Annotated in this window: 36 protein-coding genes, 1 tRNA gene and 1 riboswitch; of the genes, 25 read left to right on the forward strand and 12 right to left on the reverse strand. The window is 70.3% G+C overall.

The features are described from left to right. On the forward strand, window positions 1-496 hold a 496-nt coding region (locus I8N67_RS30605), incomplete at its 5' end, for a hypothetical protein (protein WP_234046557.1). Between the two features lie 67 nt (window positions 497-563). Here the strand turns inward: I8N67_RS30605 and I8N67_RS30610 are convergent. Continuing rightward, window positions 564-2060: an MFS transporter gene (locus I8N67_RS30610; protein ID WP_200307485.1), complete on the reverse strand. Its 1497-nt coding sequence runs from the start codon at window positions 2058-2060 to the stop codon at window positions 564-566. Window positions 2061-2486: 426 nt separating this feature from the next. On the opposite strand from I8N67_RS30610, the gene I8N67_RS30615 reads away from it, so the two are divergent. Next, the gene (locus tag I8N67_RS30615) at window positions 2487-3275 is read left to right on the forward strand and encodes an ABC transporter ATP-binding protein (protein ID WP_200307486.1); all 789 of its coding nucleotides are present in this window, start codon (window positions 2487-2489) and stop codon (window positions 3273-3275) included. After that, window positions 3272-5851, forward strand: coding sequence for an ABC transporter permease (locus I8N67_RS30620; protein ID WP_200307487.1), 2580 nt, complete (start codon window positions 3272-3274; stop codon window positions 5849-5851). Before I8N67_RS30615 ends, I8N67_RS30620 begins: the two co-directional genes overlap by 4 nt. Window positions 5852-5980: 129 nt before the next feature. Here the strand turns inward: I8N67_RS30620 and I8N67_RS30625 are convergent, their stop codons facing one another. Together I8N67_RS30625 and I8N67_RS30630 are read right to left on the reverse strand one after the other, a co-directional pair. Next, a complete protein-coding gene (locus tag I8N67_RS30625) occupies window positions 5981-6538 on the reverse strand; it encodes a phospholipase A2 (protein ID WP_200307488.1) in 558 nt (185 codons plus the stop codon). A gap of 153 nt (window positions 6539-6691) precedes the next feature. Beyond that, on the reverse strand, window positions 6692-8119 hold the full coding sequence (locus I8N67_RS30630; protein WP_200307489.1) for a DUF2079 domain-containing protein: 1428 nt from the start codon (window positions 8117-8119) through the stop codon (window positions 6692-6694). A 417-nt stretch (window positions 8120-8536) separates the two neighbouring features. Here I8N67_RS30630 and mfd point away from each other — a divergent pair, with 417 nt between their 5' ends. After that, window positions 8537-12070, forward strand: coding sequence for a transcription-repair coupling factor (gene mfd / locus I8N67_RS30635; protein WP_200307490.1), 3534 nt, complete (start codon window positions 8537-8539; stop codon window positions 12068-12070). A 35-nt stretch (window positions 12071-12105) separates the two neighbouring features. Here mfd and I8N67_RS30640 read toward each other — a convergent pair whose 3' ends face one another. Next, window positions 12106-12735, reverse strand: coding sequence for a TetR/AcrR family transcriptional regulator (locus I8N67_RS30640; RefSeq protein WP_200307491.1), 630 nt, complete (start codon window positions 12733-12735; stop codon window positions 12106-12108). A 237-nt stretch (window positions 12736-12972) separates the two neighbouring features. Here I8N67_RS30640 and I8N67_RS30645 point away from each other — a divergent pair, with 237 nt between their 5' ends. Then, the gene (locus tag I8N67_RS30645) at window positions 12973-13809 is read left to right on the forward strand and encodes an SCO6745 family protein (RefSeq protein WP_200307516.1); all 837 of its coding nucleotides are present in this window, start codon (window positions 12973-12975) and stop codon (window positions 13807-13809) included. A 184-nt stretch (window positions 13810-13993) separates the two neighbouring features. Next, window positions 13994-14710: an HNH endonuclease family protein gene (locus I8N67_RS30650; RefSeq protein WP_200307492.1), complete on the forward strand. Its 717-nt coding sequence runs from the start codon at window positions 13994-13996 to the stop codon at window positions 14708-14710. Between the two features lie 40 nt (window positions 14711-14750). Here I8N67_RS30650 and I8N67_RS30655 read toward each other — a convergent pair whose 3' ends face one another. Next, window positions 14751-15497, reverse strand: a complete 747-nt coding sequence (locus I8N67_RS30655) for a hypothetical protein (protein ID WP_200307493.1) — start codon at window positions 15495-15497, stop codon at window positions 14751-14753. Window positions 15498-15554: 57 nt separating this feature from the next. Further along, entirely contained in the window at window positions 15555-15947 is a 393-nt protein-coding gene (locus tag I8N67_RS30660; RefSeq protein WP_200307494.1) for a hypothetical protein, read from the reverse strand. A 213-nt stretch (window positions 15948-16160) separates the two neighbouring features. Between I8N67_RS30660 and I8N67_RS30665 the strand changes: the two genes are divergently transcribed. The 15 genes from I8N67_RS30665 to I8N67_RS30735 all read left to right on the forward strand — a co-directional run bounded on the left by I8N67_RS30665 (window position 16161) and on the right by I8N67_RS30735 (window position 35868). Beyond that, a complete protein-coding gene (locus tag I8N67_RS30665) occupies window positions 16161-18188 on the forward strand; it encodes an N-6 DNA methylase (protein WP_200307495.1) in 2028 nt (675 codons plus the stop codon). Window positions 18189-18398: 210 nt separating this feature from the next. Continuing rightward, on the forward strand, window positions 18399-19001 hold the full coding sequence (locus I8N67_RS30670) for a hypothetical protein (RefSeq protein WP_200307496.1): 603 nt from the start codon (window positions 18399-18401) through the stop codon (window positions 18999-19001). 47 nt (window positions 19002-19048) lie between these two features. Continuing rightward, on the forward strand, window positions 19049-20536 hold the full coding sequence (locus I8N67_RS30675; RefSeq protein ID WP_267912849.1) for a serine/threonine-protein kinase: 1488 nt from the start codon (window positions 19049-19051) through the stop codon (window positions 20534-20536). A 228-nt stretch (window positions 20537-20764) separates the two neighbouring features. Next, a complete protein-coding gene (locus tag I8N67_RS30680) occupies window positions 20765-21433 on the forward strand; it encodes a SurA N-terminal domain-containing protein (RefSeq protein ID WP_200307497.1) in 669 nt (222 codons plus the stop codon). Window positions 21434-21504: 71 nt separating this feature from the next. Beyond that, window positions 21505-22566 (forward strand): nucleoside triphosphate pyrophosphohydrolase, encoded by a 1062-nt coding sequence (locus I8N67_RS30685; protein ID WP_200307498.1) that lies wholly within the window; start codon window positions 21505-21507, stop codon window positions 22564-22566. 30 nt (window positions 22567-22596) lie between these two features. Beyond that, entirely contained in the window at window positions 22597-24780 is a 2184-nt protein-coding gene (locus I8N67_RS30690) for a tetratricopeptide repeat protein (RefSeq protein WP_200307499.1), read from the forward strand. Beyond that, complete coding sequence (locus I8N67_RS30695) at window positions 24777-26102, forward strand: cytochrome P450 family protein (protein WP_200307500.1); 1326 nt, start codon at window positions 24777-24779, stop codon at window positions 26100-26102. Before I8N67_RS30690 ends, I8N67_RS30695 begins: the two co-directional genes overlap by 4 nt. Before the next feature lie 128 nt (window positions 26103-26230). Then, window positions 26231-27319 carry a LysM peptidoglycan-binding domain-containing protein gene (locus I8N67_RS30700; protein WP_200307518.1) on the forward strand — a complete coding sequence of 363 codons (1089 nt, stop codon included), beginning with the start codon at window positions 26231-26233 and terminating at the stop codon, window positions 27317-27319. 182 nt (window positions 27320-27501) lie between these two features. Then, window positions 27502-27682, forward strand: a riboswitch (cyclic di-AMP (ydaO/yuaA leader). A 4-nt stretch (window positions 27683-27686) separates the two neighbouring features. Beyond that, window positions 27687-28403, forward strand: a complete 717-nt coding sequence (locus I8N67_RS30705) for a LysM peptidoglycan-binding domain-containing protein (RefSeq protein WP_200307501.1) — start codon at window positions 27687-27689, stop codon at window positions 28401-28403. A gap of 525 nt (window positions 28404-28928) precedes the next feature. Next, the gene (gene eno / locus I8N67_RS30710; RefSeq protein ID WP_200307502.1) at window positions 28929-30209 is read left to right on the forward strand and encodes a phosphopyruvate hydratase; all 1281 of its coding nucleotides are present in this window, start codon (window positions 28929-28931) and stop codon (window positions 30207-30209) included. 106 nt (window positions 30210-30315) lie between these two features. Continuing rightward, entirely contained in the window at window positions 30316-30798 is a 483-nt protein-coding gene (locus I8N67_RS30715) for an FtsB family cell division protein (protein ID WP_200307503.1), read from the forward strand. Between the two features lie 36 nt (window positions 30799-30834). Next, entirely contained in the window at window positions 30835-31365 is a 531-nt protein-coding gene (locus I8N67_RS30720; RefSeq protein ID WP_200307504.1) for a DUF501 domain-containing protein, read from the forward strand. Next, window positions 31362-32303, forward strand: coding sequence for a Ppx/GppA phosphatase family protein (locus I8N67_RS30725; protein WP_200307505.1), 942 nt, complete (start codon window positions 31362-31364; stop codon window positions 32301-32303). The genes I8N67_RS30720 and I8N67_RS30725 overlap by 4 nt, the downstream gene beginning before the upstream one ends. A 557-nt stretch (window positions 32304-32860) precedes the next feature. Continuing rightward, window positions 32861-34243: an NAD(P)/FAD-dependent oxidoreductase gene (locus I8N67_RS30730; protein WP_200307506.1), complete on the forward strand. Its 1383-nt coding sequence runs from the start codon at window positions 32861-32863 to the stop codon at window positions 34241-34243. 323 nt (window positions 34244-34566) lie between these two features. Further along, complete coding sequence (locus tag I8N67_RS30735; RefSeq protein ID WP_200307507.1) at window positions 34567-35868, forward strand: class I SAM-dependent methyltransferase; 1302 nt, start codon at window positions 34567-34569, stop codon at window positions 35866-35868. A 104-nt stretch (window positions 35869-35972) separates the two neighbouring features. On the opposite strand, the gene I8N67_RS30740 is transcribed toward I8N67_RS30735, so the two are convergent. Both I8N67_RS30740 and I8N67_RS30745 read right to left on the reverse strand, forming a co-directional pair. Then, window positions 35973-38513, reverse strand: a complete 2541-nt coding sequence (locus tag I8N67_RS30740; RefSeq protein ID WP_200307508.1) for an ABC transporter permease — start codon at window positions 38511-38513, stop codon at window positions 35973-35975. Window positions 38514-38658: 145 nt separating this feature from the next. Continuing rightward, the gene (locus I8N67_RS30745) at window positions 38659-39429 is read right to left on the reverse strand and encodes an ABC transporter ATP-binding protein (RefSeq protein ID WP_200307509.1); all 771 of its coding nucleotides are present in this window, start codon (window positions 39427-39429) and stop codon (window positions 38659-38661) included. A 435-nt stretch (window positions 39430-39864) separates the two neighbouring features. Between I8N67_RS30745 and I8N67_RS30750 the strand changes: the two genes are divergently transcribed. Both I8N67_RS30750 and I8N67_RS30755 read left to right on the forward strand, forming a co-directional pair. Further along, window positions 39865-39947: transfer RNA gene (locus I8N67_RS30750), tRNA-Leu, on the forward strand. Window positions 39948-40246: 299 nt separating this feature from the next. Next, window positions 40247-41125 (forward strand): Bax inhibitor-1/YccA family protein, encoded by an 879-nt coding sequence (locus tag I8N67_RS30755; protein ID WP_200307510.1) that lies wholly within the window; start codon window positions 40247-40249, stop codon window positions 41123-41125. Window positions 41126-41228: 103 nt separating this feature from the next. On the opposite strand, the gene I8N67_RS30760 is transcribed toward I8N67_RS30755, so the two are convergent. Next, window positions 41229-41459, reverse strand: coding sequence for a DUF4287 domain-containing protein (locus I8N67_RS30760; protein ID WP_200307511.1), 231 nt, complete (start codon window positions 41457-41459; stop codon window positions 41229-41231). 103 nt (window positions 41460-41562) lie between these two features. On the opposite strand from I8N67_RS30760, the gene I8N67_RS30765 reads away from it, so the two are divergent. Beyond that, window positions 41563-41874: a hypothetical protein gene (locus I8N67_RS30765; protein WP_200307512.1), complete on the forward strand. Its 312-nt coding sequence runs from the start codon at window positions 41563-41565 to the stop codon at window positions 41872-41874. Between the two features lie 142 nt (window positions 41875-42016). On the opposite strand, the gene I8N67_RS30770 is transcribed toward I8N67_RS30765, so the two are convergent. The 3 genes from I8N67_RS30770 to I8N67_RS30780 all read right to left on the reverse strand — a co-directional run bounded on the left by I8N67_RS30770 (window position 42017) and on the right by I8N67_RS30780 (window position 45719). Next, window positions 42017-42799, reverse strand: coding sequence for a hypothetical protein (locus I8N67_RS30770; protein ID WP_200307519.1), 783 nt, complete (start codon window positions 42797-42799; stop codon window positions 42017-42019). Between the two features lie 289 nt (window positions 42800-43088). Then, window positions 43089-44309 carry an acetyl-CoA C-acetyltransferase gene (locus I8N67_RS30775; protein ID WP_200307513.1) on the reverse strand — a complete coding sequence of 407 codons (1221 nt, stop codon included), beginning with the start codon at window positions 44307-44309 and terminating at the stop codon, window positions 43089-43091. Window positions 44310-44645: 336 nt separating this feature from the next. Beyond that, entirely contained in the window at window positions 44646-45719 is a 1074-nt protein-coding gene (locus I8N67_RS30780; RefSeq protein WP_200307514.1) for an SGNH/GDSL hydrolase family protein, read from the reverse strand. A 160-nt stretch (window positions 45720-45879) separates the two neighbouring features. On the opposite strand from I8N67_RS30780, the gene I8N67_RS30785 reads away from it, so the two are divergent. Then, window positions 45880-47280 (forward strand): cystathionine beta-synthase, encoded by a 1401-nt coding sequence (locus tag I8N67_RS30785; RefSeq protein ID WP_200307515.1) that lies wholly within the window; start codon window positions 45880-45882, stop codon window positions 47278-47280. The last annotated feature ends 1076 nt before the right edge of the window (window positions 47281-48356 follow it).

Consider the following 48356-nt stretch of genomic DNA (forward strand, 5'->3'; position numbering starts at 1 on the left):
TCTGTCGTGTCCCCCGGAGGCCGCCGCTTCGGCTGCGGCTTCCGAGCCCCTGGAGGATGTGGACGATTACGAATACCTCGTGATGCGGGGCTGCACGATCCTGTCGGAGACCGGCTGCGGATTCCGTATCGCGGGGTTCGGCAGCGACGACTGGGGTTTCGACGTGTCGTACGACATGTCGACGCTGATGGAGCAAATCCCGGATCTGCTCACCGGGCTGGGGGCGGAGGGACGCGGCGAGGTCGACTTCTACTCGCAGGGGGTGGAGCGGACCGTCACCTTCGAGCGTCGGGAGGGGCGGTACCTCGTCCGATGCAGCTCCAGGACCTCCTGGAAACCGTCCCCGGAGGTCGAGTACGTCGAGTCCGCCAGGCTGGAGAGCATGCTGACGGAGCTGGCCTCCGGGTTCTCCGCCGGTCTGGCGGCCGCGTCCTCGGAAATCGCTCAGCTGGAGCCGTTCAGGACCTGGCGCAGCGAACAGTGGCGGCCGTTCTGAGCGTTCGGTGACGGGATTCGGCGGTGCCCCGGAAAGACGGGGTGCCGCCGAATTCCCGTTGGGGGGATCAGCGCTCCTTGAGCACCGGAAACCTGCGCGGCGCCACCACCAGCAGCACCAGGAACGCCACCACCGCCGCGAACGCCGCCCCCAGGTACACGGCGTGGACCGCGTCCGCGACGGCCCGGCGGACGGGCTCGGCGGTGGTGCCCGAGTCGAGGGCGCTGGTCACGTGGTCGAGGTCGCCCGCGCCGCCGAGCCGCGCGGCGAGCACCCCGTTGGCGACCGCGCCGAACATCGCCGCGCCCAGGGTCTGGCCGGTCTGGCGGCAGAAGAGGATGGACGCGGTGGCCGTGCCGCGCTCCTCCCATTCCACCGTCGACTGGACGCCGATGATCAGGGGGAGTTGGAAGAGGCCGAGGGCCGCGCCCAGCAGCAGCATCAGCAGGGTCGGCTGCCAGGCCTCGCCGGGATAGGGGAGGAAGGGGAAGGCGAAGAGGATCGCCGCCGCTGCCCCGATGCCCAGGACCGCCGTGTCGCGGAACCCGATCCTGCGGTAGACGTGCTGGCTGAGGGCCGCCGACACCGGCCAGCTCAGCGTCCAGACTGAGACGACGAAACCGGCGGCCACCGGCGCCAGCCCCAGCACCGACTGGGCGTACGTCGCGAGGAAGACCGTGGGCGCCACCATCAGCAGCCCCAGCGCCCCCAGCGCCAGATTCACCGCCGCGATCGTGCGGCGGCGCCACACCCAGCCGGGAATGATCGGCTCGGCGGCCCGGCGTTCGATCAGCACCAGCAGTGCGATGAGGGCGACTCCCGTGCCCAGCAGGGTCAGTGAGGGCCAGGACAGCCAGGCCCACGCCACCCCGCCCTGCACCAGCGCCGTCAGCAGGGCACCCCCGCAGGCGAAGACCGTCAGGGCGCCGGCCCAGTCGATACGCGGCCGGCCCGCCGGCTCCCGCCGGGGCTCGTGCAGATGACGGGCCAGCAGCCACAGCGCCGCCGCGCCGAGCGGGAGGTTGATGAGGAAGATCCACCGCCAGTCCGCGTACGTGGCCAGCACCCCGCCCACGCCGGGGCCCACCACCGCCGACACCGCCCACACCGTGGACAGCTTGGACTGGATCTTCGGGCGCTCCTTCAGAGGATAGAGATCCGCGGCCAGAGTCTGCACCGTGCCCTGCAACGCCCCACCGCCCAGCCCCTGGACGACACGGAAGGCGATCAGCGAACCCATGTTCCACGCCACCGCGCAGAGCAGCGAGCCCAGCAGGAACAGGGCCGCGCCCGCGATGAGCACCGGTTTGCGGCCGAAGGTGTCGGAGAGCTTGCCGTAGACCGGGAGGGTGACGGTCACGGCCAGCAGATAGCCGGAGAACAGCCAGGAGAAGACGGAGAAGCCGCCGAGGTCGGCGACGATCTGCGGTACGGCGGTCGAGACGATCGTGGAGTCCATCGCGGCCAGCCCCATGGCCAGCATGAGGGCGGCGACGACCGGCCCCCGTCGGTCGGTTCCGGTGCGCTGTGCCGTCTCGCGTATGGCTGGCCGCGTATCGCCCACCGGATTCCTTCCCCCTGCATCTATCTGCCGGGGACCAGCTTCCCACTCGGCCCTCACGTCACGGCAGGGTGCGGCCCGGCGGCATCGGAAGGCGGACCGAACCCCGAGGCCGTCTCCTCCTCCGGGCCGACATCCCTTAGGGGTACCTCCGTACTACGGCTCGGGGAGGGTTCGTACCGTCGGAGGACGAGACGGGCCACCCCGCGTCCTTAACCTGGCTTTATGCCGCTGGGGGGGCGGTGTACAGGAGCGGCGGGGGTGGGGTTTTCCCCAGCGGAAGACTGCGCTGAGCACCAGCGCGCCGGACCCCCCGCCGCGACCAGACTCAAGGCACGCCGATTCGCACGACTCGGCACCCACTTCGCAGCACCGCACCGCGACATCACTTCGTACGGCCAACTGACTGACCGACATAGGAGAAATACCGTGACATCGGCTGTGACCATCACCAGGCACGGGGGTACTGGAGGGACTACGGCCGTTGCCGCGCGGGCGCGGCAGGTCGTGAAGGCGTACGGGTCCGGGGAGACCCGCGTCGTCGCGCTCGACGAGGTGGATGTGGACATCGCGCGGGGGCAGTTCACCGCGATCATGGGTCCCTCGGGTTCCGGCAAGTCCACTCTCATGCACTGCCTCGCCGGGCTCGACACGGTGACGTCGGGTCAGATCTATCTCGACGAGACCGAGATCACCGGGCTGAAGGACAAGAAGCTCACCCAACTGCGCCGGGACCGGGTCGGGTTCATCTTCCAGGCGTTCAACCTGCTGCCCACGCTGAACGCGATGGAGAACATCACCCTGCCCATGGACATCGCCGGGCGGAAGCCCGACAAGGAGTGGCTGGGGCGGGTCGTCGACACCGTCGGGCTGAGCGACCGGCTCAAGCACCGGCCGACCCAGCTCTCCGGCGGCCAGCAGCAGCGCGTCGCCGTGGCCCGGGCGCTCGCCGCCCGGCCGGAGATCATCTTCGGTGACGAGCCGACCGGAAACCTCGACTCACGGGCCGGCGCCGAGGTGCTGGGCTTCCTGCGCACGTCGGTCGAGGAACTGGGCCAGACCATCGTCATGGTCACCCACGACCCCGTGGCCGCCTCGTACGCGGACCGTGTGCTGTACCTGGCCGACGGCCGCATCGTCGACGAGATGTACAAGCCGACCGCGGAGACGGTCCTCGACCGCATGAAGGACTTCGACGCGCGGGGGCGTACGTCATGAGCGTCATGAAGACCTCCATGCGCAATGTCTTCGCGCACAAGGGACGGATGGCCCTGTCGGCCATCGCGGTCATTCTGTCGGTGGCCTTCGTGACGGGGACCCTGGTCTTCACCGACACGATGAGCACGACGTTCGACAAGCTGTTCGCGGCCACCGCCTCCGACGTCACGGTCAGCGCCAAGAGCGCCTCGGACACCGGTGAGACGCGGTCCGGCAACGGCAAGCCGCCGGTCATACCCGCGTCCGTCGTCGACAAGGTGGGCGGCGCGGACGGCGTGAAGTCGGCCGAGGGCACCGTCTTCTCCACCTCGGTGACGGTCGTCGACGCCGACAAGGACAGCCTCTCGCCCACCAGCGGCGCCCCGACCATCGTCGGCAACTGGAACGCCAACGACGCCCGCACCATGAAGATCGCCTCCGGGAACGCCCCGCGCGGACCGGACCAGATCATGATCGACGCGGACACCGCCGACAAGCACGACCTGAAGCTCGGCGACGAGATCGGCGTGATCTCGGTGGTCGGCACACACCGGGCGAAGATCTCCGGCATCGCCGACTTCACCGTCACCAACCCCGGTGCCGCGATCTTCTACCTGGACACCGCGACCGCCCAGAAGGCCCTCGTCGGCGAGTCCGGCGTGTACACCAACGTCAATATCACCGCCGCCACCGGCTTCACCGACGCGCAGGTGAAGAAGAACGTCGCCGCGGAACTGGGCGGTGCCTACCAGGTGCAGACCGCCAAGGAGGTCGCGGACGCCAACGCCAAGGACGTCGGCGAGTTCATGGGGGTGATGAAGTACGCCATGCTCGGCTTCGCCGGGATCGCCTTCCTCGTCGGCATCTTCCTGATCATCAACACCTTCTCGATGCTGGTCGCCCAGCGCACCCGGGAGATCGGCCTGCTGCGGGCCATCGGCTCCAGCCGCGGCCAGGTCAACCGGTCGGTGCTCGTCGAGGCGCTGCTGCTCGGCTTCTTCGGCTCGGTCCTCGGCGTGGGCGCCGGTGTGGGCCTCGCCATCGGCCTGATGAAGCTCATGGGCGCCACCGGCATGAACCTCTCCACCGACGACCTCACCGTCGCCTGGACCACCCCGGCGGTCGGTCTGTTCCTCGGCGTCGTCGTCACCGTCCTCGCCGCGTACGTGCCCGCCCGACGCGCCGGCAAGGTCTCTCCGATGGCCGCCCTGCGCGACGCCGGCGCCCCGCTGGACGCCAAGGCCGGAGCCGTACGGGCCGGGCTCGGCCTGCTCCTGACCGGCGTCGGCGGCTACTGCCTGTACCTGGCGTCCGCCGCCGACAAGGCGAGCGAGGGCTCGCTGTGGCTCGGCGGCGGAGTCGTCCTGTCCCTCATCGGCTTCGTCGTCATCGGCCCGCTGCTGGCCGGCGCCGTGGTGCGGGCGCTCGGCACGGTCGTCCTGCGGGCCTTCGGCCCGGTCGGGCGGATGGCCGAGCGCAACGCATTGCGCAACCCTCGCCGTACGGGAGCCACCGGCGCCGCCCTGATGATCGGTCTCGCCCTGGTCGCCTGTCTGTCGGTGGTCGGCTCCTCCCTGGTCGCCTCGGCCACGGAACAGCTCGACAAGACGGTCGGCGCGGACTTCATCATCCAGAGCGACCGGGGCGAGCTGGTCACCCCGGCGGCGGTCGAGGCCGCGAAGTCGGCCGAGGGAGTGACGAGCCTGACCGAGTACAAGTGGACCCAGGCCGACTTCACCACCCCCGACGGCGAGAAGCTGGAGAAGACGGCGATCACCGCCGCCGACCCGGGCTACGCCACCGACCTCGCCACCGAGACCGTCGCCGGCGAGCTGGCGGACGCCTACCGCCTCGACTCGATGTCCGTCCACGAGAAGTTCGCCGAGGACCACGACATCGAACTCGGCTCCAAGATCGCCGTCGACTTCGAGGACGGCTCCACGGGCGACCTGACCGTCCGGGCGATCACCAGCAGCGACGTCGTCATCGATGCCGGGGCCATGTACACGTCCATCGACACGATGGCCAAGTACGTCCCCGCCGACAAGATGCCCCTCGACCAGCTCCTCTTCGCCTCGGCGAAGGAAGGCCAGGAGACGGCCGCGTACCAGTCCCTCAAGGACGCGCTGCACGACTACCCGCAGTACAAGGTTCGCGACCAGACCGACTACAAGGAAGCGCTGAAGGGCCAGATCGACCAGCTCCTCAACATGATCTACGGCCTGCTCGCCCTCGCGATCATCGTCGCGATCCTGGGGGTCGTGAACACCCTGGCCCTGTCGGTCGTCGAGCGGACCAGGGAGATCGGCCTGATGCGGGCGATCGGCCTCTCGCGGCGGCAGCTGCGCCGCATGATCCGCCTGGAGTCGGTCGTCATCGCGCTGTTCGGCGCGCTGCTCGGCCTGGGCCTGGGCATGGGCTGGGGCGCCACCGCCCAGCAGCTTCTCGCCCTGGAGGGCCTGAAGATCCTCGACATCCCCTGGCCGACGATCACCGGGGTCTTCCTCGGCTCGGCCTTCGTGGGACTGTTCGCGGCACTGATCCCCGCGTTCAGGGCGGGCCGGATGAACGTGCTCAACGCGATCGCCACGGAGTAGCGGGCGCGACGGTGCGGGGGACCGGCGGGGCGTGGGGAGTGATCCCACGCCCCGCCGGACGTCTTTGTCGGCTCTATCGGCTCTATCGCCCTATCAGTCCTATTAGCCCTATCGGTTCTGTCGGCTCTGTCAGCCGACGGAGCGGACGGCCGAGTAGTACTTCTTCGCCGTCTTCAGGCAGGCCGCCTTGGCCTTCTTGCGCCCGGCCGGCGTCAGCGGGTCGGACCAGAACTTCTTGCCGCAGGCCCGGTTCATGTCGCCGAGGAACGCCTTGTCGATCCGGAGTTTGTGGTCCCGCTTGAACGCGGTCAGGCCCGCGATCTTCTTGTAGTTGCGGTACCCGAAGTCGTGCCGGTGGCAGGGGAATGTGAAGTCGTACCCGCCGGCGATTTTCTCCGGCGCCTTGGAGCAGCCGTCGGTCGCCCAGTTGAAGCCGTACTTCTTGATCGCCTGCTTGTTCTGCCGGTACTGACCGAGCCCCGCGAACCAGTTGTTCTGGGAGGCCTCCGAGTTCCCCGTCATGGTCTTCAGCTTCGAGAGCTTCTGTGCCTTGGTCACGGCGGCGGCCGCCTGCGTGGACACCGTGCCGTCCGAGGCGGCGGGACCGGCCAGCGCGGGGGCGGCACCGGTGAGAAGGATAATTCCCGAAAGGGCGGCACCGGGAATTGCTCTGCGTAACGTGGTCAAGGCTTCTTTCCTTTTCTTCTCGGCTGCTGGAAGCGGTGCAACCGTGCCACGTTCGCGTAGGGGTGGGCTATTGTCCTTTGGTGCAGTATCGAGTCGGAATTCCATATTCCATATTCCGAATTCCGGGTCCCGTAATCTCGGGAAGGCCGGCGATCAGACGCGTCTCAGCAGCACGTACCCCTGGATGACGCCCCGCAACTCGTACCGCTCACGCGGATGCAGCTGACGGGCGTACCCGGGGGCGTCCTTCACCCAGTGCGAGGTGTTGTTGAAGACGATGTAGTCGGGGGCGATGCCCTTGGCGCGGCCGATCCAGAAGACGCGGCAGCGGGAGGTGAGGCGGCTGATGGGGCCGACGTTGGACTCGACGGTGGCGCCGTCGGGGATGGTGTCCAGCAACTTCTCGACGGCCTTCACGCGGGCCGGGACGCGGTAGGCGTCGGCCTCGGTCAGGGTGCCCACGGGCAGCGCGGTCGTCAGCGCGAGCGCCGCCGCGGTGACGGCGGCGGGCAGATGGAAGGCGTACGAGCGCAGCCACGCGCGCGGGCTGCGGCGGGCGGCGGGGAGCGCGTCGACGAGGGCGAGCGTGACGATCGGCATCAGTACGGCGCTGTAGTGGAAGTCCGTGCCCCAGTAGTGGTGGTCCGAGGAGACGAACCGCCAGGCCAGGGTGGGCAGGACGGCGAGCAGCAGCGGCGAGCGCAGGGCCAGCAGACCGCTGGTCGGGATCAGCAGCCACAGCAGGGTGCGGACCTTGACGTCCGCGCCGTCGAAGGGGCCGGCGCCGCCGACCTTGGTCAGGTAGTCGGAGGCGCCGCCGGTGTTGAACGCCGGGATGATCATGGTGAAGGTGAGCAGCGTGGCGACCGCCCCGAACGACGCGACCGCGAGGGCGTACGGCACCGCCCGGGGCGAACCGTGCCGCCGGGCCCGTATCGCCACGACGACCGCGATCACCGCCATCGTCAGCCCCTGGTCCTCCTTGACCAGCACCAGCGGGAGCAGCCAGAGCAGCGCCGCGCGCCACCGGTGTGTGAGCAGCGCCTCCAGGGCGAAGGCGATGAGCGGCACCGCGAAACAGATCTCGTGGAAGTCGAAGTCCACCGCGTTCTGCAGCCCCCACGACAGCCCGTATGCCACCCCGAGCGCGAGCCCCCGCGCGCGCCCCAGCATCCGCGCCGCCACGCGGGTCACCGGCACCGCCGACAACGCCAGCAGCGCCGCCTGCGCCACCAGCAGCGTCACCGGCGAGGGGAACATCCGGTAGAACGGCGCCAACAGCGCGGAGACCGGGCTGAAGTGGTCCCCGAGAACGTTGTACCCCGGCCCCTTCAGATCAGTGATCGGAGCCCTCAGCTGCGCGTACGCCCGTATCGCCTGCTCGAAGATCCCCAGATCCCACGACCGGTTCCCCATCCGCCGATACCGCCCGACCGACACCACCGCGTACGCCAGGAACAGCCCGACCCCGACCAGATAAGGGTCACCCCGCTCGGCAAGGAAGCGCCGGTCACGGGCGGGGGACGGTCCTACGGCCGCGACCGGCGCCGGTATGACAGGGGTCGGGGCGGTGGGGGGCATTGACACTCGCGTTCGGGTAGGGGCAGGGGCGGCGGGTGCTAGTCAGGTTAGGCGGCACGCCTGAGAAGCAGGGCGAAGCCCCTGCTTTCAGGGGCGCGGGGAACTGCGCGATCAACCACGAAGCACCCGCACCCGCACCCGCCAACGCACAGAACCCCCCGAGCCGTAAGGCGCTGATGGGGGTCGAAGGGGCACAGCCCCTGGAGGATGGGACGTGGATGGGACGGGTAGGGGCGGCGGGGGCGACACCCTCCCAGGCGCACCCACACTTATCCACAGCCCCCGCACCACCCCCACCGCCGTCGTACCCTGGACACCCCCGGCCCGTAACACGAGGTCGGGCATTCGTGTTGCCCCCGCCTGCACCCCACCCCCTCAACCACCCCACTCGCTCACCCCGGACGGGAACCGCCCTTCATGAGCCTCCACGGTCTGCTAGACGCCGTAGTCAAGGACGCCCCCCTCGCGGAAGCGATCAGGGCGGCGGCCGACGGCCACCGCACCCACATCGACCTGGTGGGCCCTCCGGCGGCCCGCCCCTTCGCGGTCGCCGCACTCGCCCGCGACGCCGGCCGCCCCGTACTCGCCGTGACGGCGACGGGCCGCGAGGCCGAGGACCTGGCCGCGGCCCTGCGCTCGCTGCTCCCCCCGGACGGCGTCGTGGAGTACCCGGCGTGGGAGACGCTCCCGCACGAGCGCCTCAGCCCGCGCAGCGACACCGTCGGCCGCCGCCTCGCCGTACTGCGCCGCCTGACCCACCCCCGCCCCGACGACCCGGAGACGGGCCCGGTCTCGGTGGTCGTCGCCCCGGTCCGATCCGTCCTCCAGCCCCAGGTCAAGGGCCTCGGCGAGCTGGAACCGGTCGCCCTGCGCACGGGCGAGACGGCCGATCTGAACCGTACGATCGAGGCTCTGGCGGCGGCCGCGTACTCCCGGGTGGAACTGGTCGAGAAGCGCGGCGAGTTCGCCGTACGCGGCGGCATCCTGGACGTCTTCCCGCCGACCGAGGAGCACCCCCTGCGGGTGGAGTTCTGGGGCGACGACGTCGAGGAGATCCGGTACTTCAAGGTCGCCGACCAGCGCTCCCTCGAAGTCGCCGAGCACGGCCTGTGGGCCCCGCCCTGCCGCGAACTCCTCCTCACCGACGACGTACGCGACCGCGCGCGTGCCCTCGCCGAACGCCACCCGGAGCTGGGTGAACTGCTCAACAAGATCGCCGAAGGCATCGCGGTCGAAGGGATGGAATCCCTCGCTCCGGTCCTCGTCGACGACATGGAACTGCTGATCGACGTGCTGCCGAAGGGCTCCATGGCCGTCGTGTGCGACCCGGAGCGGGTGCGCACGCGGGCGGCGGACCTGGTGGCCACGTCGCAGGAGTTCCTGCACGCCTCCTGGGCGGCCACCGCCGGTGGCGGCGAGGCACCCATCGACGTCGGCGCGGCCTCCCTGCGGTCCATCGCGGACGTCCGCGACCGGGCCCGCGAGCTGGACATGATGTGGTGGTCGGTCTCCCCGTTCGCCGCCGACGAAGAGCTCGACGCGGACACCCTCAAGCTCGGCATGCACGCCCCCGAGACCTACCGGGGCGACACCGCGAAGGCGCTCGCCGACACCAAGGGCTGGCTCGCCGACGGCTGGCGCACCGTGTTCGTGACCGAGGCCCACGGCCCGGCCGCCCGCACGGTCGAGGTCCTCGGAAGTGAGGGCGTCGCGGCCAGGCTGGCCGCCGACCTGGGGGAGATCTCCCCGTCGGTCGTGCATGTGGCGTGCGGCTCGATCGACTTCGGCTTCATCGACCCCGTCCTGAAGCTTGCGGTCCTCACCGAGACCGACCTCACCGGCCAGAAGGCGGCCGGCAAGGACGGCGCCCGGATGCCGGCCCGCCGCCGCAAGACCATCGACCCGCTCACCCTCGAACAGGGCGACTACATCGTCCACGAGCAGCACGGCGTCGGCCGCTACATCGAGATGGTCCAGCGGACCGTGCAGGGCGCGACCCGCGAGTACCTGGTCGTCGAGTACGCCCCCGCCAAGCGCGGCCAGCCCGGCGACCGCCTCTACATCCCCACCGACCAGCTGGAACAGATCACCAAGTACGTCGGTGGCGAGGCCCCCACCCTGCACCGCCTCGGCGGCGCCGACTGGACCAAGACCAAGGCCCGCGCGAAGAAGGCCGTCAAGGAGATCGCCGCCGACCTGATCCGGCTGTACTCGGCCCGGATGGCGGCGCCCGGTCACGCGTTCGGTTCGGACACCCCCTGGCAGCGGGAGCTGGAGGACGCCTTCCCGTACGCCGAGACGCCCGACCAGCTGACCACCATCGCCGAGGTCAAGGAGGACATGGAGAAGACGGTCCCCATGGACCGCCTGATCTGCGGCGACGTCGGCTACGGCAAGACGGAGATCGCGGTCCGGGCCGCCTTCAAGGCCGTGCAGGACGGCAAGCAGGTGGCGGTCCTGGTCCCCACGACCCTGCTGGTGCAGCAGCACTTCGGCACGTTCAGCGAGCGGTACTCGCAGTTCCCGGTGAACGTCCGGGCCCTGTCCCGCTTCCAGTCGGACACCGAGGCGAAGGCGACCCTCGAAGGGCTGCGGGAGGGCTCGGTGGACATCGTCATCGGCACCCACCGCCTGTTCTCCTCCGAGACCAAGTTCAAGGACCTCGGCCTGGTCGTCGTCGACGAGGAACAGCGCTTCGGCGTCGAGCACAAGGAGCAGCTGAAGAAGCTCCGCGCCAACGTCGACGTGCTGACGATGTCCGCGACGCCGATTCCGAGAACGCTGGAGATGGCCGTCACGGGCATCCGCGAGATGTCGACGATCACCACCCCGCCGGAGGAGCGCCACCCGGTGCTCACCTTCGTCGGCCCCTACGAGGAGAAGCAGATCGGCGCGGCCATCCGCCGCGAACTGCTGCGCGAGGGCCAGGTCTTCTACATCCACAACCGGGTGGAATCCATCGACCGCGCGGCGGCCCGACTCCGCGAGATCGTCCCCGAGGCACGCATCGCGACCGCCCACGGCCAGATGTCGGAACAGGCCCTGGAACAGGTCGTCGTCGACTTCTGGGAGAAGAAGTTCGACGTGCTCGTATCCACGACGATCGTGGAATCGGGCATCGACATCTCCAACGCGAACACGCTGATCGTGGAGCGGGGCGACACCTTCGGCCTCTCCCAGCTGCACCAGCTGCGCGGCCGGGTCGGCCGAGGCCGCGAACGCGGCTACTCGTACTTCCTCTACCCGCCCGAGAAGCCCCTGACGGAGACCGCCCACGAACGCCTCGCGACCATCGCCCAGCACACGGAGATGGGCGCGGGCATGTACGTGGCGATGAAGGACCTGGAGATCCGGGGCGCGGGCAATCTGCTGGGCGGCGAACAGTCCGGCCACATCGCGGGCGTCGGCTTCGACCTCTACGTCCGCATGGTCGGCGAGGCCGTCGCGGACTACCGGCGGCAGCTGGAGACCGGCGAGATCGAGGAGGAGGCACCCCTCGACGTCAAGATCGAACTGCCGGTCGACGCGCACGTCCCGCACGACTACGCGCCCGGCGAGCGGCTGAGGCTCCAGGCGTACCGCGCCATCGCCTCCGTGAACAGCGAGGCCGACATCACCGCCGTACGCGAGGAACTCGTCGACCGCTACGGCAAGCTCCCGGAGCCGGTCGAGAACCTGCTGCTTGTGGCGGGGCTGCGCATGCTGGCCCGTGCCTGCGGTGTCGGCGAGATCGTCCTCCAGGGCACCAATATCCGCTTCGCGCCGGTGGAGTTGAGGGAGTCGCAGGAGCTGCGTCTCAAGCGGCTGTATCCGGGGACGGTCATCAAGCCGGCCGCCCATCAGGTGCTGGTGCCCCGCCCGAAGACCGCGAAGGTGGGCGGGAAGCCGCTGCTCGGGCGGGATCTGCTGGGGTGGACCGGGGAGTTCCTGGCTTCGATTCTGGGGTCGTAGGTGTAGCGGTGGGGGCGGCCGGACGGCCGGACGGGTCAGGGTGAGGGGGACGGAGGCGCGGACGGGAACAGCAGTTCCGTGGCCGTGCGGAAGACCTCCTCGGGGTCCTGGTCGCCCACGACCGCGTCCAGGTTGTCGCTGAGCAGCAGCGTGGCGAAGCCGTGGGAGAGGGACCAGGCGGCGATGCCGGCCAGCCGGGGGTCGGCGTCGAGGGTCTCGGGACGCGCGGTGGTGACGGCGGTGCGCAGCTGCTCGCGGGACAGGGCGCGGGCGGTGGTCAGTTCGAGATCGCCCTCGCGGAGCAGCTCCGGCCGGAACATCACCTGGAAGTGCGCCGGGTGCTCGCGCGCGAAACGGACATAGCGCACGCCCGCGTCCCGCAGGTCCCCGGCCTCCGCGAGCGCGGCCGCCAGCAGCGCGTGCCCCTCCGCCGCTATCGCCGTCAGCAGGCCCGTTCGGTCCTTGAAGTGATGGGCCGGCGCCGCGTGCGAGACCCCCGCACGGCGGGCCAGATCCCGCAGGCTCAGCGCGGAGGGGCCGTCGTCGGCGATGGCGTCGAGCGCGGCGCGGAGGATCGCGCGGCGTAGATCACCGTGGTGGTAGGGGCGCTCGGACGCCTTGGGTCGTTCTGGCTGCTGCTGCTGGGACGTGGTGGAGCGGGGCATGGCAACAGCGTATGCCCTGCGGAACGTCGAATCTAGTCATTGACAAGTTTGTGGTGCCGAGGCAATCTAGTCAGTGTCAAGTTTGCGCCCGGTCGGCACGGCCGGGGAGAGCGGCAAGGGGGATGTGCCATGTCCGAGAAGGTCACGCGGAAGGTCGCCGGGGGCGCCTTGGGGGCTGGTGCGGTGGCAGGTGGTGAAGCCGAACACGGGGGCGTGGAGCTGAGTGAAGTGCGCCGCATGTGGCACCTGCTGGAGCCCCTGCACGCCGTCCTCTACTACGCGCCGGAGGCCTTCGAGGAAGCGGCCGCACTGGGGTACGGCGTAGCGGAGCGGTGGCCGAGCTACTTCCCGTACCGGGCGGCGCCGTTGGGTGCCGCCGGAGCCGAGCGGACGGCCTCCGCCTTCTACAGCTTCAGCCCCCGCATGGTCGCCGAGCACATCGAGCCGGCCTGGAGGACCGCGACGCCGGAGGCCGTGCTGGCGGCGCGGGACCGGGCGGTCGACCGGGCCTGCCGAGCGATATTCGGCGACCGTGTGCACAGCTCCGAACTGGCCGAGGCCGCCTCCCTGGCCCGCCGCGCCGCCGGGTTCGCCGACACCGCGGGCCGCCCCCTGGCCGCCGCCAACACCGAGCTGCCCTGGCCCGAGCCCGCCCACCTCCAGCTCTGGCGTGCCGCGACGATCCTGCGTGAACACCGCGGTGACGGCCACCTCGCCGCCCTGCTGATCGCGGGCCTCGACCCGGCCGAGTCCCTGGTCTCCTTCGCCGCCATGGGCGCGGCATCGGTCGAACGCTTCGGGAGCCGCGGCTGGCGCCCCGAGGAATGGACCGCCGCCCGCGACCGCCTCACGGCATGCGGCCTGGTGCACCCGGACGGTACGGCCACGGAGGCCGGCCGGAGCCTGCGCCGGCAGGTCGAGCTGCACACCGACCGACTGGCGGCCGCCCCCTGGCAATCGCTGGGTGCCGACGACACCGCCCGACTCGCCGGCCTGCTGGGCGAGTTCTGGGTCGCCGTCATCGGCTCCGGCCTCCTGCCGTCGGAGACGACCCTGGGGATCGGAAAAGTGTGAACGACTCCTGACAGGCCTCCTCCGCGTGCTCACCCACTCACCACCGGAGATACGCCCGGCGTGCACCCGATGCCCGTTGAGTGCCGGTATGGCTATACCTGGCGCCAGCTACGGTGTTGAGCAGGGAAGACGGGGAACACACGCAGGACCGGGCGAGAGTACAGACAAATGAAAGGGGTGTCGCGTGGCGCGTTGGAGGGGTGGGGCAGCAGTCGTCGCTCTGGTACTGGCCGCTGTCACCGGCTGCGAGCTGGACACGGAGGGCTCGGCCGGACCGCAGGAGAACCCCGGCGGGGGAGGCGCGGCCCTGGCCGCCGCGGAGGCGTTGACCGTCAAGGGCCGGGCGCCCAAGACCGGCTACGACCGCGACAGGTTCGGCAGTCCCTGGGCCGACACGGACTCCAACAGCTGTGACACCCGCGACGACATACTCAAACGCGACCTGGAGGAGCTGAAGTTCAAGGACGGCGACTGCACGGTGGCCTCCGGTGTGCTCGACCCTGACCCGTACACCGGCGGGGACGTGACCTATGTACGGGGCCGCAGCCAGATCGACATAGACCACATCGTGGCCCTCTCCGACGCCTGGCAGAAGGGCGCCCAGAAGTGGGACGCCGGCAAACGCATAGCCCTGGCCAACGACCCGCTCAACCTCCTCGCGGTCGACGCGGGCACCAACCGGGGCAAGGGCGACGGCGACACGGCCACCTGGCTCCCGCCCAACAAGACGTACCGCTGTACCTACGTGGCCGCCCAGGTGGCCGTGAAGCAGAAGTACGGCCTCTGGGTCACCTCGGCCGAGCAGTCCGCCATGAAGCGGGTCCTGACCACCTGCCCCGACCAGGAGCTCCCGACCGGCGGCAACCCGACCAAGGCCCCGGCTCGCTTCCACGCGGACTGAGCGTCCCCGGGCGCGGGCCCGGGGACGGCCGCCGGGCGCGTCAGCTGAAGTCCTCGTCCAGGTCGATGACCTTGCCCGTGGGGGCCTTGGCCGGGACGGGCTCGTTGTAGTCGGTGAAGGTGATGTCGCCGGGCTCCTCGGCGGACTTGCTCACGACTCGCAGGAGATACGGCTTGCCCTCGGTGGCCACGGACAGGGTGTAGCGGTCCTTGCCGTCACGCTCGTCGAGCAGGATCGCGGGGGCGCCGTCGACCTCGGTGGTCTTGCCGCGGGTGGCGTCGGAGTTCACGTCCTCGAAGTCGGAGAGCACGGTGTCGAGGTCGCAGAAGCTGGCGATGTCCTCGGAGTCCTCAGCCTTGGCGGACGTCTTGGTCCACTTGCCGGCGAGCATCTCGACGACCATGTCGGCCTCCTCCTTGGAGGAGTCCTTGGACTGGGCGCGCAGGAAAGCCTCGTCGTACTTCATGTAGATGGTGTCGTCGACCTTGATCAGCTCGGCCTTGCCCTCGGCGCCCATGCCGATGGTGCCGGCGCAGTCGCCCTTCTTGTTCATGGCCATGTCCAGCTTGACCGTGCCGCCGGCGGACTCGTCCTCCATCTCGCCCTTCATCCGGAGCGAGTCGGCGTCGGAGGTGGCCTTCACGGCCTTGTCGGCGATCTCGCCGCCGGTCAGTCCGGCGAACGGGCCCTTCGGTTCGCTCGCCCTGTCCTCGCCGGGCAGGCAGCCGGTGAGCGAGAAGGTGGCCGCGGCGGCGATGCAGAGAGCGGTGAGTGCGGTGCGACGCATGGGAATTCCCCCCTGGGAGTTCGTGGAGCGAGGTGAGCGGTGGTGTGAGCGGCGGCGTCAGTACGTGCGGGTGTCGAGCTGTTCGCCCGCCGAGTCGTAGACCGTGACGCGGCCTCGCTCGTCGTGCTTCCAGTCGGCGAAGGTGGCGAACGCGGCCGAGATGAGCCGGGCGGGGCCGGTGCCGTCGCCCGGGGGTCCGCCGGTGAAGTCGGTGTGGACCTCGGTGGAGTCGGTATGGCCAGCCGGTGGGGCCGACCTGTGAACCTCGGTGACATGGGAGACGGCGGTTCTCTCGGCGGAGGTGCCGTGACTGTTCACAAAGGCCTTGAAGCGACTGGCTGAACCGCTGCCCTGCACGGCGAGGTCACCGCTTCCGGCATTGGCCGAGACCACCCCGATGACCAGGAGGCCGACCGCCGCATTCACTGCGAGCTGGGCTTTCATTCCCATGGCCGGTGCCTCCTTTCCCAGTGTGTGACAGCGCAGCCGACGTGTGACCACCCGGATCGGGCGGCCCGTCGTTCGATAGGTCAATGACAGCAGAGCTTGTGAACCGAGTCAACATGGTTCACGGGTTTTGGTGAGTACACGGCGTGAAGGGGTAGATCTTGCGTGCGTCGGTATGCTCGACGTCACACACCAGGTACGAGGGGAGCCGGGCGCGTGCAGAGCAACGGGACAGAGGTCACCGCCGCGGAGATCGCGCGGCTCGCGGGCGTGGGCCGCGCCGCGGTCAGCAACTGGCGCCGTCGGCACGTCGACTTCCCCAAACCGGTCGGCGGCACCGAGACCAGCCCCGCCTTCGCGCTCGGCGAGGTCGAGGAGTGGCTGCGGAGGCAGGGCAAGCTCGCCGAGGTGCCCCTGAAGGAGCGGGTCTGGCAGCAGGTCACCGGCCACCCCGAGGGCCCGGTCACCGCCCTGGTGCACGCGGGCTGCGCCCTGCTCCACCTCCACGACCGCCCCCTGGCCTGGCTGGAGCTGAGCGCCTGCCCCGACGACGAGCAGCTGGCCCGGCTCCTGTCCGACCCGCTCGGGCACGTCCTCACCCCGCGCTTCGGCCCGGCCGGCGAACCGGCCGGGCCCCGGCCGACGCCCGCCGAGCTCCTGCCCTCGATCCCGCTGCTGCGCGCCGCCACCGAGCTCGCGGCCGACCTGGGAGCACGGCAGACCTTCGAGTTCCTGCTCGCCCGGCACCTCGACGCCAACCCGCGCCAGTACACGCTCACCCCGGCCGAGCTCGCCGAGCTGATGGCCGAACTCGTCGGCACCGCCCGCTCGGTGCTCGACCCGGCCTGCGGCACCGGCGCCCTCCTGCGCGCCGTCGCAGCCCGCCCCGGGCAGGAGCTGTACGGCCAGGACAGCGCCCGAGAACTGGCCGCCCTCACCGCCCTCCGCCTCGCCCTGCGCACCAAGGGCACGGTCCGTACCGCCCCGGGGGACAGCCTCCGCGCGGACGCGTACGAGCACCTCAGGGCCGAGGCCGTGCTGTGCCACCCGCCGTTCAACGAGCGCAACTGGGGCCACGACGAACTCGCCTACGACCCACGCTGGGAGTACGGCTTCCCGGCCCGTACGGAGTCCGAACTCGCCTGGGTGCAGCACGCGCTGGCCCGCCTGGAGGACGGCGGCACCGCCGTCCTGCTGATGCCGCCGGCCGCCGCGAGCCGCCGCTCGGGGCGCCGTATCCGCGCCGACCTGCTGCGCCGCGGCGCCCTGCGTGCCGTGATCGCTCTGCCGGTCGGCGCGGCACCCCCGTACAACATCCCGCTGCACCTGTGGGTGCTGCGGCGGCCCGGGAAGGCGGCCGTGCGGCCCGAGTTGCTGCTGGTGGACACCGGGCGGCTCGGCGCCGAGGGGCGGAGCGGGTTCGACTGGGCGGCGGTGCGGACCGCGGTGCTCGACGCGTGGCGGCCTTTCGACCGGACGGGCGAGGTGGCCGAGCGGCCGGGGCTCAGCCGCTCGGTGCCGGCCATCGAACTGCTCGACGACGACGTGGACCTGGCCCCCGCCCGGCATCTGCCGCCTGCGGCGGCGGGCGGCGGCGCCGAGGAACTGGCCGCTGTACGCGAACGCCTCGGCGAGACCCTCCGCCTGACCGCCGACCTCACACCCCCGGTCGCCGACGAGGCGCCGCCCACCCGCTGGCCGCTCACCACGGTCGGTGAACTCGCGCGCGGGGGAGCCCTGTTGCTGCGTACCGGCGGGAACGGCCCGTACGCGCGCGTGCTCACCGATCACGACGTCCTGGCCGGCACGGCACCGTCGGGGACCCTGCCGGAGTCCGGCGACGTTCCCGTGCTGGTGGAGGCGGGCGACGTCGTGGTCCCGGTTCTCGGCGGCGGCGGTGTCGCACGGGTGATCGACGAGGAGACAGCGGGCGCAGCCCTCGGCCGCAACCTCACGCTGCTGCGCCCCGATCCGGCCGCGCTCGACGCGTGGTTCGTCGCCGGTTTCCTGCGTGGCACCGCCAACAGCCGCCAGGCCAGCAGCTACGCCTCCACCGCGACCCGCCTCGACGTGCGCCGCCTTCAACTGCCCCGGCTCCCGCTGGACCAGCAGCGCCGCTACGGCGAACGGTTCCGCGCCCTCGCCGCCTTCGAGGACGCCCTCCGCCAGGCCGGCCGCCTCGGTGAACGGCTCGTACGCGGCATGTACGACGGACTGACGGACGGTACGGTCGCCCCGCAGTGAGCGAGCCGGCCAAGGGGCGGCCGCCCGGCCCGATGGGCCGGACTCCCTCTACGATCAGGCCTACCGGACGGAACCGCTCCGCCTCGGGCGGCGTGACCAGCACTGCGGTACCGCAACGGTTGTCCACAACCCTGGACGCCATGTCGTGGTCGACCGATACCCTCAGAACGACATCGCACATCCGCTCTCACCAGGCCATCAGGAGCAGCCATGCACGGCCACGGCTATGCGCCGACACCGCCCCCCGGCCCCGATCAAGGGGGCCAGGTCACACTCCGTGTGATCTTCGTGGTGGTCGCGGTCATGAGCTGTGGCGTTCTCGCCTGGGCGTGCATGCTGCGGCTCGCCTCGGTGACCCGTAAGACGCGCGACTGGTGGCTGTTCGCCCTGGCGATGGTCCACATCATCGTGACGCTGTACATCATCGGCACCGACCCGGGCGAGGAGGAGTTCACCACCTGGCGCGGCAACGTCGGTATGTCGCTGCTGTTCGGCGGCCTGTTCGCCATCGTCGCGTACTACCTGGCCGCGGACATACGCCACTTCAGCCGCTCCCGGACGGTCCCGCCGACGCCGTACGCCCAGCCCACGGTGTACTCCCAGCAGAGCGGATACAGCTACCCGCCGGTCCAGGCCCCGCAGCCCTACGCGCCCGCCCCGCCGGTCCAGCAGCCGCCCGTCCAGCCGCAGCCTCCGCGGCAGGCGCAGCCCGGGCCGGAGCCGCAGCGCCCCGGGCCGGCTCGAATAGACCAGGTGCGCGCCGAGCTCGACGAGCTCAGCGACTATCTCCGCAAGCATGAAGGAGACCGGTGAGACCGGTGGCCCAGGGGAGCGGACGTGTGATCACCGGCCGCTACGAGCTGTCCACGCTCATCGGGCAGGGCGGCATGGGCCAGGTGTGGACGGCGTACGACCAGCGCCTCGACCGACGCGTGGCGGTGAAGCTGCTGCGCCCGGACAAGGTCGCGGGCCAGGAGGCCGACGAGCTGCGCCGCCGCTTCGTGCGTGAGTGCCGCGTCACCGCCCAGGTCGACCACCCCGGCCTGGTGACCGTGCACGACGCGGGAACCGAGGGCGAGGAGCTGTTCCTCGTCATGCAGTACGTCGACGGGGCCGACCTCGCCGACCACCTCGCCGAGCACGACCCGTACCCGTGGCAGTGGACCGTCTCGGTCGCCGCCCAGCTGTGCGCCGTGCTGTCCGCCGTGCACGCGGTGCCGATCATCCACCGCGACCTCAAGCCGCGGAACGTCATGGTCAAGCAGGACGGCACGGTCACCGTCCTCGACCTCGGCGTCGCCTCCGTCATGGACACCGACACCACCCGCCTGACCCACACCGGCTCACCGATCGGCAGCCCCGCCTACATGGCACCCGAGCAGGCCATGGGCGGCGCCGTCGGCCCGTACACCGACCTGTACGCGCTGGGTGTGCTGATCCACGAACTGCTCAGCGGGAACGTCCCGTTCACGGGATCCACGGCCCTCGGTGTCCTCCACCGCCACCTCTACGAGCCGCCGGTCCCCGTCCGGCGACTGCGCCCCGAGGTGCCCGAGAGTCTGGAGGCCCTGGTCCTCCGGCTGCTCTCCAAGGACCCGCAGCACCGCCCGTCCTCCGCGCAGGAGACGTACGAACAGCTCCTCCCGCTGCTGCCCGCGCGCGGCATGCCCACCGGCTCGCCGCTCGACCCCACGCGTCCCTTCCTGCGCCCGCACGCCCCCTGGCCGGACCGCGCCCGCATCCCCGCCCCGCAGCCCTCCGCCGCTCCCGCGCCCACGGTCGACAGGCCCGATGTGGCGGGCGCCGTCGACGAGGTCAAGCGGCTGCTCGGCGAGGGCCGCATCACCCAGGCCGTCGACATCCTGGGCTCGATCCTCCCGGCCGCCGCCGCCCAGCACGGCCAGCACTCACCCGTCGTCCGCACCCTGCGCAAGCAGTACGCGGCCACCCTCATGGACGACGGCCAGTACCGTCGCGCCCTGCCCGAGCTGCGCCGCCTCGCCGACGAGCGCGCCGCCGAGGCCGGCCAGGCCGACCCGCAGTCCCTGCGCTTCCGCTACGAGTCCGCCCAGTGCCTCGAACAACTCGGCGAACCGGCCGCGGCCCTCGCCGAGTACCGCTCCCTGCTGCCGTACTTCGAGAACCAGTACGTCGGCGGTGACCCCGAGCTCTCCCTCGACATCCGCCGCCGAATAGGCCTCCTGCTCCTCGCCCTCGGCGACCGCGGCGCCGCCCACGAGACCCTGGGCCGACTGCTGCTCGACGTGGAGCGGCTGCGGGGACCGGGCCATCCGATGGCGGGCGAGGTCCGGCGCACGCTGCAGTGGCTGGGGCAGGTCCGCGGCTGACGCACGCGGCGGCCGTGCCGTACGGAGATCGCCGGCTGAGCCGGACGTGGCGGGCGGTGGTGCCCGAAGTCGGCGTGAATCGTTGGTCGAATGGCTGGCCGAGAGTAGGGGCCACTGCCTAACATCGATCACCGCAAGACCTTGTGCGCCCGCCCGTCGCCCGACCGCCGCCCCTCATCGAGGCGCTGCGCGCCGCGCCTGTCTGCACAATCTCCTCAGGAGGCCAACTTGCACCGCCGCCGTCGCACCGCGCTTCTCCTCTCCGCCGCGATCGCCGCCGCGGGCCCGCTCCTCACCGCCTGCGGAAGCGATGCGCATCCCGGCGCGGCGGCCGTCGTCGGCGGCGAGCGGATCACGGTCGCGCAACTGGAGAACCGGGTGAACGAGGTGCGTACCGCCCAGCGCGCCGCCAGCCCCGACCAGGCGCAGTACCAGCAGGCCATCTCCCAGACCAGCGCCCTCACCCGCAACACCCTGAACGGCATGGTCCTGGAGAAGGTCCTCGACCAGGCGCTCGAAGACGCCGGGGTGACCGTCACCCGCAAGGAAGTCCAGAAGTACCGCTCCGACCTGGAACAGGACGCCGGCGGCGCCGAGGCTCTGGAGACGGCCTACCTGCAGCGCTACAGCGTCGCCCCCGAGCAGCTCGAAGAGAGCCTGCGCAGCGATGTCGAGGTCCAGAAACTCTCCACCGCCCTCGGCGCCGACCTGAACACCCCGGAGGGCGGCACCGTCTTCTGGCAGGCCCTCTCCGGGGCCTCCAAGAAACTCGACGTGGACCTCAACCCCCGCTACGGCAGCTGGGGCGTCGATCAGTCCGGCCGGGTGGGCCTGGTGCAGGCGAAGACACCGTGGCTGCGGGAGGTCACGGCGACGGGGACGGAGCAGCCGGCGTAACGGCCACCTGTGGACAACTTCGCCTGTGGATAACTTCGGGGGCGGTCCGTGACGTGGGTTACGTTCGTGGTGTGAACGCAAACCGCCCCCACGGCGCCCCCGACACCACGGCCCCCGACACCACGGCCCCCGGCACGACGGCCCCCGGCACGACGGCCCCGGCCTCCGCCACCGCGGCCGCCCCCGGCCGGGTCGTCCTGCTCACCACCAGCCACCGTGTCGCGCCCGGCCTCCTCTCCTGGCCCGCCTGGCAGGCGCTGCACGGGGCCGACCGCGTCCTCTGCGCGGACGATTCACACCCCCAGCTTCCCTACCTCCGCGAGGCCGGCACAGCGGTCGAGCTGGCGGCCCCGACCGCCGAGGAACTGGTCGACGACTGCGCCGGTGACCGCACCGTGGTCGTGGTGGCCGCCGCCGAGGGCGAACCCCGTCTCACCGACGGCCTCGCCCGCCTCGCCGGCTCCGGCCGCGTCCAGATGCCGTCCCTCGAGCTCCTCCCCGCCTCCTACGACCTGCCCGGCGCCCGCCTCCTCGACCTCGTCCAGGTCATGGACCGCATCCGCGCCGAGTGCCCCTGGTCCTCCCAGCAGACCCACAAGGGCCTCGCCAAGTACGGCATCGAAGAGTCCTACGAACTGGTCGAGGCCATCGAGGAGGGCGACCGCGACGAACTCCGCGAGGAGCTGGGCGACGTCCTCCTCCAGGTCGTCTTCCACGCCCGTATCGCCGAGGACGACCCCGACACCCCCTTCTCCATCGACGACGTCGCCGCCGGCATCGTCACCAAACTCATCCACCGCCACCCCCACGTCTTCGGCGACGAGACCGCCACGACCCCGGAGGAGGTCCAGCAGCACTGGCTCCGCACCAAGGCCGTGGAGAAGCGCCGGGAGTCGGTGACGGACGGCGTCCCGCTGGGACAGCCGGGTCTGGCCCTCGCGTCGAAGCTGGCCTCACGGGTACGTTCGGCGGGTCTCGACGTCCCGCTCCCGGCAGGGGAGGGCCCCGGGTACGAGCTGCTGGCGATGGCCGTACGCGCCGAGGCGGCCGGGGTCGATCCCGAGGCTGCGCTGCGGGCCGCGGCCCGGGCCTACCGGGACGCGGTGCGGGCTGCCGAGGGGCTGGACGCTTAGTACCGTTGTCCTTACGGGTGGTTGCGACACATGGGGGCCGGAGTGGGGCGGGAGTCGGACGAAGAAGCGGGGACGGAGCGCTCGGTGGAGGCCTCGGGCAGCAACTCCATCGCCGCCGGGGGCGACATCGCCAACGCGATCACCGGCGGGGTCTACCACGAGCCCGTCATCATGGCCCGCACCATCGGCGGCACGGTCTCGACGGGGGCCCAGGTCGCCGGGGACCACGTCGACTTCCGTGACGCCACCATCAACGGCCGGGTCGTCGCCGCGGAGCACCACCACTACGGCAGTGTCCCCGCCCCCGCCGAATGGCGGCCCGTCGCGGACGCCGAACCACTGGAGTTCGGCGTCCGGCCGACCCAGCACATACCCGGGCAGTCGGATGTCCCGCCGTACGTCCCCCGGGACCGCGACGAGGAACTGCGCGCCAAGCTCGCCTACCGGGGGCTCGTGCTGATCCTGGGAGAGCCGTACGCGGGCAAGTCGTACACCGCGTGGCACGGGGTGCGGTCGCTGGCGGGCCACCGGCTGTACGCGCCGGACCCCGGGGAGGATCTGCGCGGACTGCTCGCCGTGCTGAAGGGGGCACCCGGCGAGTACGTCGTCTGGCTGGACGAGGTGACCGACCATCTCGGTCTCGGCGAAGGCGGCCTGGATCCCCGGCTGCTGGGACGGCTCACCGCCCTCGGCGCGGTGGTGCTGGGCACGATGGACTCCGAGGAGTACTACCGGCGCCGTTCCGGGAGCGCCCCCGGCGACCAGGTCGTCGCCATGGCCCGCACGGTCGAGCTGCCGCGCGAGTGGAGCGAGGCCGAGCTGGTGCGGTTGGCGACCCACGACGACCCGCGCGCCTACCCGGCCTACATGTGGAGCGGCAAAGAGGGCGCGGCGTCGTACTTCGCGGTCGGTCACCTGCTGTTCGACGAGTGGCGACGCGTGGGAACGCGGGCCGGCCACCCGCGTGGACACCTGCTGGTCCGGGCGGCGGTGGACCTGGCGCGCTGCTCAGTGACGGGCGCCGTCCCCGTCGGACTGCTCCGACAGGTCCAGGAGCGGTACGGGACGGAGGACCGCGAGTCCTTCGACGACGCCCTCGCCTGGGCGACGACGTCGATGTTCGGCGTCTCGGGACTGCTCGTGCGGGGAGAGGCGGACGACACCTGGCGGGCGTACGGGGCGCTGGTCGCGGAGGCGCTCCGGTCGGAGGACCTGGAGCCGGTGCCGGACGAGGTCTGGTGGCTGCTGCTCGACGCGGCGGAGGGCGGAGAGGCTCGGATCGATCGTGCCGCCGTCCTGGACGCGGCCCACGCGGCGCTGCACCCACGGTTCGAGGAGGGGGACGCCGAGCTGATGTTCGCCTTCGCCGACCGCGTGGGCGGCGAGGCACGCGAAACCCTGTTGCGCGCGGCGGCCGACGCGGGACACCCCCAGGCCGCCGAGGAATGGGCGGCGCTGCTGCTGCACACCGGAGACGAAGCGGCGGCGCTGCGGTATCTGGAGAGCGCGGCGGAGCGCGGAAGCGTCAGCGCCGCGGGCGAGGCCGGGCGGTTGCATCGCATACGCGCCGAGCGGTTCCTGCGGACTGCTGCCGAGGGAGGGGACGGGGCGGCGGCCCATGGACTGGGCGACATGCTGCTCGGCACCGAAGGAAGCGAGGCGCTTCGGTGGTACGTGAGGGCCGTCGGCGCCGGTCATGAGCGAGCGGCCGCGGGCTTGGGCAGGGCACTGGAGTACCGGGGCAGTAGCGAGGCGGAGTTCTGGATCCGCCGCGGTGCCGCGCTCGGAGACCCGCACGCGGTGCTCTCTCTCGCTGTCTTTCTGCACCGCGAGGGTGACCACGATGCCGAGGTGGAGCAGCTCTACCGCAGAGCCATGGCGGCAGGGCACCCTGCGGCTTCCCGGGGCCTCGGCAACTTTCTCGTCCGTACGGGCTCTGTGGTCGAGGGGATGGAACTGCTCCGTCACAGTGCCGTTCAGGGAGATGCGGAAGCCGCTTTCTGGCTGTGGCGCATGCAGAGCGGCGCCGAGAGGGAGGAGGCCGAGGAGTGGCTGCGCAGAGCCGCTGAGCAGGGCCACTACTACGCCAGGAAGCAGCTGGGTGAACTGCCTGTTCCTCCGGGCGACCGGTCCGTTCCTCCTGGCGACCGGCCCGTTCCTGATGGCGACCGGTCCGTTCCCCCGGGCGACCGGCCCGATACCGTCACCGAGTGACCAACCAGCCGCCCTCCACGACCCCCGCCCCCGACCTCTTCACCTGGGAATTCGCCACCGACCCCTACCCCGCCTACGCCTGGCTCCGCGACCACGCCCCCGTGCACCGCACGAAGCTCCCCAGCGGTGTGGAGGCCTGGCTGGTCACCCGCTATGCCGACGCCAAGCAGGCGCTCGCCGACGGACGCCTCTCGAAGAACCCGGCGCACCACGCCGAGCCCGCTCACGCCAAGGGCAAGACGGGCATCCCCGGTGAGCGCAAGGCCGAGTTGATGACGCATCTGCTGAACATCGATCCGCCGGATCACACGAGACTGCGCCGCCTCGTCTCCAAGGCGTTCACGCCCCGCCGGGTCGCCGAGTTCGCGCCCCGCGTCCAGGAACTGACCGACCACCTCATCGACCAGTTCGCGGCCAAGGGCGAAGCCGATCTCATCCACGAGTTCGCCTTCCCCCTCCCCATCTACGCGATCTGCGACCTGCTCGGCGTCCCGCGCGAGGACCAGGACGACTTCAGGGACTGGGCGGGGATGATGATCCGGCACGGCGGTGGGCCGCGCGGCGGCGTCGCCCGGTCGGTGAAGAAGATGCGCGGCTATCTCGCCGACCTCATCCACCGCAAGCGCGAGGCGCTGTCCGACGCCCCCACGCCCGGCGAGGACCTGATCTCCGCGCTCATCCGCGCCTCCGACCACGGTGAGCACCTCACCGAGAACGAGGCGGCCGCGATGGCGTTCATCCTGCTGTTCGCCGGGTTCGAGACGACCGTCAACCTCATCGGGAACGGCACGTACGCCCTCCTCACCCACCCCGAGCAGCGTGCCCGCCTTCAGACGTCCCTCGCCGCCGGGGAGAGCGCGCTGCTCGAAACCGGCGTCGAGGAACTCCTCCGCTACGACGGCCCCGTCGAACTCGCCACCTGGCGCTTCGCGACCCAGCCGCTCACGATCGGCGGGCAGGACATCGCCCCCGGCGACCCCGTCCTCGTCGTCCTGGCCGCAGCCGATCGGGACCCGGCCCGCTTCGCGGACCCCGACACCCTCGACCTCTCCCGCCGCGACAACCAGCACCTCGGCTACGGCCACGGCATCCACTACTGCCTCGGCGCCCCCCTCGCCCGCCTCGAAGGCCAGACCGCGCTGGCGACCCTCCTCACCCGCCTCCCCGATCTGCGACTGGCGGGGGATTCGGCCGATTTGAGGTGGCGCGGAGGGCTCATCATGCGGGGATTGCGCACACTTCCGGTGGAATTCACGCCAGTTCGGCGGCCGATAGCAGTACCCAATTCCGCACCAGAAGATGACACTCCCTCAAGTCTGTGATCTTCACGTGATCTGCGCTGCATTAACTTGTGACAACTGATCGACTGCCGATACGTTCACACGTCAGTGCGAAGGGCCGTCACCACACCCTCCGCACAGGTCATCGCTGTCGCGTGAAAGGCAACCGCATGCTCTCCGGGAACGGTCGTCACCGTCGCCCCCGTCAGGCTCCGGCCCTCCTCGTCGCAGCCGGCGTGACCGGCTCGGCCATCGCCATCCCACTCCTCGGCGCCACCGGCGCGAGCGCGGCCAGCGGGACCACCTGGGACCAGGTGGCGGAGTGCGAGAGCGGCGGCTCGTGGAGCGCCGACACCGGCAACGAGCGCTACGGCGGTCTCCAGGTGACCCAGGCGAACTGGGAGCGGTACGGCGGACTCGACTACGCCGCGAGCGCCGACCAGGCCAGCCGTTCGCAGCAAATAGCGGTCGCCGAGAAGATCCTCGCCGACCAGGGCGTCGGCGTCTGGTCCACCTGCGGACTGCTCCACAACCTCGGCGGCGACTCCGGCTCCGCCGATGTGGACACGGGTGTCGCGGGTGATTCATCCAACTCGGGCAGTTCATCCGGTTCGTCTGATTCATCCGAATCGGGCAGCTCGTCCGACTCGGCCAAGTCGTCGTCCGGCTCGGACTCGAAGTCCGACTCCTCCTCGGATGCCACCGAGGGCTCCATCAAGGCCGACACGGGTACGGGTACGGGTGCGGACGCAGGCGCGGGCGCGGACTCCGACTCCGGCGACTCCACGGACTCCGACAGCTCTTCCGCGGGCGGCGACGCGGCCGGCGACTCGACCGAGAATTCGACCGAGAATTCGACCAAGGACTCAACCGAGAACTCGACGGACAACTCGGATAACTCGGGGCAGACCGACAGCTCTTCGACCGACGACGAAAGTGACAGCAGCACCGGCCGTCATCGCGGCGCCAGCGCCGAGGAGAACTCCGGCTCCGACGCCGGTACGACCGACGGCTCCCGCACCGATTCCTCGTCCTCCGGCCGTCACGCCTCCCGCGGCGGCGACGCGTCACGCGAGGCCGCGGACGGCTCGTACACCGTCCTCGTGGGGGACAGCCTGACGGCGATCGCGAACTCGCTCGGCCTGGAAGGCGGGTGGCGGGAGCTGTATGCCGAGAACGAGGGTGCGGTTGGAACTGACCCGGACCTTATCCTTCCCGGTCAGACCCTCGAAGTCGGTGTTGAAACGGGCGAAAAGTAGCGGGAGTTCCCGTCATGGTTCGCCCTTGAATGCCCGTTTTGATCTCGGTGGGAGATGAATCACAGACCCCCTGATCGTCTTTGAAATTCGGCGAATCACGTGTTTACGGTCGTGACCGCTCGCCACAGCGGGCACCCGTGGTCGTCACGCCGAATCCTGCCAATGGCCGCGGGGAACAGTCGTCGCGTAAAGCGCCGTAGGCAGGAGCGGGGGACCCAAGGTAAGCGCCGGGCCCAGCACTTGAGGCTGGACCGGCTTGGGGTGGAGCCGCGCATCGTGAGCCGGGAGGCGAGCGGTCGCGGCCGGGCAACTCAACCGGCCCGAACCCGACAGCTCACCTCGTAGGCGTCGGTGAGGGGATCACTCCATGCTGTTTTCCAGCAAGGGCAAGCACCGCCGCCCGTCCAAGGCTGCTCGCGCCATCGCCGTCGCCGGTGTCACCGGCGCCGCAGCCATCGCCGCTCCGCTGATGGTCGCCGGCAGCGCTTCCGCCGCCACCTCCTCCGAGTGGGACGCCGTCGCCCAGTGCGAGTCCGGTGGGAACTGGTCCATCAACACCGGCAACGGCTACTACGGCGGTCTGCAGTTCTCCGCCTCCACCTGGGCCGCCTACGGCGGTACGCAGTACGCCTCCACCGCCAACCAGGCGAGCAAGGCCCAGCAGATCGAGATCGCCGAGAAGGTCCTCGCGGGCCAGGGCAAGGGTGCCTGGCCGGTCTGCGGCACCGGCCTGTCCGGCGCCGCGTACGACGGCGCCGCGGCCTCGTCGAACTCGGGCTCCAGCTCGAACTCGGGCTCGAACTCCGGCTCGTCCAGCTCCTCCTCTTCCCAGGAGAGCACCCAGAAGAGCACCCAGGAGACCCGCTCCTCCCGCTCCTCCGAGCGCGCCACCGTCAAGACCCCGACCGGCAAGAAGGTCAAGAAGGGCGACGGCGAGTACAAGGTCGTCAAGGGCGACACCCTCAGTGGCATAGCCGAGAAGAAGAACGTCAAGGGTGGCTGGGAGAAGCTCTTCGAGCTGAACAAGGACATCATCGACGACGCCGACTTCATCTACCCCGGCCAGCAGCTCCACCTGAGCTGACCCGCCGGGTCCCGACGGCCGCCGGGCGCCCGCCGCCCCCACGCCTCACCGAGCCCTCCCCATGGCCGCCCCCACGGCCGGGCAGGTGAGGTGGCCGGTTCAGCCGGGCCGAAAACAAGGCCGCTCCCCAGCTGAACCACAGCCCGCTCACACCCGTGTCCTCCATAGTGAAGACCTCGTGAGGGCCGTCCCCCCGTCCCCACGGGCCCCCCGCCTCGGTGCGCATTCCCCCGTACGCACCGGGGCGGGGCTTTTTCATGCCCGCGGGCTCCCCGCTCCACCTCCCCGCTTCGCCCCCTCGTTCCCCTTCTTGCTCCCCTCCTTGTTCCCCTTCTTGTTCGCTTTCCCGACCACCCCCCTTTGTTCCGGCAGGGAACAATGGGTACGGTCTGTCTGTCCACGGGACGGTCGGTCGACTGCCGACGCTCCCGGGGCGGTTAGGCTCTAGTCGCAGGGCTCAGTAAGGGTTCGTCAGCGCCCACTGGCCCCGCACAACCAGCGTCACATCCCAAGAAGGAGATGCTCGTGCCGTCCATCGACGTCGTCGTAGCCCGGGAAATCCTCGACTCGCGAGGCAACCCCACCGTCGAGGTCGAGGTCGGCCTCGACGACGGCAGCACGGGTCGTGCCGCCGTTCCGTCCGGCGCCTCCACCGGTGCCTTCGAGGCCATCGAGCTCCGTGACGGCGACCCCAACCGCTACCTCGGCAAGGGTGTCGAGAAGGCCGTCCTCGCCGTCATCGAGCAGATCGGCCCGGAGCTCGTCGGCTACGACGCCACCGAGCAGCGCCTGATCGACCAGGCGATGTTCGACCTGGACGCCACCGACAACAAGGGCTCCCTCGGCGCCAACGCCATCCTCGGCGTCTCCCTCGCCGTCGCGCACGCCGCCTCCGAGGCCAGCGACCTGCCGCTCTTCCGCTACCTGGGCGGCCCGAACGCGCATCTGCTGCCCGTTCCGATGATGAACATCCTGAACGGCGGCTCGCACGCCGACTCCAACGTGGACATCCAGGAGTTCATGATCGCCCCCATCGGCGCGGAGTCCTTCTCCGAGGCCCTGCGCTGGGGCGCCGAGGTCTACCACACCCTCAAGAAGGTGCTGAAGACCAAGGGCCTGTCCACCGGTCTCGGCGATGAGGGCGGCTTCGCCCCGAACCTGGAGTCCAACCGCGCGGCCCTCGACCTCATCCTCGAGGCGATCAAGGAGGCCGGCTACACCCCCGGCGAGCAGATCGGCCTCGCGCTCGACGTCGCCGCCTCCGAGTTCTACAAGGACGGCGTCTACACCTTCGAGGGCAAGGAGCGCACCGCCGCCGAGATGACGGAGTACTACGCCGAGCTCGTCGAGGCGTACCCGCTCGTCTCCATCGAGGACCCGCTGTTCGAGGACGACTGGGCCGGCTGGAACGCCATCACCGAGAAGCTCGGCGACAAGGTCCAGATCGTCGGCGACGACCTCTTCGTCACCAACCCCGAGCGCCTCGCCCGCGGCATCGAGGAGGGCTCGGCCAACGCCCTGCTCGTCAAGGTCAACCAGATCGGCTCGCTGACCGAGACGCTGGACGCCGTGGAGATGGCCCAGCGCAACGGCTTCAAGTGCATGATGTCCCACCGCTCCGGCGAGACCGAGGACGTCACCATCGCCGACCTCGCCGTCGCCGTGAACTGCGGCCAGATCAAGACCGGCGCCCCGGCCCGCTCGGACCGCGTCGCCAAGTACAACCAGCTGCTGCGCATCGAGGAGATCCTCGACGACGCCGCCGTGTACGCCGGCCGCAGCGCCTTCCCCCGCTTCAAGGGCTAGTCGACAGAGGTCTGAGGCAGCGTCGTACGTACGTCCCCGTACCCGGTCCCGTACCGTGTGCGGGGACGTACGCACATACACGCAGGAGAAGAAGGGGAAGCGGGACATGGCCGTGAAGGACCGGGACCGGGACCGTTTCTCCACCGCGACCCGGCTGAAGCTGATCGGCGAGCAGACGGCCGCCCGGGTCTACCGCTCGCAGACCAAGCGCCAGGCCCGCCGCTCCCGCCTGACCGGCCGCGCCGCGCTGCTCGCCCTCGTCCTCTGCTCGATGATCGTGGCCCTCGCCTATCCCATAAGGCAGTACGTCTCCCAGCGGGCCGAGGTCGCCGACATGCGGCGGGAGCGCGAGGCGGCGCGCGAGCGGGTCGAGGAGCTGCGCGACCTCAAGGCGCGCTGGCAGGACGACGCGTACGCCGAGCAGCGCATCCGGGAGCGGCTGCACTATGTGATGCCGGGCGAGACCGGCTTCACCATGATCGACCCGGATGCGGCGAAGCAGTCCCGTACGACACAGGGGGCGGCCGACCGTCCCTGGTACACCAATGTCTGGGACGGGGTCGACAAGGCCGACGCCGCCGACCAGTGAACCGCCCAGCCCCACCGAGGACTTGAGTAGCAGGTTATGCAAACGCCCCCGCCTCCCACCCCGCGCACCGAGCCGACCGACGCCGACGTCGAGGCCTTCCAGCAGCAGCTGGGGCGCCCGCCGCGCGGGCTGCGCGCGATCGCCCACCGGTGCCCGTGCGGGCAGCCGGACGTCGTCGAGACGGCGCCCCGTCTGCCCGACGGGACGCCCTTCCCCACGACGTACTACCTGACGTGTCCGCGGGCCGCCTCCGCGATCGGCACGCTGGAGGCGAACGGCGTGATGAAGGAGATGACGGAGCGGCTGTCGACGGACCCCGGGCTGGCCGCCGCCTACCGGGCCGCGCACGAGGACTACATCGCCCGCCGCGACGAGATCGAGGTGCTGGAGGGCTTCCCGAGCGCGGGCGGCATGCCGGACCGGGTGAAGTGCCTGCACGTCCTCGTGGGGCACTCCCTGGCCGCCGGCCCCGGCGTCAACCCGCTGGGCGACGAGGCGATCGAGATGCTGCCGGAGTGGTGGGCCAAGGGGCCGTGCGTGGTCCCCGCTGAGGAGACCGGTCAGTGACCCGGGTCGCCGCCGTCGACTGCGGTACGAACTCCATCCGCCTCCTCGTCGCCGACGCCGACCCGGCCACCGGCGAACTCGTCGAGCTGGACCGGCGGATGACCATCGTCCGGCTCGGCCAGGGCGTCGACCGTACGGGCCGGCTCGCCCCCGAGGCGCTGGAGCGGACCTTCGCCGCCTGCCGCGAGTACGCGGCGGTCATCAAGGAGCACGGCGCCGAGCGCATCCGCTTCGTCGCGACCTCCGCCTCCCGCGACGCCGAGAACCGCGACGAGTTCGTCCGCGGGGTGCTCGACATCCTCGGCGTCGAGCCCGAGGTGATCTCCGGCGACCGCGAGGCCGCGTTCTCCTTCACCGGCGCGACCAAGGAACTGAAGGGGCGCGCGGACCTCGCCAAGCCGTATCTGGTCGTGGACATCGGCGGCGGCTCGACCGAGTTCGTCGTCGGTGACGACGAGGTGCGCGGCGCGCGTTCCGTGGACATCGGCTGTGTCCGGCTGACCGAGCGGCACCTCGTACGGGACGGCGTCGTAGTCGACCCGCCCGGGCCGGAGCAGATCGCCGCGATCCGCGCCGACATCGAGGCCGCGCTGGACCTCGCGGAGCGGAGCGTTCCGCTGCGCGAGGCGCACACACTCGTCGGGCTCGCGGGCTCGGTGACCACCCTGTCCGCGATCGCCCAGGACCTGCCCGCGTACGACTCGGCGGCCATCCACCACTCCCGGATCCCCTACGACCGCGTCCGCGCCATCACCGAGTGGCTGCTGCGGTCCACGCACGCCGAGCGGGAGGCGGTCCCGTCGATGCATCCGGGACGGGTCGACGTGATCGCGGCGGGCGCCCTCGTGCTCCTCTCGATCATGGACCGGATCGGGGCGGCGGAGGTCGTGGTGAGCGAGCACGACATCCTCGACGGCATCGCCTGGTCCGTCGCGTAGATCCGGTTTGCGTCGGTCCTTGTCCGGCCTCCTCCCGCCCTCCTCCCGCCCTCCTCCCGCCCTCCTCCCGCCCTCCTCCCGCCCTTCTCTCGCCGCGATCGCCCCGCCCGTGAGGGCTTCGTGAGGGAGTCTTTGCTACTCGTCGGTAGCCTCGCTTGAGCTGTGCGGATAACGTATGAGCGCCCCCGAGGGGTGCCTCGGGGCCCCTCGCCGATGTGCCGCCGGAAAACTTCGTGAAGTTCTTCACAAGAGAATCGGCCCTGATGGGCGACGTTTTGAGGCTCCGCAGAGACTTCGGGGGGTGCGGGGGGTCAACAGGGCGTCCCGGAGGGGGTTTCGCGGGGGTCTCGTCCGTGTGAAACCAGAGGGTGGTTCAGAGGGTTCGCGAGCCCGGAACGGCAGTTCACGCGGCATTGACAACGGTCTCTCACCAGGGCTGGTTCCCCTGTTGGACCATGACCTGTGTCACGAAGGCCGCGCAGTGTAGCAGAGGGCGCCAGGAAGCTTGTGAAGGGGCGCACGAGCGACCCCCGGATGGCGGGTACATACTCGATGGCATGAGCACCACGGAGCGTCCCAGGATCCTCGTAGTAGGCGGTGGGTACGTAGGCCTGTACGCAGCTCGGCGCATCCTCAAGAAGATGCGCTACGGCGAGGCGACCGTCACGGTCGTCGACCCCCGGTCGTACATGACCTACCAGCCCTTCCTCCCCGAAGCCGCCGCCGGCAGCATCTCCCCGCGGCACGTCGTCGTCCCACTGCGACGCGTGCTCCCCAAGGCGGAGGTCCTCACCGGCCGGGTCACCACCATCGACCAGGACCGCAAGGTCGCCACGATCGCCCCGCTGGTCGGCGAGGCGTACGAGCTGCCCTTCGACTACCTGGTGATCGCGCTCGGCGCGGTCTCCCGCACCTTCCCGATCCCCGGCCTCGCCGAGCAGGGCATCGGCATGAAGGGCATCGAGGAGGCCATCGGCCTGCGCAACCACGTGCTTGAGCAGCTCGACAAGGCCGACTCCACGACCGACGAGGACGTCCGCCGCAAGGCGCTGACCTTCGTCTTCGTGGGTGGTGGCTTCGCCGGCGCGGAGACCATCGGCGAGGTCGAGGACATGGCCCGCGACGCCGCGAAGTACTACAAGAACGTGTCCCGCGAGGACATGCGCTTCGTGCTCGTCGACGCCGCCGACAAGATCCTCCCCGAGGTCGGCCCGAAGCTCGGCCTCTACGGCAAGGAGCACCTGGAGGGCCGGGGTGTCGAGGTCTACCTCAACACCTCCATGAACTCCTGCGTCGACGGCCACGTGGTGCTGAAGAACGGCCTCGAGGTCGACTCCAACACGATCGTCTGGACCGCCGGCGTCAAGCCGAACCCGGTCCTCTCGCGCTACGGCCTCCCGCTCGGCCCCCGCGGCCACGTGGACGCCCAGCCGACCCTCCAGGTCACCGGCACCGACTACATCTGGACCGCCGGCGACAACGCCCAGGTCCCGGACGTCGCCTCCCGCAAGGCCGGCGTCGAGAACGCCTGGTGCCCGCCGAACGCCCAGCACGCGCTGCGCCAGGCGAAGGTCCTCGGCGACAACGTGGTCTCCGGCATGCGGGGCTTCCCGCAGAAGGAGTACGCGCACTCCAACAAGGGTGCGGTGGCCGGTCTCGGCCTCCACAAGGGCGTCGCGATGATCGTCATGGGCAAGATGAAGATCAAGCTGCGTGGCCGCCTGGCGTGGTACATGCACCGTGGCTACCACGGTCTGGCCATGCCGACCTGGAACCGCAAGATCCGCGTCTTCGCCGACTGGACCCTCGCGATGTTCCTCAAGCGCGAGGTCGTCTCCCTCGGCGCGATCGAGACTCCGCGCGAGGAGTTCTACGAGGCGGCCAAGCCGGCGCCGGTCGCTGCCGCGAGCAAGACCGAGGAAAAGGCCAAGGCCTCCTGACCCCCCCTCGCCGCTGAACAACCCGAAGGACCTCCCGCCATCCGTGGTGCGGGAGGTCCTTCGGCGTTCGCGGGAGAGCTCGGGGGGTTCGGTGGGGTGGCGGGTGCGGGTCGTTCGTGGTTGCTCGCGCAGTTCCCCGCGCCCCTTAAAGGCGAAAAGCACGGGGCGCAGCCCCGGCTTTTCGAGGGGCGCGGGGAACTGCGCGAGCAACCCCCACCCACCCGCGGCCGAACAACACGCCTCAGCGGGAATACGGCTCAGCCCCGCAGGTGATTACGTTGGCGTTGGACATTCCGGGATCTCTCGTCACGGAGGTGTGCGCCATGCAGGACGCCGCGTCGCGGCTGAAGGCCCTGCTCGAGCAGGTGGTGGGAGCCCCGCTCCCGGTCCGGCTGCGGGCCTGGGACGGATCGACGGCCGGTCCGCCGGAGGCACCCGCGCTGGTGGTACGGAACCGCAGGGCCCTGCGCCGGCTGCTGTGGAAGCCGGGCGAGCTGGGCCTGGCCCGCGCCTGGGTCGCCGGGGACCTGGGTGTCGAGGGGGACCTGTACGCCGTACTGGATCTGGTGGCGGGCCATGTGTGGGAGCGGGCGGAGGACGCCCGGGGTCTCGGCGAGGCCCTGCGCGACCCGGAGGTGCGGGCGGCTGTCAGGGGGCTGCTGAGGCTGGCGGGCCCTGCCGTGCTGCTGCCGCCCGAGCCGCCCCCGGAGGAGGTCCGCGTCGGCCGTCACCGGCACACCCGGCGCAGCGACCGACGGGCCGTCAGCCACCACTACGACGTGGGCAACGACTTCTACGAGGTCGTCCTCGGCCCGTCGATGGTGTACTCCTGCGCCTACTGGGCGACCCCCGACGCCACCACTCTCGAAGCCGCCCAGCACGACAAGCTCGACCTCATCTGCCGCAAACTCGGCCTGACCCCGGGCGCGCGGCTCCTCGACGTCGGCTGCGGCTGGGGCTCCATGGCCGTCCACGCCGCCCGCGAGTACGGCGTCCACGTCGTCGGCGTCACGCTCTCCCGGGAACAGGCCGCGTACGCCCGTAAACGTGTGGCCGACGAGGGGCTGACCGACCGGGTCGAGATCCGTGTCCAGGACTACCGCGACGTCACCGACGGGCCCTACGACGCGATCTCGTCCGTCGGCATGGCCGAACACGTCGGCGCCGACAAGTACCTGGAGTACGCCGAGAACCTGTACCGCCTCCTCGCCCCGGGCGGACGGCTGCTCAACCACCAGATCTCGCGGCGGCCGGAGCGCGAGGAGAACACGTACGCCGTCGACGGGTTCATCGACGCGTACGTCTTCCCGGAGGGCGAACTCGCCCCCGTGGGCACCACGGTGACCCTGCTCGAACGCGCCGGCTTCGAGGTCCGTGACGTGGAGTCCCTCCGCGAGCACTACGCCCTCACGCTGCGCGCCTGGGTCACCAATCTCGAAGCCCGGTGGGCCCGGGCCGCCGGCGTCGCCGGCGCCGGCCGTGCCCGCGTCTGGCGCCTCTACATGGCCGCCTCCGCGCTCGGCTTCGAACAGAACCGCATCGGCGTCAACCAGGTACTGGCCGTGAGGAACCCTGAAGGGGGCGCGTCGGGGCTGCCGCTCAGAGCCCGCACCTGGGACGCCTGACCGTCCCCACGGGCGGGTGAGCGGCCACGTACGCGTGTACGAGTGGGCCCCGTTCCGGTGACGGAACGGGGCCCACTCGCACAGCCGTCACACGGCTCTCGCGGCTACTCCGACTTGATCGCCGTGAGCATGTTCAGCTTCGCGGCGCGGCGGGCCGGCCACAGGGCCGCCAGGACGCCGACCGCGGCGGCCATCAGCAGGAAGACGGCCATCCGGGTCCAGGGGAGGACCAGTTCGTACGTCGGCATCTTCGCGGCGAGGAGCTCACCGGCGGCCCAGCCGAAGAAGACGCCGAGACCGATGCCGAGGACACCGCCGAAGAGGGAGATCACGAGGGACTCCAGGCGGACCATCCGCTTGATGCCCCGCCGGTCGAGACCGATCGCACGGAGCATGCCGATCTCCTGGGAGCGTTCGAAGACCGACATGGCGAGGGTGTTGATGACCCCCAGGACGGCGACGATCACGGCCATGGCCAGCAGGCCGTACAGCATGTTCAGCATCAGCGTGAACATCCGCGCGATGTCGTCGGAGAGGTCCTGCCGGTCCTGCACCTGGATGGCCGGGTTCTCGCCGAGGGCCTGCTCAAGCCGGTCCTTGGCGGCGTCGGAGGCGCCGGCCGAGGTCTTGACCATGACCATCATGTCGGCCGGGTCGGAGGAGGCCGGCAGGTGCTCGTCGAGCGTGGCGTTGTCCAGGAGGATGCCCCGGAGCAGTTCGTTGCTCTCGTAGACCCCGGCGACCGTCAGCTTCTGCTTCTCCCCGCCCTCGAACCCGGCGGTGAACTCCGCCCCCGCCTTCCAGCCGTACCGGGCGGCGGTGTCCGCGTCCACGACGACGTCCGCGCCGCCGACCTTGAACGTCCCGTTGTCGACGGGGAGGTCGGTGAGCTTGCCGATGGCCGCGCCGTTGACGCCGGTGAGGTACTCGGTCTCGCCCCCGATCCGGGACTCGGCGTTCCGCAGCGACGAGGTGTCGGTGACGCCCTCGGCGGCGGCGAGCTTCTTCTCCACGTCGGGGGAGAGGAGGTTGCCGTTGGCCATCGAGACGACGTAGTCCGCCTTGATCGCGTCGGCCGCCATCTTGCCGATCGCCGACTGCAGACTGCCCGCCATCACCGTCATACCGGTGATCAGCGTCAGACCGATCATCAGCGCGGAGGCGGTGGCGGCGGTACGGCGCGGGTTGCGCACGGAGTTCTGCCGGGCGAGCTTGCCGGACACCCCGAAGACACGCAGGAGCGGGGCGGCGGCCGCGATGAGGGGGCGGGAGAGGAGCGGCGTGAGCACGAAGACCCCGATGATCAGGAGTACCGCGCCGACCCCCATCGGGACCTGTCCGTCCGAGCCGTTCATGGTGGTGGCGTACAGGACGGTGGCGATGCCCGCGCCGGCGAACAGCGCGCCGAGCGTGTTCCGTACGACGAGCGACCTGGTCGTCGCCTGCGCGTGCATGCTGCCCATGGCGGCGACCGGCGGGATCTTCGCCGCGCGGCGGCCCGGCAGCCAGGCGGCCAGCATGGTGATCAGTACGCCGACCAGCAGGGCGGTGACGACCGTGCCCGGGGAGATCACCAGCGGGCCTGCGGGGACGGTCGCGCCGAGCGTGCCCATCAGCGACCGCATCGCCGCGCCGATGCCGATACCGGCGGCGAGACCGGTGACGGCCGCGACCGCGCCCACCACGAACGCCTCGATCAGCACCGAACGCGTCACCTGGCGGCGGGAGGCGCCCACCGCGCGCAGCAGCGCCAGCTCCTTGGTGCGCTGGGCGACCAGCATCGTGAAGGTGTTGGCGATGATGAACGTGCCCACGAACAGGGCGATCCCGGCGAAGACCAGCAGACCGCTCTTCATGCCACTCATGGACGCGGCGATCTGCGTGGCCTGGCTGTCGGCGAGCTGCCGGCCGGTGGTGGTGCTCGCGGTGTCCGCGGGGATGATCTTGTCGAGGGCCGCCCGCAGCTGGGCCTGGCTGGTCCCGGCCGCCGCCTTCACGTCGATCTCGCCGTACTCGCCCGTCATGTGGAAGAGCCGCTGCGCGGTCGCCGTGTCGAACAGGGCGAGGCTGCCGCCGGCCGCGACATTGCCGTCGTCCGTGGTGAAGATCGCGGTGATGGTGGGGGTGAGGACCGGGCCGTCGACGGAGAGCCGGATGGTGTCGCCCACCTTGTACCCGGCCCGCTCGGCGGTCTCCGAGTCGATGGCGATCTCGTTCTCGCCCTTCGGGGCGCGGCCGCCGTCCTCGATGGGGTACCTGGGGTCGTCCGTCCCCCAGTAGTTCCCGCCCTGCGACTGGAAGCCGCCGCCGATCAGCTTGCCGTCCTTGTCGGCGAGCGCGGCGAACCCGCTCACCACCCCGATCGCCGACTCGGCGCCGGGCGCCCCCTCGGCCTTCTTCAGCAGCTCGGGCGTCAGCTTCGGCTGCTCGGTGATGCTGTCGCCCTCGTCCGGGCGGTACCCCGGCTCGATCGCGACGTCCACATGGTCGAAGCCCTTGGCCGAGCTCTTCTGGAACGCGTCCGAAATGGTGTTCGTGAAGACCAGCGTGCCCGACACGAAGGACACGCCGAGCATCACGGCGAGCACGGTCATCAGCAGCCTGGCCTTGTGCGCGAGCACGTTGCGCAGGGCGGTACGGAACATGAAGGGGTCCCTGTTTCGGGGTCGAGGGCGGGCGCATTCAGCCCGTCCGGCGTTTGAGGACGAGGCCGAAGGCCGATGAGGGGTCTGGGGGCGAGGCCGCCAGGAACGGGATGGGACGGGTAGGGGCGGAGGGGGGCGAACTCCCCTAGCTCGTACGCCCCTTGGTGTCGAACCGCTTCATACGGTCCAGGACGGAGTCCGCCGTCGGCTCGTGCATCTCGTCCACGATCCGCCCGTCGGCGAGAAAGATGACCCGGTCCGCGTACGCCGCCGCCACCGGATCGTGCGTCACCATCACCACCGTCTGCCCCAACTCCCGTACCGAGTTGCGCAGGAAGCCCAGCACCTCGGCGCCGGAACGTGAGTCGAGGTTTCCGGTCGGCTCGTCGCCGAAGATGATGTCCGGCCGCGAGGCGAGCGCCCGCGCCACCGCGACCCGCTGCTGCTGGCCGCCGGAGAGCTGGGCCGGCCGGTGGGTCAACCGGTCCGCCAGGCCCACCATCTGGATCACGGTGTCCAGCCACCGCAGATCCGGCTTACGGCCCGCGATGTCCATCGGGAGAGTGATGTTCTCCAGCGCCGTCAGCGTCGGCAGCAGGTTGAACGCCTGGAAGATGAAGCCGATCTTGTCCCGGCGGAGCTTGGTGAGCTGCTTGTCCTTGAGCGAGCCCAGCTCGGTCTCGCCGATGCGGACGGATCCGGCCGAGAAGGTGTCCAGGCCCGCCACACAGTGCATCAGCGTGGACTTGCCGGACCCGGAGGGGCCCATGATCGCGGTGAACTGGGCCTGCCGGAAGTCGACGGTCACCTGGTCGAGGGCGACCACCCGGGTCTCGCCCGCTCCGTAGATCTTGGACAGTTCCGTGGCGCGGGCGGCCACTGCGGTGGTCCGGTCGGCGAGGGGCGTGGTGGTCACGGGTGGGAACTCCTGTCGGAACGACGGCGTTTGCGAGCTGCGCGAAGGAAGGTCTCCATCGTCCTGGCGCGGGGGCGCGGTGTAGTCAGCCGTAGTTCTGGTTCCGGGGGCAGACTTCTGACGGACGGAAGGGCGCCGCGTCATACCTGGGTATGACGGAGGGCTCTGTGCGGGTCTGGGGCGCCCTCATCTACACGAGCCACCGCGTCACCGCGTGTCTCCCCGGTGCTGCCGCTCGTTCGGGCGGTGAAATTCCGTCATTCCGCATACACCCGATCGGGCCGTCCGGAAGGCTCTTGGCAAGTGCGGATGGCCTGTTCCCTGGGCTGATGCACCCTCAGGCGTCAATAAAATAAGACAACATCGGTCCGCTCTTCGACTGTTCGAGGGAAGCGTCCCGATAGGGTCGGAAGCTCAGCGCGGAGCCCATGGCCTGCCCGGATGGTGGAATGCAGACACGGCGAGCTTAAACCTCGCTGCCCCTCGCGGGCGTACCGGTTCAAGTCCGGTTCCGGGCACCTCCGACCAACCTCGAACAAAAATCCCCGCACTCCCACGCATCGGCCCCCCCGGCGGCGGGCACCCGGCGGGCGCTCCGCTCGCACGGGACGTGCCCACCAAGTGGTTGATCTCTGGATGATCGCGGGTGTGTACCGGGTTGGTCATGGGTTGAGGGGGGTGGGACGGGGAATCACGGAGACGCGTAGCGTGTTCGATGACAAGGCAGGGAAAGATCCTCCCCAAGCACTAGGGTTAATCCTTTGCCTACCTATTACTCTTGAGCCAAGGCCACGCAGGGTGGCCATGGAGGAGTGAAATGAGGAGCAGCAACCCGGTCTTCTCGCGACGGGGGTTCAGCCGCGACAACGGCCACGCGGGCTTCAGCACCGCGCCGCAGGCCGGGGGAGCAGCTGTCGGCACCCAGGGCAACCCCTACGCCCAGCAGGGCAACCCCTACGCGACGAACCCGTACGCCCAGCAGGACCTGCAGCACGGAGCCCCGCCGCAGGCCCCGGTCACCACCGGCCGGATGACGATGGACGACGTCGTCATGCGCTCTGCCATGACGCTCGGCACGGTCGTCGTCGGCGCGATCCTGGCCTGGGCCCTCCTGCCGGTGACGCCCTCGAGCTTCGGCCTGGCCATCGGCGCCGCGCTCATCGCCTTCGTCCTGGCGATGGTGCAGTCCTTCAAGCGCAAGGCCTCGCCCGCGCTGATCCTGACGTACGCAGCCTTCGAGGGTGTCTTCCTCGGCGTGCTCAGCGAGATGTTCAACACGCGCTGGAGCGGCGCGCCCTTCCAGGCGGTCCTCGGCACCATGGCGGTCTCCGGCGCCACCCTCCTGGTCTACAAGGCGGGCTGGATCCGGGTCACCGCGCGGTACGCCCGTATCGGCATGACCATCGCGATCGCCTTCATCCTCGTGATGGCGGTCAACCTGCTGCTGGTCGTCTTCGGTGTCGCCGAGGACGGCGGACTGCGCAGCATGGGCCCCCTCGGCGCGATCGTCGGCATCCTGGCCATCCTGCTCGGCGCGTTCTTCCTGACCCTCGACTTCAAGCAGATCGAGGACGGCATCGCCTACGGCGCCCCGCGCGAGGAGTCCTGGCTGGCCGCGTTCGGCCTGACCATGACCCTGGTGTGGATCTACGTCGAGATGCTGCGCCTGGTCGCCATCTTCAGCGGCGACGACTAGTAGCGGAGCAAGTGATCCAAGTCGTGCGAAGGGCCCGCGAACCTTGGTTCGCGGGCCCTTCGCCATGTCGTCGGGATGCTGCCGGAGCGAGGCGAAAGCACTCTCAGAGCAGCTTGCGCGCGGCCCTCCTCAGGTCGTACTCGTGGATGATCGCCTTGGCGTGGCCGTACGCGAGGTCGTACTCGTGCCGGAGCCAGCTGACCTTCTCCTCGAAGTTGAAGAGAGCGGGGCCTTCGTCGACTTTGCGGAGCCAGTCGGAGATCTCACGACCGGTGCAATGGGGGATGCGGGCGAGCAGGTTGCGATGGGTCTCCTCGGAGAAGACTTGGGACATCGGCGCCTCCGGACGAAAGGGAATGTAAGCCGGTCCTTCAAGTCACGTTGCCTGAGTGGCGGCCTGTTGGCAACAGTCCCGCCGGGGCGCGTACGCTCGCGGCGTGCTTGATACGACGCCGTTGACCCGTGCCGTGGAACATTTCGCCGACCGGTTGCGGGCGGCGCCGCAGAGCCGGCTCCAGCGTGGCGCTGCCACGGAGGCACTGGGGCTGGCCAGGGAGTTGGCACTGCGTGCCCAGCGGCTGGAGTCGCCGGCGGGGCCGCTTCGCGAGATGCCGGACGCCGGGATGTTCGCGGCGGCCGATCAGGTCATGGTCGCCGGGAACGATCTCGCGCTGGTGTTGGCGGATGCGGGGGAGCTGGCGCAGGCCGTGGGGCTCGTGGAGGAGGCTCAGCGGCGGGCCGGGGTGTGAGCGTCGGGCCGGACCGGGGTGCCTGTTCGCCGTAGGGGGCGTTCGTCGAGGGCGGGTGCGGGTTCGTCCGTGTCCTCGCGCAGTTCCCCGCGTCCCTGAAAAACAGGGCATGGCCGCCCCTCACCGGCAGGGGAAAGGTGCCCTACAGCGACGCGATCACCCTGTCCGCAAGGATGTAGACCATGTCCTCGCCGCACTGGAAGGTGAGGGTGTAGGCGCCGGAGATGCCTGAGCCGCCGAGGAGGACGGGGGTTTCGCCGGTGTGGAGGGCGCCGGCGAGGCGTTCGGCGGTCTCGCGGTGGCCGGGGGTCATGCAGAGGGTGGTGCCGTCGGCGAAGACGTAGACGTCGAGGGTGCCGAGGGGGCCCGGGCGGACGTCGGCCAGCTCGGTGCGGGACGCGGCGAGGTCCTCCAGGCAGGCGACCGTACGCTCGTGGTCGTTGGTGACCGGGGACTGCACCGGGACGAAGTCCGGGTGCGAGGGGTGGCGGCGGCGGGCCGCGGCCAGCTCCGCGGAGTCCCCGGCGAACTCGTCGCCCTCCAGGCTCGGCTCGGTCACCGGCTCAAGGTGCTCCAGACCCGCGAAATCGGACTGCCGGGGCAGGAACAGCTCACTGTCGGGCAGACCCAGCAGAGAAGGCGTGTCGGAGATGTCACGGGCCTCCTGAGCGGCCCAGAACGCCCGCGCCTCGGCGAGCTCACGCTCCCGCTCCTCGGCGAGCGCCTCGGCGACGGCGGCGCGTATCTCCTCGGTGTCGGAGGCCGCCCGGGCGGCCGGCACCACGGCCCGCGCCCCGGCGGTCCGGCTCTCGGCGAGCTCGGCGCGCAGGGCGGTGACCTGTCGGCGCAGCCTCGTGAGGGCGCGCAGGACGGCGACGCCCACGGCGGCGGTGGCGGCCGTGGTGAGCAGCAAGGCGATCGGCATAGCGCTCACTGACGTACTCCCGGTTCAAAGTCGACCCCCGACTTCCTACATCAGCTTGAAGGGTGGACTAACCAGCTGTCAGTGCGTAACGTCACGAAACGGGCATGGATTTCGACCCGGTGTTTAGTGCTGAAACTGCTCTGACCTGCGTAAATCCCTCTCCGGAGGGAGATAGGTCACATCCTGGGGGAGATTGGATCACAAAACGGCCCGGAGCCCCGTAGTTTCCGGGACCCCGGGCCATAGCCTCACGGTACGCACCCGTGTGGCCGCGGGCGTACGCGGGTTGTCAGCTGAGGCGCTCGATGACCATCGCCATGCCCTGGCCGCCGCCGACGCACATCGTCTCCAGGCCGAACTGCTTGTCGTGGAACTGGAGCGAGTTGATGAGCGTGCCGGTGATGCGGGCGCCGGTCATGCCGAAGGGGTGGCCGACGGCGATGGCGCCGCCGTTCACGTTCAGCTTGTCCAGCGGGATGTCCAGGTCGCGGTAGGAGGGGATCACCTGGGCGGCGAAGGCCTCGTTGATCTCGAACAGGTCGATGTCGTCGACGGTGAGGCCCGCGCGGGACAGGGCCTGCTTCGACGCCGCCACCGGGCCGTAGCCCATGATCTCGGGGGAGAGGCCCGAGACGCCCGTCGAGACGATCCGGGCGAGCGGGGTCAGGCCCAGCTCGCGGGCCTTCGTGTCCGACATGATCACGAGGGCGGCGGCGCCGTCGTTGAGCGGGCAGCAGTTGCCGGCGGTGACCAGGCCGTCGGTGCGGAAGACCGGCTTCAGGCCCTGCACGGCCTCCAGCGTGACGCCCGCGCGCGGGCCGTCGTCCGCGCTGACGACCGTGCCGTCGGGCAGCGTCACCGGGGTGATCTCGCGCTCCCAGAAGCCCTTCTTGATGGCTTCCTCGGCGAGGTTCTGCGAGCGGACACCGAACTCGTCCATGTCCTGGCGGGTCACGCCCCACTGGCGGGCCAGGTTCTCGGCGGTCTGCCCCATCGCGATGTACGGGTCGGGGAGCAGGCCGTCCTCGCGCGGGTCGTGCCAGTCGGCGCCCTCCGACTTGGACACGGCCTCCGTACGGGCCACGGCCTCCTCGAAGAGGGGGTTCTGTGTGCCGGGCAGGCCGTCGCTGGTGCCCTTCACGCTGCGTGACACCGTCTCGACACCGGCCGAGATGAAGACGTCGCCCTCGCCCGCCTTGATGGCGTGCAGCGCCATGCGGGAGGTCTGGAGCGAGGAGGAACAGTAACGGGTGACCGTGCAGCCCGGCAGGTGGTCCATGCCCATCTGCACGGCGACGATCCGGCCCAGGTTGTGGCCCGACTCGCCGCCGGGGAGGCCGCAGCCCAGCATCAGGTCGTCGATGTCCTTCGGGTCCAGCTCCGGGACCTTCGCCAGGGCCGCCTCGATGATCGTGGCGGTCAGGTCGTCGGGGCGCAGGTCCTTGAGTGAGCCCTTGAATGCGCGGCCGATGGGGGAGCGGGCGGCTGAGACGATCACGGCTTCGGGCATCACGGCTCCATTGGCGTATGGCGTACGTACGGAAAGCTGGGCTGTGGGGGAAGTTACCCGTACGTATGGTCGGGGTCACGGACATGGGGGTGTGACTCCGGCCGCACTTTTCTAAGCGCTTGCTTTTTGGCTCCGCCGTGCCAGGAGCTCGGGGGGTGGGGTGCGTTGGAGGGTGCGGGCCCGGTGGGGGCTGTTCGCGCAGTTCCCCGCGCCCCTAAAGGCGAAAAGCACGGGGCGCAGCCCCTGCTTTTCAGGGGCGCGGGGAACTGCGCGAGCAACTACAACGCACCCGCAGCCGCCCACGCACCCCAACCCCCCGAGCTCCTGGGCGCGTCCCTACGCCTCCGCGGCAGCGCTGGGCGCCGGGTCCGTGGCCGGGACCCGCCGCCGCCGGCGGCGTTTGAGCAGTGCCCAGGGCCCACGCGGCCCCGTGGGCATCGCGGCCGTCACCTCCGTGCCCGCCTCCGACGCGGCCTCCGCGGCCGCGCGGGCCACCGGCAGGAACCCCTCGCGGCGGCTGACGTCGGGCCGCTCCTCCTCCGCCGGCCACAGGCCCAGCGTGGCGCAGACGGTCGGCAGGAGAGCCATCGCCGCGGTCGCGTACCCCTCCGCGGAGGGGTGGTAGTTGTCGGGGCCGAACAGTTCGCGCGGGTTCTGCTCGAACTCGGGGCCGAGGAGATCGCCCAGGGACACGGTGCGGCCGCCCTGTTCGACGGTTCCGATCGTCTGGGCGGCCGCCAGTTGCCGCGAGGCCCGGCGGGCGAGCCAGCGCAACGGCTGCTGCACCGGCTCGATCGTGCCCAGGTCGGGACAGGTGCCGACCACCACCTCGGCCCCGGCCGTCCGCAGCCGCCGTACCGCCGAGGACAGGTGGCGGACCGAGCGGGTCGGGGGCATCCGGTGGGTCACGTCGTTCGCGCCGATCATGATCACGCAGACGTCGGGGAGCCGGGCCGAGTCCTCCAGGACCAGCGACACCTGCCGGTCCAGGTCGTCCGACTGGGCCCCCGGCAGCGCGACGATGCGCAGCCGCACCGGGTGCTCGGCCACCGCCGCGAGCCCCGAGGCGATGAGCGCGCCCGGGGTCTGCCGGGCCCGGTGGACGCCCTGGCCGGCGGCGGTGGAGTCACCCAGCATGACCAGCCGGAGCGGAGGATCGTCAGGGGCGTCGTACGCGCTGCCGTAGGAGCCGGACGCCCGGCCGTACCGGCTGCCGTACACATGGCCGTACAGGCCCTGCGCGCTCGGCGGACGCGGGCTGTGCCCGTTGCCCACGTGACGCTTGGCCATCCGTACCTCGGCCAGCAGCACACCCATGGCGGCCGCACCGACCAGCCCGATGCCGCCACCGCCGTACGCCGCGCCCGCCGCGATGCGCCGGGCCACCCTCGCTCTGGACATACTCGTCATGCGCCGCCGCCACCTCCTCGTAGCCGTACAACCACTCCTTGCCCCGTACCGGCACTCGGCCAATCCCGACGGTGGGTGAACAGGGAGAAGAAGAACGAGGGTGGGGCTTAGGCTGGCGGAACATCACGACCATCCCTCTTTTGCGGCTCCGGAGACAACGGTGCGATTCCACGACTCGATGATCAGCCTCGTCGGCAACACCCCGCTGCTGAGGCTCAACAGCGTGACCGAGGGTATCCAGGCGACCGTCCTGGCCAAGGTCGAGTACTTCAATCCCGGCGGTTCCGTGAAGGACCGCATCGCGCTGCGCATGATCGAGGCGGCGGAGAAGAGCGGGGAGCTCGAGCCCGGCGGCACGATCGTGGAGCCGACCAGCGGCAACACGGGCGTGGGGCTCGCCATCGTCGCCCAGCAGAAGGGGTACAAGTGCATCTTCGTGTGCCCCGACAAGGTGAGCACCGACAAGATCAACGTGCTCAGGGCGTACGGCGCCGAGGTCGTCGTCTGCCCGACCGCGGTCGACCCCGAGCACCCCGACTCGTACTACAACGTGTCCGACCGGCTGGTCCGCGAGACCCCCGGCGCCTGGAAGCCCGACCAGTACTCCAACCCCCACAACCCGCTCTCCCACTACCACTCGACCGGCCCTGAGCTGTGGGAGCAGACGGACGGGCGGATCACCCACTTCGTGGCGGGCGTCGGCACCGGCGGGACCATCTCCGGCACCGGCCGGTACCTGAAGGACGCCAGCGAGGGCCGCGTCCAGGTGATCGGTGCCGACCCGGAGGGGTCCGTCTACTCCGGCGGGTCCGGGCGGCCGTATCTCGTCGAGGGCGTCGGTGAGGACTTCTGGCCGACCGCCTACGACCGGACCGTCGCCGACGAGATCATCGCCGTGTCCGACAAGGACTCCTTCCAGATGACCCGGCGGCTGGCCAAGGAGGAGGGGCTGCTGGTGGGCGGCTCCTGCGGCATGGCCGTCGTCGCCGCGCTGCGCGTCGCCGAGCGGCTCGGGCCGGACGACGTCGTGGTCGTCCTGCTGCCGGACAGCGGACGCGGCTACCTCAGCAAGATCTTCAACGACGAGTGGATCGGTCAACATGGGTTCAGCGAGGACAAGCCCAGCACCGAACCAACGGCCGGACGGGTCCTGGCACAGAAGGCGGACGCGGAGACGGGTGGCATCCCGAGCTTCGTACACATGCACCCCACGGAGACCGTAGGGGACGCGATCAAGGTGCTACGTGAGTTTGGGGTGTCCCAGATGCCGGTGGTTGCTCCGGGAGCGGGGCACCCCGACGTGATGGCAGGAGAGGTGATCGGCGCAGTGGAGGAGCGAGTGTTGTTGCACGCCCTCTACGCCGAGCGCACGCCCGCTGATGCTCCGCTGGAGAAGCACATGTCAGAGCCGCTGCCGGTGGTCGGATCTGGAGAACCGGTGGCGCGCCTGATGTCCGCCCTTGAAGGCCGGGACGCGGCGGTTGTGCTCGTTGACGGCAAGCCTGCCGGAATCGTCACCCGCCAAGATCTCTTGGCCTTCCTCACAGCCGCAGGCGGCTGATTTACCCGGGGCTGAGATGGCAGGGAAGTCGGAGCTCTCGCAGGAGCGTGACGCGTGGGTTGAGCGGGAGCTGAGCAAGCTTCTGCCCGCCATCACTGAGGACACTTGGCCAGAGGTGTGGGTGTGGGCTGTGATCAGCCCGCAGGCAGCCTGACCCCACAGAAGACAAAGACCCCGGAGGCAGGTGCCTCCGGGGTCTTCCGCTAGGCGGTCACTTGGCGGCATGACACCTATGGAACGGATCACCAGATGCCCGAGCGGCGTACGCAGAGCAAGACTCCCAAAGTCCTCTCAGTCCGCCGGAACGACAGGATGAACGGCGACCCAGCCACGATCCGGCAAGCTTTCAAGGACGACACCGAAGCCACCCGTTGGGCTAGCCACATCGCTGCCAACATCCTTCGGCACACGTGGGTGAACGGCCACGAGGAGCCCGGCCAGCTCCCCGGCATGCGGAGCCGGTCGGAGGCCCCTCAAAGGGCCGTATTGGCAGCCGTACGACGCAGGTCAGAGGGCCGCGCCTCAGCAACGATCAGAGCCCCTGTCAAGGACACAGACAGGGGTTCTCGGGCTCTGAGCGCATGTAGGTTCTCCCGGATCGAGGCCAATTGGCCTCGATTGACCTGCGAATCTTCTGGGTCGTCTGATGTTCGGTGAGCAAGATCTTCCGCGTAACGAGGCCACTACTCGTTGGTAGCTATCAGACACTGGCTCCTGCGTGCGTGTCCGCTGGACCGTAGCTCTTCCTCTTCGGCACGTTCTTCCGGTCTTCCTTGCTGGTGTGGCGGCGGATCGTCGTTGTGGTGAAGCCGAGCCTGTGAGCGACCTCGCGCATGCTGAACGCTCCGGTAGCGAGCATCTCCTGAGCCACCTGTTTCTGGTGGGGGCCGAACAGGCGGTCCTGTGTTTGTGACGACGGACCGTTGTGTCATGCGCATAGCTGCCCCGTGGTTTCATCGGGGCCAAGTGGCCTCGCAGTGGCCCTCATTGCTGAGAAGTGGCCTCGCTCGCTGAGAAGCTACAGCGCACGGGATCAGACGTGGAAGTGCCTCGCCTCTTCCACGAAGCTCTTCCAT

The sequence above is a fragment of the Streptomyces adelaidensis genome, from assembly GCF_016598475.1.
Lineage (GTDB): Bacteria > Actinomycetota > Actinomycetes > Streptomycetales > Streptomycetaceae > Streptomyces > Streptomyces adelaidensis.

Coding starts and splice junctions, on each gene's coding strand:
- I8N67_RS30620 (WP_200307487.1), top strand. CDS start 3,272: ATGAGCGTCATGAAGACCTCCATGCGCAATGTCTTCGCGCACAAGGGA.
- I8N67_RS30630 (WP_200307489.1), bottom strand. CDS start 8,119: ATGCCCCCCACCGCCCCGACCCCTGTCATACCGGCGCCGGTCGCGGCC.
- mfd (WP_200307490.1), top strand. CDS start 8,537: ATGAGCCTCCACGGTCTGCTAGACGCCGTAGTCAAGGACGCCCCCCTC.
- I8N67_RS30640 (WP_200307491.1), bottom strand. CDS start 12,735: ATGCCCCGCTCCACCACGTCCCAGCAGCAGCAGCCAGAACGACCCAAG.
- I8N67_RS30645 (WP_200307516.1), top strand. CDS start 12,973: ATGTGGCACCTGCTGGAGCCCCTGCACGCCGTCCTCTACTACGCGCCG.
- I8N67_RS30655 (WP_200307493.1), bottom strand. CDS start 15,497: ATGCGTCGCACCGCACTCACCGCTCTCTGCATCGCCGCCGCGGCCACC.
- I8N67_RS30660 (WP_200307494.1), bottom strand. CDS start 15,947: ATGGGAATGAAAGCCCAGCTCGCAGTGAATGCGGCGGTCGGCCTCCTG.
- I8N67_RS30670 (WP_200307496.1), top strand. CDS start 18,399: ATGCACGGCCACGGCTATGCGCCGACACCGCCCCCCGGCCCCGATCAA.
- I8N67_RS30690 (WP_200307499.1), top strand. CDS start 22,597: ATGGGGGCCGGAGTGGGGCGGGAGTCGGACGAAGAAGCGGGGACGGAG.
- I8N67_RS30700 (WP_200307518.1), top strand. CDS start 26,231: ATGCTCTCCGGGAACGGTCGTCACCGTCGCCCCCGTCAGGCTCCGGCC.
- I8N67_RS30705 (WP_200307501.1), top strand. CDS start 27,687: ATGCTGTTTTCCAGCAAGGGCAAGCACCGCCGCCCGTCCAAGGCTGCT.
- I8N67_RS30715 (WP_200307503.1), top strand. CDS start 30,316: ATGGCCGTGAAGGACCGGGACCGGGACCGTTTCTCCACCGCGACCCGG.
- I8N67_RS30720 (WP_200307504.1), top strand. CDS start 30,835: ATGCAAACGCCCCCGCCTCCCACCCCGCGCACCGAGCCGACCGACGCC.
- I8N67_RS30730 (WP_200307506.1), top strand. CDS start 32,861: ATGAGCACCACGGAGCGTCCCAGGATCCTCGTAGTAGGCGGTGGGTAC.
- I8N67_RS30735 (WP_200307507.1), top strand. CDS start 34,567: ATGCAGGACGCCGCGTCGCGGCTGAAGGCCCTGCTCGAGCAGGTGGTG.
- I8N67_RS30740 (WP_200307508.1), bottom strand. CDS start 38,513: ATGTTCCGTACCGCCCTGCGCAACGTGCTCGCGCACAAGGCCAGGCTG.
- I8N67_RS30755 (WP_200307510.1), top strand. CDS start 40,247: ATGAGGAGCAGCAACCCGGTCTTCTCGCGACGGGGGTTCAGCCGCGAC.
- I8N67_RS30760 (WP_200307511.1), bottom strand. CDS start 41,459: ATGTCCCAAGTCTTCTCCGAGGAGACCCATCGCAACCTGCTCGCCCGC.
- I8N67_RS30770 (WP_200307519.1), bottom strand. CDS start 42,799: ATGCCGATCGCCTTGCTGCTCACCACGGCCGCCACCGCCGCCGTGGGC.
- I8N67_RS30775 (WP_200307513.1), bottom strand. CDS start 44,309: ATGCCCGAAGCCGTGATCGTCTCAGCCGCCCGCTCCCCCATCGGCCGC.
- I8N67_RS30780 (WP_200307514.1), bottom strand. CDS start 45,719: ATGACGAGTATGTCCAGAGCGAGGGTGGCCCGGCGCATCGCGGCGGGC.